The organism is Leptospira fletcheri (genome assembly GCF_004769195.1).
In the GTDB taxonomy this organism is placed as follows: Bacteria; Spirochaetota; Leptospiria; order Leptospirales; family Leptospiraceae; genus Leptospira_B; species Leptospira_B fletcheri.
Genome location: NZ_RQET01000001.1, coordinates 343,439 through 401,109 on the forward strand (window position 1 = coordinate 343,439; position 57,671 = coordinate 401,109).

The window sequence follows — 57,671 nt, forward strand, 5'->3', positions numbered from 1 at the left end:
GGCCCTTTCTTTCAACTCTTCCGGTACGACGATATTGGAATCGGAAGCATAAGCCTCGTTCAGAAAGAAGGACGGCTTGTCAGTCAGACTCACCTTCTCTTCCTTGCAGGAACTCTTTTCGGACAGAATCCGATTCGCCAATTCCCCCGTTTCTATCCCCAATTTGCTGTATTCGGGACTGATACCGAAAGTCGCACCGGCGCGAACCAAGGCCGGAAAAGGAGCCATCAAAATCATCCTGTTCTTCTTCGAGAATTCCGACAACTCTTCGAAAATTTCTCGATTGTAAAGGGAGTCTTTGACTATGATAAAAGCGTCATATTCCCCTTTTATTTTTTCCAAAGAGGACCGAAAATTTTCCTCGCTCACCTTTTTCTTCGTAAAGTTCAATTTGTATTTCAGATCGAAATAATCCCCCTCCGTCGCAAAAAACTCCCCTTCCGGCTGGGAATAAAACGTGAGGACACGATTGGCTTTCGGAGAAAGTTCTCTCAATACCTTGAAAAATTCCGATATGGAAACATCCATTCCGATTCCGCATACGTTGTCCGAATCGATTCCGATGGACTTCGGATGACTTACCATGGTAAATACGATAGGGGTCCGATTCAAGTTTTCCCTGGCCAATTTAAAGGCGGCGGAACCGATCGCAACGAACAGTTTCGTATCGGAAGATTCTATTTCTTTAAAGTAAGAAGGCACGTCCTTGTATTCCGACCTGAGAAGATCCACGTAGGAAACCCTGACGGGATAATCCAGACTGGACTGGAGACCGAACAGCGCCTGTTCCAAAATCGAATTGTCCGAGGAGAGAAGGATCTCGACGTTTCCGGAGATGGCCTTCGAGGAATTAGGAGAGGAATGTAGTTCTCCGAATTGCGACAACGCTCCTGTAGCGCAAATCGAGAATCCGGCAAAAAGGATATAGACGTTCCGACCCCATCCGGCCGAAATTCGATTCCACGGAATCATACGTCCGCCGTAATTCGGTTCGCTTCCCAAGATTCGAGTCTATCCAGGTTCAACGACGCGGTCCTAAAATCGGGTTTGATTTCCAGAGCTTTCTTCCATTCCTCTTTGGCCAAGGAGTAATTTCCTTTTCTGTAATATATGCTTCCTAAGTTATTGTAGGCATGGTGGTTTTTCGGCGCCACTTCGATGGACCGACGATAGAATTTCTCCGCCTCGTCCAATTGATCCAACAAAGAATGACAATTCGCGATCCGGAATAAGGTCCATGGATTCCTTCCTTCGCTCAAGCGATTCGCTTTTTCGTAGGATTCCAAGGCGGCCATAAAATCCTTCTTATGATACAGATAATCCGCCTTGGCGAGGACATCGTCCACGTTTACGAATTTATGACCCGAAATTTCCTCCACTTCCTCCTCTTCGGAAAATCCGCTTTCCACGATCGCTCGTCTGATCGCTTCTCGGATCTCGGAAACGCCCTCCATGTCGGCCCCAAGAGCCGCCGCTTCTTCCGACATTTTCCTGGCCCTTCCCAAAATGTTCATTTCCAGATAAATTCTAGCCAGATTTAAAACATTATAAAAATATAATTTATCTCTTAAATACAACCTTTCCCCGTAATCCGCGGCCTCCGAAAGCCTCCCCGAAGCGAAAAGACAGGAGGAAAGTTCCAGAACGCCTTCGTTATCGGATGGAACGATCTTCAGGTATTCCTGCAGACGATCTCTCCCGTTTTCGAAATCCCCGCTCCTAAAATACGCAATGCCGGCGATCTTCAACAGTTCCGGAACCGGTTTCTCCGAATTCGAAAGAAAGGAGTCGGCTAATGCGGCAGCCTCCGGATATTCCTTCAAATCCAATAATCTTTGCCCGTCCGAGATCGCCTCTCTGATTTCGAAAGGAATCCCGTCCGAGATCAGTTTCAGGTTCTCCTTTTCCAAAAAAGAAATACGTAATATGGAAAAATCGTCGATCAGAGTTCCGGAACTTTCCACGGCCTCTTTGATTCGATACAGTTCCCCTTTCGCGTCGGACACGTGTTTCAGGAACATGGTTTCGTCCTCGTTAATGGTTTCCACATCACCGTCCTGGGAAACCATTACGTCGTCCCTACCGTCGGATCCCATGATGATCACATCCATCGGCTTCATCTGGAACAGACGGACATAAAATTTGTCCTCCTGACCGGGCATCCCTAACTTTCTTAAGCTAAGATTCGTTTCCAGAAAGGAAGCCTCGGAATCCCGGTACAATACCGTCCATGGATGTTCCGCATTGATGTAATATAAAAGTCCGGATTGGGTGTCCACAAGTCCCATACAGACCGAAATGTACATACAACCGTCGAAGGATAAAAATACGTTCTGCAGGTCCAGGAACCTTTCCTTCAACCAAGTTTCCGGGAAAATCTTTTGGCTCCTGGACCTCTTGTACCGGGATATGGCCGAGTTGAATACCACTCCCAACACGAGCGCCCCGCCGGCCCCTTGCATGGACTTTCCCATCGCGTCGCCGTTTACGAATACGGTGTACTCTCTTCCGTCCAACCATATCGTATCCGTAATACAGATGTCTCCGCCTAATTGGGAATTCCATCTTCTGAAGGAGAATTTCTTCTTTTGTTCTATGAAGAACTCCGTCCGGACTCGTTTGGAAAGGTTGCTGTTCAATAAAAGCGGCTCCAAGAGAACGGAAGTCAGGTAGTAATCCGCATCCTGAGCGACCTTCAAGGATTGGACTTTTTCCAAAGTCCGATTCAGTTCTTCGGTTCTCTGAGTCACCATCGATTCCAGATTTTGCGTGAAATCTCGGATCTGAGAAGTCATGCGGTTGAATTGAAGCGCGAGCATTCCTATCTCGTCCTTTCCTCTAACCGCGATCTGAAAATTCAGATCCCCTTCCCCTATGATTTTAACACCCTCCGATAAAGTATCGATCGGTCGGGCAAAGTTTACCGCCACCAATATCGCGATGAAAATTCCGAGCACGAACAATACGCTCGCGACGCTGATGATACTTCTCCGAATCGCGAAAACCGGCTCGTAGACTTTTTCCTTATCGAATTCGAATATCGCCATCCCGACCCATAATTTCTGTCCCTGGTACTGGATGAAGATCGGATAGGAAAATCGGAGAAGAGTATTTCCCTCCTCCGTAATTTCGCTTAAAGTTAATTCTTTTAACGACGAAAATTTTTCGAAATCCGCTTCCGGTACGTCCGAACCTATCTTTTCTTCGTTCAGTTCCGCGACATATTTTCCATCCACGTTGATCACATAGGAATCGGTGAGTCCGGAAATGTTGCTTTCGTGTAGCCGAGCCAAGCTCGTCCTCGTGGCATCGAAAGTCTCGTTGATCAACAATTCCTCTGCGGCGATATTGGCGATATTGTTGGCCAAGTTTTGACACACTTCGAACGTCTTCTCCAGAACGATTGCCTGGTTCCTGTACAGAACAATGATGGAAAGAGGAAGAACACAGAGGAGAACGATGCCCGAAACGAAAATGATCATTTTCGTTCGAATCTTTAGATTGTTTAAAACGGAAAGAAGAAATTTCATCCAGGCAATCCTTCGAGTCGAGGCATGGACGATATCCAAGCCGGTACTATTGTCAAATAATTTTAAATCGCTCCCACGATTGTAAGCTTAAAATCGGAAAGAAGAAAAGGTTAGAATTACGTTACAAATGTTTGAACTAAAAAAGTACGACGACGGAAGAAGAAATGAAGGAGCGTATTCCGGGTTCCATCGATCGAATAACTAAAACATGGTCTAACGAAACCGTTTCTCAATTGTGACGCAGAAGTTCCTGTCCGAAATTTTGAAGATCCTGAAAGAAAAGATTCACGGTGACACCGGCCTGCTTGACCATCTGCTTTCTGGTTTCGAGCTGCTCGATCGTATGAACCCCTCCTCGACTAAAATAAAGTTGAATGAGACTTTCCCGCTCGGAGGTTCCTTCCGCGCCGAGATAACCGTTTTCCAACCATCTGCTGATCAGGATATCTAGAATCGTACTCATTTGCTTCAGAGGAACGCGACGTTTTCTTTCCGTCGGGTGATTCAGCAGATACCATACCGGAGAGGAAAAAATTTCCGTTTCGTGGGGACGATACCATATATCCTTCAGAACGTTCTTCGCATCCAAATAGTTTACATGGGTTTCTACTTGGTAGGCCTGATAGGAAATATAACCGACAGCCAAGCCGCCGATGATACTATCGGTCGCTTGGACCGTGGCCGAAGCCCATTGTAGAATTCCGGAGAGGATTCCGAAAATTCCCCCGACTACGATAGCCGCGATGTAAAATTGGGTTATTCTTTGATTTTCGCTGTATCTAAGATGCTTAATAATGTCGTCTATCCGATCCGAATAACAGTTTAGTTCGGAGACTGTTCCGGTCAGATCGGTGCTGACCAGAAAGATGATCTCGTGAATCTTATTCTTCGTGAATACGAACTCCAGATGAGTCGGACTGTTGATGTCTTTGTAATCCGTCTTTTTTTCCAACTCCTCCATTTTTTCGATCAAAGGAAGAATTCCGTACGCGTTCGCGATCATCAGGGACTTAAAGGAAAAATGGCCGTGAGAACGAAGAAGATGATCGACTCTCGCAAAAGGGAGAGGGCGGCTGAAAGGAATATTCTTTACGTCGGAACCTCCGGAACAGTATTGCCCTCCGAAGTATGTCTCCTTTACCTGAATCGTGGTGTTACAGCCGAATATTATAAAAAACAGTATCAGAATTTTCTTAGGCATACAGATTTCGGTCCGATTATTTCGCTTTTACGGATTTAATAAATGCACTCACGAATTCTCTATCCGTTTCGTCCAGGCTTGCCCGAACCACCATATCCCTTCTCTTTTCCTTCGGAATACCGTTCTTTTCCAGGAATCCGTCGTTTGAAAACGAATTGAAAGTTTCCTGGAATACGATCCTTCCCTGGGAATCTTCCACGATATATTCCACTGTCGCAAAGCATAAATATTCACGAAGCAAGGCAAGAGCGACGATCGGATACAGACTCTCTTCCACTATCTCGTATAGGAAAAATCCGGCTCCCAACTCGGAATGCCCCGTAACTACCGCCAAAAGTAATCCGGTGGCGATACCCGTGACGATACTCCAAACGACCACGGAATTTCGAATTTCCCCCAAATCCTTTATTTCGGCGTAGATATAGTAATCGGCGGGTCGACTCGGATCGACCGCGACGTTCCGATCCCTCAATAGATTACTTAAGTTCAATTTCATCCATTTTTCTATGGAACGCTTTTCCGTTTCGATATCCTCTCTCCGTTCCGCCTTGTCGGAGTTAGTTTCCGTAAGAGTGGATAGTTTCGAAATTCGGAGAGAAATGAACGGATCCCGGATCACCGCGTTAAAACGCTTATCCGAATTGGGTACTGTTCTAAATTCGGGAGAAGTACAGGTTACGGTCGGCCCGAAAACGATGGAAAGAATTACGAAAGCCCGAATGAAAAACCTTTTCTTCGTCGCGGAGACCTTATTCGAGATCATGAAAACCAAAATTCGAAATCGAGGATGCAGATGATAAGCGAACTTCCTCGAATCGGTAAAAATCGGAAAGGATTAAAATGACGGCAACTTTCCGAAAAGAAAGTAAAATTCCGCTTTACGAAAAGCCCGCTTTCCCAAAGCGACCCCTCTAACAAGTCGAACATGGAAGATTTTGTGACGAAGGAAAAAGCTCGTACCAATCTGCTATTTACGAATAAATATATTCATAATTTATTCTTTTTTTCACAAATACTGTAGACAAATACCGTAATTTTGATATTTTATTTATTATAATATTATTCAGAATGACAATTTTGCATGAACGAAACGGAGTCCAGCGCCGCAAAACCGATCCAACCGATCATTCCTAAAATCAACCTACCGTACCTCCAATTGAAGTCGAAGGATTCCTTCGAGAAAGGAGAGCGTCCTTACTACGATCCGGAAGCGGAAAGACTGCTGGTTTTAGCGACGGATCATTCCACCCTTGCGGGCTTGAAAAATTCCAAGATCCCCATCATTACGGACTCGGATGTTCTGGACCACAGGGTAAAAGAAAGTCTCCTAAAACTCGCCACGGATTCTCTGATCGTCTTTATTCCGCGAATTATGTTCAGTACGGATACGAAGGAGCTTTCTCAATTCTTTTATATTGTCGCTTTAAACAAAGCAAGCGCTCTGGATCCGACTCAGCTAAAAACCCTATATATGGAAATCATGCGCAGGTCCGCTTGGGCGATCCGCAACTATGAGATCGCTCATTGCCAGGACAAGGAGATCACCGTACCCGAACTCCTGGAACTTCTTGGCGAAAATACGTCTCCTTCCGACAATCCCAAAGGAAAAGACGAACTTACAAAATGTCTGAATTCTCTTGCAAGAACCGGCTTTTGCAATCCGCAAATCCTAAAGGATACAAAAAGCCTGATATTGCATTATATACAAGAGGATGGGTTCCTAATCGCTACGGACTACGCAGGATATATCTATGTTCCAGAACAATCGAACGACGAAACATTTACCTTAATAGAACGTCTTTTCTCCTCCAAAGCGATCCGATCCCTCGTCGAAATAAGCCCGAATTCTGCGATCGATCTCGTATCGGTGCGGGAAGCTCTTTTGGAAAACGAAGAGGAATTGATGAGCGGCGACCTCTCCCATATACGGAAGAAAATCTATCTGGAGGAATTCGCCAAACTTTCCCATACGTTAAAGCCGTCCCCACTGAGAGATTTCTTCATTATCGCCCAAAGAATCACGGCCAAAACCGTAGAAGCCGAAAATTTTCTGATAGAAACGAACGAGAAAGTAAATTCTAAAAAATTGAAATCGATCATTTCCAAAGGAAAGGATCCGCTTCAAAGATTTCTTACGTTCCGGATCGGCCAGGACATACCCAACGATTCTTCCATCATCAGAAACAGTGAGCAGGATTCCTCCCTTTTGAGCTACGTTCATTATGAGGAATCGTTTCCGGAATTGTTCGTATGCCCTGCGGATATAGCGACAGTTAGGGAAGTGGCGACCGCTTTATCACTGAGATATTCCTTCGAGAATCCGACCTGCCTAGGTTTTATTCTCATGCTGAACAAATACAAAAACAAGCTGCTATTCTATCTTTCGGATCCGAATTTCAAGAAGGCGTTCTGTAATGTGGCGCTTTCCTGCATCTCCAAAAAACTCCCGTGGTTCGTAAGATTCGCTTATGCGATCGGATTAAAGGAATCCATGATATCCAGCATTTTGAACGAATTGGGAGATATCCAGTACAAGCAACTCAACGAACGCCTGAAGTATAGACAAAAATTAAGCCAGATCCGGAACGATCTGAAGAGAGAGTTGGTGGAGGAAGTGAAGGCGATGATCTACCGTACCGGGCAATTTCCGGAAGGGATTTGAGGGAATTTTCTGCGGGATGAATGCTTCAAAACCGATCCGCGTTTTCTCTCTTCGGAAATTTCGGAAAGGATCAGACGCTTTCCTGCAAGTATCCTTTCAATAATTTCGAGATCTCCGGACGACAGCTTCCGCAACCGGTTCCTGCTCCGGTGGAAACTCCCACTGCTTCGAGAGTATTCGCGCCTTTTTTAATTTCTTCCTCTAGATTTCCGCTCCCTACCCCGTTACAGGAACAGACCAACTTACCTAGGACAGGGCGCGAAGGGCCTCCCCCGCTCAACAATCGATCCCGTTTTTCGCCCAGTTCCAATCCGGAAGAAATCAAGGTTTTGAATTCGGAGAATCTTTCCTTATCTCCGACCAGGATAGCGCCGACGAGGCGATCCCCTTTAATAATACATTTCTTATATTTCCTTTTTTTGCGATCTAAATATACGATTTCTTCATATTCGGATCCAGCAGCGTCCATCGGGGTTTCTGGTAATCTAAGGGAAACGAGATCCAAGCCGGGAATCTTCAAAAGATTCGAATGCAGAGAACCGGTATAACCGTTTAATCTATAACCGTAGATGTGATTGGCCGCGATCTTTGCCTGTTCTTCCGTTGCGGAAACCGTTCCATACATACCGGAAGGATGTTCCGCGACTTCTCCGATCGCGTAAATATCCGGATCGCTGGTCTGAAGATATTCGTTGACTTTAACTCCGGTCCCGCATTGCAATCCGGTTTGATTCGCGAGAGCTATATTCGGAGAAGTCCCTACAGCAAAAACGATTCCATCTACCTCCAGGACTTGACCGTTACTCAGCTTTACTTTTTCCGCTCTCGGAAAACCCACGATCTTGGAAAGTTCCGCTTCGAATACGATTCCGATTCCTCTTTCCTCTATCTCTTCCTTTAGGATTGCGGATGCGATCTCGTCCAACTGCTTGGACATCAATCGATCCGTTCGCACCAATACGGTTACATTTGCTCCGATCGTCCGTAGAGCTGCCGCAAGTTCCAACCCGAGTAGGCCTCCACCTACGATCAAGGCGTGGGAATCCCGAACGAAAAAACCTTTGATTCTTTCCGCGTCCTCTTTGGCTCTGAGACTAAAGACCCCCTCCATTCCTTCCTTGATCGATTTCGGAATCGAAGCCGAGCTTCCTGTGGCCATGATAAGTTTATGATACGAATGAACGACTCCACGGGAATCCTTAACCTTCTTTCCTTCCGGAAAGATCTCGGCAACCGTCCGCCCCGGGAACAATTGAATGCCCCAGGAATCGATTTCCTCGGGGTCCGCACCGCTCAACTGATGAAAATCTTTTTCCCCGCTGATCAGATCGGGTAAAAGGATACGATTGTAAAACGGATGTTCTTCCTTACAAATGACGGTAATCTCGTCGTTCGGAGCCACTGCGCGATAGTGTCTCAGAAAAGCGAGACTTCCCGCCCCTCCTCCGATGATGAGAATCTTTTCCTTTGCCTTGGAATAAATGCGGACTTCCACCGCCGAAATCTTAAATCCCGGTTGCTTGGAATTCGGATCGTAATCCGAGCTCGTCAGATTATTCGATCTGGATTCGTCGTTTCCGAACACTCTGCCCCAATGCATAGGTAAGAAAACCGTTCCAGGCTTGATCGTGTCCGTGATCGACGCTTTGACCCTGACTCTTCCGCGGGAATTTTCGATCTCCACGATCTGATCGTTCGAAATTCCTCTCGCTTCCGCATCCGAAGGATGGATCTCCAGGACCGGCTCCTTTCTATGCTCCCTTAATTTCCGCACCTTACCGGTTCTCGTCATGGTATGCCATTGGTCCCTGATCCGGCCGGTGGTCAGGATCAAAGGATGTTGCGGAGTAGGCTTTTCGGAGGGATCCTCTGCGGCTACATCGGATAGCTTGGCTCTACCTCCCGGACGATAAAAAATACGATCGGTAAAAAGACGCTCCGTACCTCCGTGATCCTTAAAAGGAAAAGGCCACTGGACCGAGCGTTTCTCCTTCAGTACGGAATAATCCAAACCGGAAATGTCGATCCTGGTCCCTTTCGTAAGCCTACAATGTTCTTCGAAAATCTGTTCTTCATTTTGATAAGCGAAGGAATTCGCATAACCCATCTTATGCGCGAAATCCCGAATGATCCAAGTATCCGCCATCGCCTCGCCTGGAGGCTCCAATATTTTGGGTAGATACGTGATTCTACGGTCGGAATTGGTCATCGTGCCTTGCTTCTCCGCCCATCCCGCTGCGGGTAGAACCACATCGGCAAAAGGAATCGCGCCGGCGCTCCTGGAAATATCCTGAACGACCACAAGGTCGGCGGAACGTAAGCCCGCTTCCACTGCTCTCGCGTCCGGCAGACTTACGGTTGGGTTTGTGCATACGATCCAAATCGCCTTCATTTTTCCTTGTCTAAGGTTCTCGAACATTTCGGTGGCGCTATATCCGGGCCGACTCTGGATTTCGGACACTCCCCAAAAATCGGCCACTTCCTTGCGATGTTCCGGGTCGTTCAAATTTCGATGAGCCGGTAATAAATTACAAAGTCCGCCGACTTCGCGTCCACCCATCGCGTTCGGTTGCCCCGTCAAAGAAAAAGGCCCTGAACCCGGCTTTCCGATCTTTCCCGTGATCAAGGATAGATTCAACAGGGCTAAATTCTTATTCACTCCGATCACGCTCTGGTTCAATCCCATCGCCCAAAGTGATAAAAAGCCGTTCGAAGAAGCGATCAACCGGGCCGCCTCTTCGATTTGTTCCCCAGGAACTCCGCATATTTCGGCGGAGGCTTCCACCGAAACCTGGAATACCCTCGATTTCAATTCTTCGAATCCCTCGGTATGATCCCGGATAAATTCTTCGTCAATCCATCCGTTTGTGATCAAAATCCTCGCGATCGCATGGAACAGATATATGTCCGTTCCAGGATGGATCTGCAAATGAATGTCTGCGTCCTCGCAGGTCTCGGTTCTTCTAGGATCCACCACGATCATCTTTACGTTCGGATCCTTCCGTCTCCTCTCCTCAATCCTTCTAAAAAGGATGGGGTGACACCAGGCAGGATTCGCTCCGGCGACCAAAAAACAGTCCGCTATCTCGATATCGTCGTAACTGATTGGAACGCTGTCTTCGCCTAATGCCATCTTATAACCGACTACCGCGGAACTCATACATAGGCGTGAATTCGTATCTATATTATTCGTTCCTAGAAAGCCTTTCGTTAACTTGTTTATGATATAATATTCTTCAGTAAGAAGCTGCCCGGATACGTAAAAACCTACCGCGTTCGATCCATGTTCCGAAATGATCCTCTTAAATTCGTTTGCGACTTCCGACAGGGCCGTTTGCCAGTCCACCCTCTGCAAATCCCCCCCTTTTCTTTTTCTCTGCATAGGATACAGAAGACGATCGGATTGATCCATGGTGGAATAATGAAGGTTTAGTCCCTTCGAGCAGAGCATTCCTCGATTCGCAGGGTGGTCGGGATCTCCTTTTACACTGATCCGATCCGTGCCGGATTTTTCGACGATCACGCCGCATCCGACGCCGCAGTAGGAACAGGTAGTCGATAGGGAGTTTGTACTGGTCACATAGGACTATTAGCAATTATCATGCCGTTTTTTAAAAAATAATCAACAAGAGTTCCCAAAAAGAATGATCCCCCTCAGCCGGTCAATAAAAGCCGCAAATTTACGAGCCTTTGCAGAAAATCCTAGCAGACCAAAAGATCCAAAACACACCCTTGTGATAATATTATAAGCAGATTTGTTCTTTAAAAAGCAAATGCTAGCTTGATTGATACAATTTTAGACTAAAAAAGCAGAAGGGTACCCAGTGCCGTTCTGGGGAACTTTCGAGGCTAAAGGGGAGTTTCTGGCAAATTTCATTTTTTAAAAAATAATCGGGGAGTTGGCACAACATTTGCTGTAAAACCTATAGACGCAAATTCACCACACCAAAGAGGCTTGAATCAAATGAAAAAAATGCAGGAATTTCTAAAAGCGGGACATTTCCCCACTCTCATCAGTTCGTTTTTATATTTCGACTGTAGCTTCATGATATGGATGCTGCTGGCGGCCTTAGGAGTCTTTCTTTCCGAGGAATTCTCTCTCGGCCCGGCTCAGAAAGGTTTTATCGTCTCCATTCCTCTTTTAGGGGGAACGCTGATGAGAATCCCGCTTGGAATCCTTTCGGATCGATTCGGCTCCAAAAAAGTCGCCCTTTGGGGAATGACGATCAGCATGATTCCCCTTTTCTGGGGTTGGCGTTTTGCAGGAACCCTTTCCGAAGTCGCCTGCATCGGTCTTTTATTAGGAATCGCAGGAGCAAGTTTTGCGGTCGCGCTGCCTCTAGCAAGCAGATGGTATCCTGCGAAATACCAAGGTTTGGTATTAGGTATCGCCGGAGCCGGAAATAGTGGATCCGTTTTAGCCACCCTGTTTGCCCCCGCCTTGGCGAAAAACTTCGGATGGCATGCGGTCTTCGGATTGGCGATGATTCCCATGGCCTGCGTCTTTCTCTTCTTCTTGCTCACCGCCAAGGATTGCCCCGGCTCCATTTCCAAAAAAAGTCTGAAGGAATATTTGGCTCCGATCAAATCCAGAGATGCACTTACGTTCTGCATCCTGTACAGTATCACGTTCGGAGGATTCGTCGGAATCGCCAGCTTCCTCCCTATATTCTTCTACGATCAGTACGGAATCGGAAAACTGACCACCGGTTTGTACACCTCTTATTGCATCCTCGGAGCAAGCCTATTACGCCCGTTAGGCGGCTATCTCTCCGACAAATTCGGCGGGGTACTCATGATAACGATCGTACTTCTGTTCCTTACAACCGTCCTCATCGGAATCTCCTTTCTACCTCCGGTCGCCCTAGTGCTTCCTCTCTTCATACTCCTGATGGCCAGTCTCGGAATCGGAAACGGCTCCGTATTTCAATTGGTCCCTCTTAGATTCAAAAAGGATATAGGAGTCGTCACGGGTTTTGTAGGAGCCTTCGGCGGCCTGGGAGGATTTTTAATCCCGAATCTTTTAGGTTCGTTGAAATCCTTAACCGGAAGTTTCTCCTTCGGATTCCTCGCAGTAGCGATCGCTTCCCTCTCCGCCTGCGCTTTGGTTTTCTTCATGAACGCTCTAGTCTGGAAAAATTCCGATTCTACGGAATCAGATTTGGAAATGGAAGCGACTTAAACTCGGCTTATAAACGGGAAATCTCGATAAAAGGATATAGAAATGAACAAAAGGAAGTTAGTCATCATAGGAAACGGGATGGTGGGTCACCGTTTCTCCGAAAAATTGGTGGAATTCGGAGGCGCGGATAAATTCGAAATCACAGTACTCGGAGAGGAACCCAGGAGGGCTTACGACAGGGTTCATCTTTCCGAATATTTTTCGAACAGATCCGCAGAGGATTTGTATCTCTGCCAACCGGATTGGTATCGGGCAAACGGGATTCGTCTTCTGCTCTCCGAGCCGGCCGTCTCTTTGGATTCTGTACGCAGGATCGTGACTACTTCCGCTGGAACGGAACTTCCTTTTGACGAACTGATTTTCGCGACGGGATCCGCTCCCTTTGTTCCGAATTTCGAAGGCATCGACAAGAAAGGTATCTTCGTTTATCGCACGATCGAAGATTTGGAAAATATCCTTACTTACGGAAAAGGAATCAGGAAAGCCGCAGTGATGGGCGGAGGCTTACTCGGACTCGAAGCCGCAAAAGCGCTATTGGATCTGGGCAAGGAAACCCACGTAGTGGAATTCGCCGAAAGGCTGATGCCTAGACAGTTGGACGATTCGGCATCTTCTATCCTGAGATCCCGCATAGAAGAACTCGGAGTCACGATCCATCTGGAAAAGCAGACGGAAAAAGCCCTGGGCGAATCCGAACTAGAAGGACTGCAATTCAAGGACGGAAGTTCCTTGGATGTAGAGATGCTCGTGGTTTCCGCCGGGATCCGTCCTAGGGACGAACTTGCGAAACGAAGCGGCATCCAAGTGGGGGAACGCGGGGGTATCCTGATCGACGATCATCTGAAAACGAACGTCTACGGAATCTATGCGATCGGAGAAGTAGCCTTACACAAGGGATTCGTATACGGACTGGTCGCTCCGGGATATGAAATGGCGGAAATCTTAGCCTACAATCTTTGTAGCCCGATCAACGCTCCGAAATCCTATACCGGATCCGATCTTTCCACGAAACTCAAACTGATCGGCGTGGACGTGGCCTCCTTCGGGGACGGCCTCGGACAGTCGGAACACATCCCTATCGTATTCAAAAACCCGAGAAGCGGAGTATATAAGAAACTCGTAATTTCTCCCGACGGCAAGACGCTTTTAGGAGGAATCCTAGTCGGCGACGTCAAGTCTTACGGAAACCTGTTGTCGTTGTATCTGAATAAGATAGAACTCCCTTCCGAGCCCGAAACTCTGATCGTAGGTTCTGTCTCTGCGGAAAACCTTTTCGGCGCGGATAGCCTACCCGACGACGCCAAGATCTGTTCCTGCAACAACGTCTCCAAGGGGGATATCCTGAAAGCGATTCGCGAGAAGAGCTGCACGGACGTACAATCCTTGAAGGAATGTTCCAAAGCAGGAACCGGATGCGGCGGTTGCCTCCCCCAAGTGAATTCCCTTCTCAAAACGGAATTAAAGGCGCAAGGAAAAGTGATCAGCGAGCATCTCTGCGAGCACTTCAAATTCTCCAGACAGGAATTATTCCAGGTCATCAAGGTCAAAGGGCTAAAATCCTATGCGGAAGTACTGCGTTCCGAAGGAAACGGAGACGGCTGCGAAATCTGTAAACCCGCCGTAGCTTCCATACTCGCGAGCACTTGGAACGAACCTATCTTAAAGCATAGAGAGATCCAGGACACCAACGATAAATTCCTCGCGAACATTCAGAAAGGAGGCACGTATTCCATCGTGCCAAGAATCCCCGGCGGAGAGATCACTCCTGAAAACCTGATTCGAATCGGGGAAGTCGCGAAGAAATACGATCTCTATTGCAAAATCACCGGAGGCCAAAGGATAGACCTTTTGGGAGCGAAGTTGGACGACCTACCTTCCATCTGGGAAGACCTCGTGAAATACGGATTCGAAAGCGGACACGCGTACGGAAAAGCGATGCGAACCGTAAAGAGTTGCGTAGGTTCCACCTGGTGCAGATACGGCGTCCAAGACAGTACCGCATTCGCAATCCGGATCGAGGAAAGGTATCGGGGGATCCGTGCTCCTCACAAAATGAAATCGGCGGTATCCGGTTGCATTCGGGAATGTGCGGAAGCCAGAGGAAAGGATTTCGGAATCATTGCCACCGAAAAAGGTTGGAATCTCTACGTAGGCGGAAACGGAGGGGTGAACCCGAAACACGCAATCCTATTGGCGGAGGACCTGGATGAGGATACCTGCATTCGATACATCGATCGTTTCATCATGTTCTACATACGCACCGCGGATAGACTGATGCGCACTTCTACCTGGCTGGAACAATTGGAAGGGGGGATCGAGTATCTAAAAGACGTGATCATCAACGATCGATTGGGAATCAACTCTCAACTCGAGGAGGAGATGGATCGCTTAGTAGACACTTACGTCTGCGAATGGAAAGACGTGGTGGAAAATCCTGAAAAAAGGGCTAAATTTAAGCATTTCATAAATAGCGAAAGTTCTGATCCGACCGTTCGCTTTCAGGAAGAAAGGGGACAAAAACGCCCGGCCGAACATAGAACGCACCGCGCGGAAGCGGTTCTGAAGTAGGAGTCCAGATGACGACCAAGACCACGGAAAAAAACAGATTTTTAGTCGCTCCGGTTTCCGAATTTCCGGAAGACGGAGGAGTTTGCGTAAAGATCGGAAGTTATCAGATCGCCGTCTTTCGTTCCACCGTCCGCGACAAATGGTATGCCTGTGATAACTTCTGCCCTCACTCCGGAGATCCAGTATTGTCCAGAGGAATCCTAGGAGATTCCAAGGGAGAACCTAAGGTAGCCTGTCCTCTTCATAAGCGGAATTTTTCCCTGAAAACGGGGGAATGCATTGGCGGCGAGGCCCACTATAAGGTCGAAATCTATCCTGTAGTGATAGAAAACGGAAACGTGTATTTGGAAGTGGATGCGGCTATGGTCCGCAACGGTAAGAATCCATGAACGAAGAAACCCCGCACCTCTACGGTAGCAAAATCTATTTGGTCGGCGCCGGTCCCGGAGATCCGGAACTACTGACCGTTAAAGCGGTCAAAACTCTGAGAAAGGCGCAAGTGGTTCTGTACGACGATCTGGTTTCTCCCAGGATCCTGAGAGTCTGCAAAAAATCCGCGGAGTTGATCTATGTGGGAAAAAGATCCGGGCAACATAGTTGCCTGCAGGATCAAATCAATTTTAAGATCGCGGAAGCCGCCATGAAATTTCGGATCGTAGTCAGATTGAAGGGAGGAGATCCTTCGGTTTTTGGCCGCGTCGGAGAGGAATACTCCTATCTTCTCTCCAGAGGCTTCGATTGCGAAATCATTGCCGGAGTCACCACGGGCTCCGCTGTAGCCGCTAGATTGGGAATTCCGTTGACCCATAGGGATTACTCGAGCGAAATCGTGCTACTCTCCGGTCACAAAAAGGACGGTAAAAATTCGGAGGGATTCCGGAATCTCATTTGTTCGGGTAAGACCATACTCGTATACATGGGGCTGAACTCCCTACACACCATCCGGGAAGAACTCCTGAACGGAGGAAATTCCGGAGACACCCCGGTGGCAATCATAGAGAACGCTACTCTCGAATCGGAGAGAATCGTTACGGGAAGCTTACGTTCCATTTTAGAAACTGCGGAAAACGCGGAAATCCGATCTCCGGCTCTCATTATCATCGGAGACATCGTCCGTTATTATACGGAAACGAAGGAATTAAAGGAAAGGATTCAAAAAACGTTAAGCGCCCCTTGAAGCTCGGACCCCCAGCTTCTCCCCGACCTCCGATCCGCCTTCAGCGTCCCGGGAAAGATAAAAATCGCATCATTTTTGTATAATATTCTTCAGAATGGTGGTGATTTCCATCCTACAGGTTCCGCAACCTGTTCCGGCCCCAGTTCTCTTTCCGATTCCCGCCAAGGTATGTTCCCCATCCAGAATCGCTTCCCGGATATTCCCTTCCCCGATTCCGTAACAGGAACATACGACTCGACCGGACAAAGGTTTTACGAATTCTCCGCCGGAAAGGAGCTTTTTCCTCCGGTCTCCTAATTCGATTCCGGAAAGGATCCATTCCTGGAATTTGCCGAATTCGGATCGATCTCCTACGAGAACCGCGCCGACCAGTCTATCGTTACGTATAATACATTTCTTATATATCCTGTTCTTACGATCCAAAAATAGGATTTCCTCGTATTCCTTCTTTAGATCTTCCGTGATCTCCAGAGGAGTATCGGGCAATCTCAAGGACGCCAATTCCAAATCGTTGATCCGGAGAATATGCGCGTGGATGGAACCGGGATATTCTTCGAAGGAATAACCGAATATATGCTGAGCCGCAATCTTAGCTTGTTCTTCTGCCGCGGTCACGGTTCCGTACGTTCCGGTTTCATGCTCCGCCGCCTCGCCGAACGAGTAGATATCGGGATCGCTGGATCTGAGAAACGAATCCACTTTGATACCGCTACCACAGCCCAAGCCGGCCTCCGAAGCGATTTGGGAATTGGGCTTCGTTCCGATCGCATAGATGATCCCGTCAAAATCGGCGGAGACTCCGTTGCTCAGTTTCACTTTGGAGATCCTTTCGGTACCTTCTATTTTGGAAATTTCCGTTTCGAATAGTAACTTGATCCCTCTCGCCTCGATTTCCTCCTTGAGAAGTTCGCTTCCCGTCGTATCTAATTTTCTGGACATGAGACGATTTGTCCGAGCGAGAACTGTGACTTCGACCTGAGCGGCGGACAATACTGCCGCGATCTCCAAACCCAAAAGTCCTCCCCCTACGATCAGCGCTTTCGTATTCGGAACGAAGAAGCCGCGGATCCGATCCGCGTCGGACTTACCTCTCAAACTGAAAATTCCCTGCATTTCTTTCGGAACCGTCACCGACGGAGGAACGGCCGAACTTCCCGTAGCCAAAATCAGTTTATTGTAAGAGTGCAGATTTCCTTTGGAGTCGCGTACCTTCTTCCCTTCCGGATAAACGTTGGTGACGGTCGTATCGGGAACCAATTCCAAATTCCAGGAGAGAATCTCCTCTGCGTCCGTCTGTAAAAGTTCGGAAAATTCCTTTTCTCCGCCTATGTAATCCGGAAGTAGAACCCTGGAATAAAACGGATTTTCCTCCTTGCAGATCACCGTGATCTCATCGTTCGGAGCCATCTCTCTGTATCGTTTCAAAAAAGCTAATGTGGAACTCCCTCCCCCCACGATCAGAATTTTTTCCTTCTTCTTTCTATAGGGAGCGACTCGGACTGCGGAGAACTTAAAACCGGGCTGTTTCGAAAAAGGGTCAAAAGCCGAACTAGTCAGGTTATTGGATCTTGCCTGATCGGAACCGTTCTTTCTCCCCCAGTGCATGGGCAAAAAAACGACTCCTTGCTTGATCGATCTAGTGACGGTCGCTTTCGCTCGGACGGACCCTCTCGGACTGGAAATGTCCACGATCGTCCCTTCCTTGATCCCGTATTTCAGCGCATCCTCCGGGTGAATTTCCAGATGCATCTCGGGCCTATGCTCCCGTAACTTTCTGACCTTTCCGGTACGGGTCATGGAGTGCCACTGGTCCCGGATCCTTCCCGTAGTTAATACCAGCGGAAAGTCCGGAGTCGTTTTTTCGGATTCATCCTCCGGATCTACCGCGTGAAGTTTGGCCTTTCCGTTCGGTCTATAAAAGACCCGATCCTCGAACGGACGAGAATCCGCCTGATCCCCGTTTTTGGGATACGGCCATCGAACCCCTTTTCTACTCCGGATCAGTTCGTAATCCAAACCGGAAATATCGATCTTCGTGCCTTCCGTTAATCCGCAGTGCTCTAAAAAGATTTCCTCCTCGGTTTCGTAATCGAAAGAGGCGTCGAATCCCATTTTATATGCAAAATCCTGAATAATCCAAACATCCGGTTTCGCCTCTCCGGGAGGTTCCAGAATCTTAGAAAGATGGGTGATTCTCCGATCGGAACTCGTCATCGTACCTTGTTTTTCCGCCCAACCAGCTGCAGGAAGCACTACGTCTGCATAAGCCAAAGCGGATGAATCCCAAGAGATATCCTGAACTACGACGAATTCGGCGCTCCTTAGTCCGGCCTCCACTACTCTAGCGTCCGGTAGGCTTACGGTGGGATTCGTGCATACGATCCAAACTGCTTTCAGTTTTCCGGATTTCAAACTCTCGAACATTTCCACTGCGCTGAGGCCCGGCTCCGAAGGGATGTCTTTTACTCCCCAAAAATCCGCCACCTGTCTTCTATGCTCCGGATTCTCCAAGTCGCGGTGAGCCGGTAGAAGATTACACAATCCCCCGACTTCCCTCCCTCCCATCGCATTGGATTGTCCGGTCAAGGAAAACGGACCGTTTCCGGGCTTCCCGATCCTTCCCGTCAAAAGAGAAAGATTGATCAGAGCAAGGTTTTTATTCACTCCCACCACGCTTTGATTCAAGCCCATCGCCCAGAGACTGATAAACCCTTTGGACTTGCCTATGATCTCCGCGACCTCGTAAATCAAGCCCGGAGAAATTCCGCAGATTTCCGCCGCGGTCTCAACTTCTATTTCGAAGGCTTTCCTTTTCAGATCCTCGAATCCTTCCGTATTATATATTATAAATTCCTTATCTATCCGACCGTTCTCGATGAGAATCCTTGCGATCGCGTGAAATAGGTAAACGTCCGTTCCGGGACGAATCTGAACGTGTAAGTCCGCATTTTCGCAGGTTTCCGTCTTACGCGGATCCACGACGATCACTTTTACGCCTGGATCGGATCTCTTTCTCTCCTCTATCCTTCTAAACACGATCGGATGACACCAAGCGGGGTTGGATCCGGCGATCAAAAAGCAATCCGCGATCTCGATGTCTTCGTATCCGACCGGGACGCAATCCTCGCCTAACGACATCTTGTATCCGGTGACCGCGGAACTCATACAGAGCCTGGAATTCGTATCGATATTATTCGTTCCCAGAAACCCCTTAGTTAATTTATTTATAATATAGTATTCTTCGGTCAGAAGCTGTCCGGAAACGTAAAAACCGACGGAATCCGGACCGTATTTCCGGATCAATCGTTTAAACTCTTTCGCAGTCCTGTCTAACGCGCTGTCCCAAGTGGTCCGAATCAAATCCTCGGATCGGTCCGAGCGCACCATCGGAACCAAAAGGCGATCTGATCGGTCCATCACGGAATAGTGCAGGTTCATCCCCTTGGAACAGAGATTGCCCCGATTCGTGGGGTGATCCGGATCCCCTTGAACGCTAAATTCCGTGGGACTGGACTTATGAACCAGAATACCGCAGCCTACCCCGCAGTAAGAACAGGTAGTATGAAAGGTTTCTACGGGTTGCATATCAAAGTTCTTGCAATTTTCACGCCAATCCTAACGTAATCTATACTTCCAAAGGAAGTAGGAACGGAAAAACGTCAACTCTTTGGCCGGAGAAAGGGATTTTCGGCCAAGGCAATCCCCTCCTCTCCTTTAGAATGGATCCAAACAAAAATGGTGCAGTTTCGCGGTAAATTCATTCCGAAGTTCCGGGAGAATCGATTCAGAACCGCGACATTTTGCACAAAATACGACCGCGAAATTCTCCCTTTTCTCCCAGGTTCCGCATGAAGGAGAAAAACAACCACGAAACCTTACTCTTTTTCTATCTGCACTCCGATCTTTTGGAGGAGATCTGGAACGATTATAAGCGGCAACCGAATCGAGTGCAAGCCATCCATCTCCTGGATTTTACCTTGGATTCCTTTCCCATCTACGAAGACGTTTCCAAAATGCTTCCGAATGTGATCGGTAAAATCAAGTCTCCGGAAAATCATTCCGAGAACGGAGGAGAATACGAACTGAAAAAATTGAAACTTTCGATCCGAATTTCCGCGGAACTCTCTGCCGCCAAAGAAAGAAAATCCCAGAGCAAGCTATTTTCCAAGAAACAATCCCATCTAAATACGAAGTACTTCTGGGAATTGCAAAAGGAGTTTCTTTCCGAGAAAAACGGAAAAATGAGGGATTTGTTGGAAGAAAATGCGCAAAACGTGATCCGCTTCAACAACGAGCTGGAGCTCCAACTCATCGAACATTACGGATTCAATTATAGAAAGAAGATCAGCATGGACATTCTATAAGCGAAGTCCGGAGAGTTTCGTCTTCCGGAGAACAAACCGACCCTTTTCTAATGTTTTGTATGCCAAAATTATAAACTGAAATCAAATCCCGTTCTAATCTTTAGAATTTTCTGTCGGAAACTCGACCTCGACCTGGCTGGTTTCTTTATAAAACTTGATAGCATCATTTGCAAGAGATAGGGAAGCCTTTGCCCTTCCCAATTCCCATTTCAATTCGCGAATTTCCTGTCTAAATACGACGAGCAGGGTTCGGTTGACTCTGTGCTTGCACAAAAGCCGTAAGATAAAGAGAAGGTTTTTTACGGAACGAGGAGTCTTTTCTGTGACGTACAATTTATCACGCAACATTGTAGCTTTTTTTAAAGCACGAACGCACGGGTTGGGATCACCGATTTCCCGTGCAAAATTTTCGATACTATACCATTTAAGAATTTCCATAAACCTTTTCTTTCAATCCAATGAGAATCTACTGCCTTAAAAGGAAGTTGTGGACAGAAAGACGATTCCATTTTATTAAATAATTTAATATTTTCAATCCAAAATCTAAAAATGAAACATAAAAAAATCGAAAGATCGGAAGCAATTACCCCGGGAGACCGAATGAATTACTCACTTCATACTCTCGGGATCAAATGGAAAGATGCGGCAGCGGCCATGGCAAATGTGACGATGACGATGCTTTCCTTATACCTTTCCAATAAAAAAGAGATTCCGGAATTCAGGTTGGATTTGCTCCTGCTAAACAAAGGCGTTTCCAAAAAATTCGTTCTCACCGGGGAAGGAGAACCGTTAGCCACGATTGAAGAGCAATTGGACCTAGTGCACCTAGAAATGGTGCTTTTGAATAAGGTGGTTCAAAACATAGAAATCAAAGATATCCTAACTAGACTCACGAGTTACAATCCGGAAGAATTGATTCGAGTAAAAAAGTATCTAGCTAAAATCGAAAAGGAGCGTCCCCAGCCTCCTGCGCGATCAAAAGCGAAGAAATAAATTCATGATTTTTTCCACTTGCGAATTCATCTTTAAGCGAAACCCGGAAGGATTCGCCAACTGATCGACGGAGAGTTTTGCGGTGATTTCCATCAGAATTTTTCTCTGCTCCGCTTCGTACTTATCGCAGACTTCCTTGAAGGATTTTTCATCCAGGTAATTTAGAAAACATCGATTGATGAATATGATTGCGTTGGAAAATTTAGGATTTCTTAAGTCCTGTTTAAAATCCAACAGTTCCGTATTGAACAGATGTTCTTTGGCAATGGGAACCCAGGAAAACCAGAGAAAAGGAAGAAGTCCCAGGACGCCCCAATGGCTAAGTTCATAAAGACCTGCCAAAGGAAGGACGACCACAAAAATCGCGGAAAAGAACCCTCCTAAGAAGATTCCTACGAACATATAAATGGAACGCAATCGAAGGAGATAATCTCCGCGGAAGATATTTCGGACAAGAACCCCCAAGCAAAACAGTACGGAAAAATAAATATAGAAACAGGCTACGAAATACGAAACCCCTCCTCGATAAATTAGTTCTCCGTTTTGCAAACGAAAAGGGGTCAAAACCCCCGTTAGCGCCAGATAGAGAAAGAAAAGAATCGCGACTCCATGCAATACCATTAGGAAAGTGAAAGGATAACTTGAATCTGTCGGACGGGTGTAATTCCAGGTTACGTACGTAAGCAAAATAGGAATAAACAAGGTCGGAATGGGGATCAAATTGACCCACACTGACTGAAGTCCATAAGGGAAATCAAATTGGGTTAGAAATTTTAACAGAGCCCATATAGAGGAAGACAAGGTCATCAGTGCATACGCTTTGCATATGGAATTCCCAGTCGAATTCTTGTAAAAAAAGAATCCCGAGAGAGAAAGAATCAAAAAAGTGACGAATGCCATTTTTCCTCCGATAGCCAAAGATATTTTTTTGGCACAATTGCGTTAAAATTATGTTTTTAAGTTGTCAAAGACACATGTACTATTAAATAGATGAATAAATTCGTTTTAAACGTACTAGCCAAAATACATTTTGAAAAAATGAGTAATTTTTGACAAGAAGTTTATATGACTTAGTAATATGACTCAAAATACCTCAGAAAGAGTAAAATATGTTCGAACTCAGGCCCAAGGATTCGAAATCAACCAGAATGACTTTGCGGAAAGTATCAAAATTTCGCAGAGTTTGCTGAGTTTGATCGAAATCGGAAAAAAGCCGCTCTCCGAGCAAAATGCCTGGGCCATTGAAAAAGTATACGGCTACCGCGCGGAATGGCTTCTACTCGGCCGGGGGCCCCAGAGAATTTCGTCGGATCCGGTCACGAAGGATTTAAAGGATAAGGAACAAATCTGGCACCTGATCAGCAAATGGAACCTCAAGGAGCCGGTCCGCCAGTTGCTTAACGATCTCTCCCCGGTGGAACGGGACACGGTCATCGCTTTGATCCAAGTTCTAGCAAAGAAAAAATAACGCCTTATTTCAAATACCTTTCGAATTTCTCGGCGATCAATCTCGCCTTTTCTTCCGGCTCTAGATTGGTTTTCAAAGTCAGTTCGTGGTTCCACAAAAGCATATAAAAAGTGACATCCGCACGATTGGACAATAGACGATCTTTGTATCCTGCCGGATCCATCACTCTATAAAGAGCCAATTGCAAGGGTAGAGCCGCCCGCAAAAGAAATGGGATCTCCTCGCCGGAAAGCAATTGCGATTTGATTTCAAACGCGTCGAAATTCAAAATACCGGCCCAAAAAGTGATCGTAAAGAGGACCCCGATCGAAGCCAAATACTGTGCAAATATTCCGAGGAGTGGAAGGATATAAATAAAGAATACTGCGATGGCCAATCCTCCGATCCCGCCTATTGCAAAAATCACCGAATTGACCCGAATCGTTCCATTATGAATATAGGCGTTTCTAGCGATCAAAAAGAAACCGAGTAGCATAATCAAGGAAATATATATTACAAATACATGATAGTAAGGTGTAAAGGAATAAACCACGCCTCCCGTAGGACTCAGGCCCAAGGAATCCACCAACTCGCAACGAAATGCCTTATATAGCAGAAAACCCGCCAATCCGGTATTAGGAATGATGACCCAACAGGACGGCTTGTAATCCGAATTTACATAGGCTTCTGCGCAAAAATAGAAACTGAATGGAATTACCATAGCCGGAATCGCCGTCCAATTGATCGCCTGCGCCCTCCAAGAATCGGGAAAATACAACCGGATCGCAAACCACATGACCCAGGCACAGGTGGACAAACAAAAAACCAGAAAATACTTTTGAACAGGTTTTGCCGGTTTAAAACTGTGGATATAAATTCCGAGAAAAGCAACGTACGAACCGATTGCTATACAAGTTACAAGAGGGAGATCCATAGTGAATTCGATTTCTTTCCTCTATCAAAGCCTCAGCATTACTGACTGTAAAGCCGTTTTATCCAGTTCTATGATCCTGGCCGAAACCGTATTCCCCTTGATATGATAATTCGGTAAATAAACATCTCCGGACAAAACGTGGGATTCTACCGCCTTGTTCGATTTATAAATCCTTTCTATGGAAAGAAACGCAATTCCAATCGGCGACTCCCTCTTCCAGTACGGCGTATCTTTTGGGCTGCCCCTCTTCTAAAATGACCGGCAAAAGATTCCACAACCCTTTGGAAAATCGTGGTCACACAAAGGGAGAAAAAATCAAGAAAGAGAAGTTTCATTCTTCGAGAAACGGATATTCGCCTCTTCGAACGTCTTCATCTCAGAGAACAGCCTGCAACCGGATTCCAGAACTCCCATAGCCAAAGCGGCCCCGGAACCTTCTCCTAATGCAAGACTCAAGTCCAGTACGGGCCTTAAGTCCAACTCCTCCAGAATCCACCTGTGAGCAGGCTCGGAAGAAATGTGTCCGGCAATGCAGCTGGAAACGACTCCGGGGTTTCTGCGGAACGCGACCAGTGCCGCAGCTCCGGTGATCATACCGTCTAGAATCACGGGAATCCCTCGGAGAACGGCCTCCTCTATTACCCCTACCATGGCGGCAATTTCATATCCGCCAAAACATACGAGAGAGTTCCATTCGTTCCGATCTGCTCTCTTGTGTTTTTCCAAGCCTTGAGCGATGACCCGGATTTTTTTCTCCAGCGTGGACCGTCCGACTCCCGTTCCGGCGCCTACGCATTCCTCCGGAGGTTTTCCGAGAATCGAACAAACGATTGCGGCTGCGGAAGTGGTATTGCCGATTCCCATTTCGCCGATTCCGAGGAAACCGTACCGATTTTCGAGTTTTCTCACGCTCTCCCTTCCGAACTCGATCGCCAGTTCCGTCTCTGCTTCCGTCATTGCCGGTTCTTTTAGAAAATTTCTGGAACCCCTGCGAACCTTCGCGTGATTCAAACCGACGGTATCTCCGAAATCGTGATCCACTCCCAGATCGTTCAAATAGAGATCTATACCGTTTCCACGACAAAGTGAATTGATCGCCGCGCCTCCCGACAAAAACATGTACGTCATTTGAGCCGTGACATGTCGGTTATAAGCGCTCACTCCTTCCTCAGCGATACCGTGATCCCCCGCAAAGAGGAGGATCGCTTTTGGGTTGAAAACGGGCCTTGAAGTTTTTTGAATATTACATATTTTAAATATATAATCCTCTAAAACGCCTAGAGATCCTACGGGCTTCGTAAGGGAATCCATTCTTTGCTGAAGCGTCTCGGAATTCGAAGAAATCCTGTCTTCCTCGGGTTCCGTACCGGAGGATAAGTGAGAAGGAACCCCCCATCGATTTTCATAAACAAGATCGGATAAATTCTGCCTCGCCTTCCACCCCACAGTCTCTAGGATCGGACTTCTCGGAACCCAAACTGGTTTGCCTAGAGTCATAAGAGCGATCGGCTCCACCGTTTCCGGTATTTCCAGCAATTTCTTTATGAATTCCGGTTCGAAGATGCTCATCCATCCTGCGCCCAATCCTTCGGCTTGCGCCGCGAGCCAGAAATTCTGTACCGCCAAACAGGCGCTATAAAGATCCGTATTTCGGTTCGTACTCCTACCGAGAAGGTTCCCTGGATCCCGGTTCCGATCGCAGGTGAACAATATGCTGACTGGAGCATCCAATATACCCTGCAATTTTAAGGAATTGTATTTTAGTTTCCGATCCCCTTCGTAACTTTTCGAAGCGGCTTCATTTACGGACACGAAATGATCGTAGACGGCTTTTTTTACGGAAATCTCTCGGATCAATAGGAAATTCCAAGGTTGGGTAAAGCCGACGGACGGCGCATGATGTGCTGCGTCCAGAAGCCGGAAAAGTACTTCGTCTTCGATCGGATCGCTCAAATAACTACGGATATCTCTCCGAGTGTAGATAGCCTTATACAGGCCCTCCTTTTCCTCCCGAGTGAATTTCGGTTCTTCGGAATTGTTCCCTTCCCGTTCTTCCGTCCGCATGCCGTCATCTTTTCCCCTTCCGATAAAAAGGATATCAAAAATGGGACCTCATTCTTAGCGCCCATCGGTGACTCCGAAAAGAGGGCGCTACTAGGATGTACCATTCCATTTGCCATCGAGATCATGTGAGAAATCTTTTATAAACTACTGAGAGGCGGATTCCTTTATAAAACCGTCCAATTTATATAAAGTGAAAGTCACAGAGGACGCGGACATCGTTTGGGATAAGAAACTCGTCCGTAAAAACCGGCACGGCCAGTTTATGAGGACTGATCCGTCGTTAGCACTTTTTGCCAGAGAAGAGCGGACGACAGGACCAAAAGAATCAGTGCCAGAAGATGAAATGGAGGTGCGGATATCCCCAAATTACCTAGCAAAAGCCGGTCCGTGATGGCGAGAGGGGTGGTCAGTGTGGTAAGAATTGCGAGAGGACGCCAATAACGAAGAGCAATAAACGTAAAGGCCGTTAGGATCAGTGTGGCATTTCGTGTCGCATACACGCGATAGTACAAAGCGCCGGGATCGTCCGCGATAGCCAGACCAAAGCCAACCGAGGCGCGCTGAGGATTTAAAAGTCCGATGATTGTGACAGAGGCGAGAATCAGCCAGAACAGGACTGAAACGGCTACGGCAGCGAGTGGCAGAATTTTTTTCATACGTTTCCCTTATAGATGACTTGAATAATTCAAGTTATTCGGCGCAGATAACTTGAAATTGTCAAGTCATAAAAAAAATTGGTCGAATGAAGAAATCAGGACGTTCCTCATGCCCGATCGGTCTTTCCCTAGATATCCTGGGTGACAGATGGACCTTACTCATATTGCGAGACATCCTCTTGCGCGGTATGACTCGATATAAGGACTTTCTGGAAGCAGGCGAAGGAATTGCCACGAATCTCCTTGCGCAACGGCTCTTATGGCTGGAAGAACAAGGGCTGATTACTAAGACTGACGATCCAGCCAACGGGAAACAATTTATTTACGCCCCGACACCCAAATCCTTGGATTTACTCCCAGTATTGTGGGACTTGAGTCGCTGGGGGTTGAAGCATCTACCGGACGCTAAGAGCAATCCGCTCGCAGATCGTATGCTGAAGAATGAGGCCAAATTCCAGGAAAAAATCAGAGCAAAGTTCACCCAACACAAAAAAGGAGGATAGCAAAAGAATCGATTTTGGCAAATCCGCTAAAAGAAAAGAAGGGTCTTCAACATTACTTCGGAGGAACCACGGTAATCCAATCTACGAACTTCGTTTTCAGAAATTCGTCTATCGGCGCCGAGAACTGGTGATAACCCAAGAACAGAATCCAATACGCAAGCGTAAAGCCCAACAAAACTTTGGCCGTGGAATTCGCCAAGAAAGGAGACGCGGAATAAAACATCCGGAACACCGCGATCGGCCAAAAGAAAAGTAGAAAGAAATAAAACGCCCGCGGCATTCCGGTAACCCAATTCAGGATTTCCGTAGGATAGGACCTGGTCAGTCTATCGTAGGATTCCTTGAGTTCCGGAAAGAATTGAAAGAAGTAAAAGACGAAAACGAAAAAGATCGCGACCTTCCAGATCACCTCTATATCGTTCCGCAATAGGACCAGAGTCAGACCCACGAACCAGAATAGGAAAAGAGGAAAGACGATCTGTTCCAGTAGGCCGGCGGAATTGGTTTGGGCAAAAAAAATCATTTGTGACTCCGACTTGATTTAGGCAACCTACCGGAGACCCAATCCAGACAACGGGCAAAACTTTCCGGGTCCGCCTTACCTTTTCCGGCGATATCGAAAGCGGTGCCGTGATCCGGCGAGACTCGTAAAAAATCCAACCCTAGAGTCAGATTCACTCCATGCTTCCCCTCCCACATTTTAAAGGGAATCAAACCTTGGTCGTGGTAGCATGCCAAAAAAAGGGAAAATCGACTCCGGGAAGGTTCGGCAAACGCGCCGTCTGCGGAAAGAGGGCCGATCACCTCTAGCCCCGCCTTTTGTAGAGAAGAAATCATAGGTTCCAGAATTTCCTTTTCTTCCTTTCCGATCTTACCGCCTTCTCCCGCGTGAGGATTCAAACCTAAAAACGCGATGGGCTTCCCTTTCGGAACGGCAGCCGCGCGGATGGCGGAGATCAAACTGGGAAGATGGATTTTTTTCAAGTAGAAAGGGACTTCCACAAGCGGAACGTGAGTCGTCAAAGGCAACACGCTCCATTCCCTTCCGGCCATCAACATGTATGTTCTGGTACCGTACTGATCCGCGAGGATTTCCGTATGACCTCGGAAACCCTTAACTCCGGCCTTAAGCACCCATTCCTTACTCAAAGGTAGAGTGACCAGATTTCCGCCCATAGCCTTCTGGATTCGGATCGCCTCCACCAAACTGGAATAGGCCGCCCTTCCCGACACCTCCGATGGAACACCCGGTTTCAGTCCGGCGCTTTGTTCGGGAGCTAAGGCGGCAGTCTTCCAGGAATACAATCCGGGAGCGCTGGTTTGGCCGAGATCGGAGACTTCCTTCCAGGACTTTCCGGGAGGAAAGACGCCGGAATGAACCAAGAGAACGGAAAATTTTTTAGAGAGGGACTTTAATTTGGCCAGAGAGGCCGTTAGAATTTCGGGCCCAACCCCGCAAGGATCTCCTTCTGTGATGAGAATGCGGTCCAAGGCCCTTCCTGTCCGGAAGATTAGGCTTCCTTGGCCCCGGCCCCTTGTTTGCCGAAGAGTTTTTCCAGGCTGAGAGAATCCTTGGAATATTCCAATTCGATCCTTTCCTTGTTGGAATGTTTCAGATCGCTGGAAATCATGCAACGACCTTCCAAAGTCACTCCGTTTTGGATGATCAATTCCGGAGTGCGGATGTCCCCCAAAATCAGGCTGGTGGGGAGAAGCATGACCCGGTTTCTTGCGGTGATGTTTCCGATTACGATACCTTCCACGATGACACTGGCCGCAGTGATATTCGTTTTGACTTTTCCGGAAATTCCGATGTACAGCTGCTCTGCTTGGAGGGATTTTCCTTCGAACTTCCCGTCGATCTTTAAAGATCCGTTGATAAAGAATTTCCCGCTGAAATAAGAGTTTTCGCCGATCGTGGAATTGGTTACTTCGGAAGAGTTCTTAACAAGTGCCATGAATATTGAAATCCTATAAGATTCCGAATCGCTAAGCGGATCGGATGTAAGCACAAAGTATAAGCCCTCTTTGTTCCGGAAAGGAATTTTTAAACGGACCTAGGGTTTTTTGGAAGAGCTTGCCGGGAGGAGAAGGAGGGGGAAAGCCTTCCCCCTCGGAAAAGCCCCGAGGTCTTTTCCGACCCCCTTCTGGCGGGCAACCTCCTCGTTTCCGCCATGCCCGAAACCCCGCTTTCCGAACTTAATGTTTGATATTCGGAACGTTGATACGGTCCAAGACTTCGGCCGTGAAATCCCGGAACTCCTGTAACGCTTTCGGGATCGCAAATCCTTCCAATTCCGTGGCCTTTTCGAACCGAGGGTTGAACAGGATCTTGTCCTCCACGTTCATGATGATTCCCCCGCCCGCCTTCAATCCGTCCAAAACCTTGTTCAGAAATTCGTTAAATTTTTGGAACATTTCAAACGCCTCGGCGATGAAAATCCGGGTCTGCTTGTTCTTCATCCGACTCAACTGTTCCCGGAATTCCTGCTTTTCCGCGGCCTGGTATTCCTCGATGGTTTCCGTGAGCACCTTGATGTTTCTACGGATATTTTCCATGTGTTTCACCACGCCGTCCTTTTCGTTTCCGTGGGAAAAATCGAATTTGATATGCATTTCGTTTAATATCGGAAGGTATTCCCGGTCCAGAACGTTGATCCAGGTTCCGATCTGATTGACTTCGGTATCGTTGGAATTCGGGGAAATCTTCATCACCGGATATTTCGCCAAGAGCCTTCCTGCAGCGTCCGGATTTTCTCGGTACAGGCGGATCTGTTCGGCGGCGGTTTCCAAGTTGTCCGGAATACCTTCCGGAGAGATTTCCCTCATCCGGTTCCGGTACTTGTCCAAATCCCGGCTGACCCTGTATTTCTGCTCGTCGTTTTTGGAGAGCCTCAGAATCTTTTCCAGTTGGTTGATCATCTTTTGATAACGCTGCAATTCCAGGATCTGTTCTTGAGTGATGACGGCCATAGATTTCCTTGGATTCTAACCGGATCGGATCCGATTGCAAGAAGATTACCCGGACTTCTTCCGGTATCTCTCCAACGCCAATCTCAGAAAGTCGGAGTCCGGAAACTTGTAGACTAACGACTCCAGCAGTTTCGTCCCTTCCTCTGCCATTCCCATCTCGAGTAAGGTCACAGCCTTGAGATACAACATCTCGGAAGAATATTGGAACCTACCGGTCCGAACGAGACGATCCAGAAAAGCCTCGAATTTTCTCTCCTTGAATTCCCGTACCGCGATCGCTCTATGAGTGAGATAGGAATCCGGATACAGTCTTTCCAGATCCACCAACCCGGCCTCCAGTTCCGAAGCCGCCGTCGAGTTCCAAAGAAGCAGGAGCTCGAAAGGACGCAAGGTATGAACGAGACCCTGCTCTTTCAGGATCTTGTATCTTTCAAAAAGAGGTTCATCTCCGGTTCCGGAAACCGTCTCTCTTAGGGATTCGGAGAGTTCCTCTCTACCGTTCCTTCTTTTCTCCTCCAGAATCCAATCCTTCAGAAGCTCCTTGGAGATGCTGCGCTTCAGCAGGAAAAATCTGTCTCGGATGGAATGCCTGGTTTCATAGTCCTTCAAAAAGGAATCCACTTCTCCCAATTCGAATTCCTGCAATCTCCGAGAAAGCATGGCGTCCAACACGGTCACGCTTCGGAGACCGCTCGGGTTCGATCTGAAATAATGGTAGGCCAGTCCCAGAAGAGTTGGTTCCTTCCCCGAAACGACCAGATCAAAAAGCCGGAATTTTTGCTCTTCCGAAAGACCGGAAGTCTTGTGCGCGGAAACGAGCCTGACCTTCTCCTCCGTACCCTCGGAAAGTTCCGCGTGGGTATCCCCGGACAATCCCAAAAAAAACAACAGGGTCCGACCGTCCTTAGCTTCGGGAAGACCTGTCGGAAAGGAATCCAACAGTTTTCCGTAATCTTGCAATCTTTCTTCGCATAATAAAAACGCCGAACAGAGGGAAAACAATTCCCCGTCCCAGATTTCGTGCCCTTCCAACTCCTCCAAGAGTTCCTCGAAAAAAAGGCGGAGAAGTTTCTCTTCTCGTTCCGTGATCCCTTCCTCTCGGATCCAATTCGTGCGAGGAGAAAGAAATCGGAAACCGCCGAACAAATCGGAACGAAGACAATCGGCGGGCTTCAGATGTGTGAGGATGCTTCCGCTATAATTCTCCAGAATCTTGGTCTTCAGCCTGAGTATTTCCGGCGAAGGTTTGGAAACGGCTTGGCTCTGGCGCTCCGGCGGCGGCGCAGGACGACCGAGAGTGATTTCTGGCCATTCCGTCTGTGAAATTGAAACCTGCATGTCCGTCCGATCCCCTTTTTGGAGTTGAAGCTACATTCACCTAGGAAAGACTGAAAGATAGCATGAAAAAGATCCTCTTTGCAGTTCCCCTGCTACTAGTTGTCGGCAGCCTTCTGGGGAACGACGACGTAAAATACCTGACCAAATCCTATAGTCTGGAAAAAATCAGGAGGATCTTCCGGGAAAGGCACCCCAGCACGGAGTCCGAAGTCTTCGCGATGGTCCGCTTTCACGAAAGCCACCCGGACGGCGAAGAACACGCCAGACTCCGGTACTTGGTATCCTTATTAAAAGGAAGAATGGTGGCGAGCGTAAGCAAGGATGATCTCTTGGAGCTCATCGCCAATCCCCTCCCCTCCACGAGTGCGATTACGAAAGTAACCTACTGGAAACTATACGAGGAAATGTTGAAGAGAAGAAGCCTTTCCCCCTCCGAATTCGTTTCCTATCTGAAAAAATTTCCCAAGAGCTACGATCCGATCTACCGAAACGTGATTTCCGAAATTCTCAGGATCCTGTACGAAGCGGGCCAATACAAAGAAGCCAAAGAGTATGCGGAATCCTTTTCCGAACAGGAGAAGGCGGAATATTTCGGCCCCATGGCGAAGTACCGTTACGGAAAAGCTCTCTATAAATCGGGAGACGTCCAAAAATCGGAGGCCTTGTTTTATACTTTGGCAGAGGACCCTTACGTTCCTTCCTACACCAAGAAGGACATCCTAACGGACCTCAAAACCTGGAAAGGAGAAGGATTTTATCGTTCCCTACCAGTGGAGACTGCAGTACATTTTCTTCCCTATCTATCTAGCGGAGACCGAAAATCCTTTTTGTCCTCTCACGGGGATTTCAATTCTAGTACTTTCCAAAAACTGGAAAGTTTTAAAACCGCTGCAAGAACGATGGCCCAGTTCCACCCGGAAAAGGCTGTGCCTTTCCTGGCAAGGCATAGGGCGTTTGCCCAATCCAATCCGGATTTTACCGCCTCGATTTCCAGGGAAGTTTCCAACCAAAGCTTAGGAGCCGCCGCTCTGAAAATCCTGGAGAACGCGGATCCGGCTTCTACGGACGAAGTGGAATACGCCTATGCCCGGGCCTACAAAAAACTCGGGAACCAGGACAAGTATTTTTACCGTCTTCTTTCCTCTTTGGAACGCAACCCGTACAATCTGACCAGACAGGACGAACTGATCGATCTCATCACTGGAGACCAAAAACACTTTTTGGGGGATTCATACTGGAAAGAAGCCTTGCGTAGGATTCCGAACCTGCCTGTCAAAGGGAGATTGGTCTATTGGCACCTACGTAACCTGAAACGATTAGGAAAAACTGAGGAACTCCGAGGCTGGCTGAAATCCTATTATCCTTCCATACCCGGCTCCTATTATACGAGAGTGATACGCGAAGAATTTTCCTCGGAGATAACCTCGATGGCCGCGCCGGAAAATCCTCTCCGAAACAAGGAGAGTCTTTTCGAGTATCTATCCTTGACGGCCGGAGATCCTGCCTACGCCGGAAAAATCCTAGGGCGAGATCTGGAATTCGCCTATTTTTCCGATGCCTTTCAATTGGACGTGCGAATCGATTCCGCGCTCAGTAGAGTCCGCGGGAACCAACTTTTACAGAGCGCGAAGGAATATTTGGAAATCGGAGAGATGGCATACGCGTACTCCCTCGTGGAAAAATACAAATCTCAAAACGGAACGGGAGAAGACGAAAAAGAAGAAATCCTCGCCGCGTTGGGAGAACTGACCGGAAACCAATACCTAACCGTGTACCATACCAGAAATCTGATGAAAAAACGTCGGATTCCGGACGACGTGATCTTACTCCCTTCAAAACTCTCCTCCCGCATTTATCCCAGGCCCCACAGGGATCTGGTGGCCAAGTATTCCCAATCCTTCGGAATCGAAGAGGACATCGTGTATGCGGTGATGAGACAGGAATCCTTTTTTAAGGAAAACGCGATCTCCGTTTCCAATGCGAGAGGACTCATGCAGATCATGGGTTCTACGGGAAAAGGACTTGCCCAAGGACTGGGCTTGGGGCCCTACTCCCTCTTCGATCCGGAAATTTCGATCCAGATGGGAGCACGGTTCCTAAAATATCTTTTATCCTCCAACCAAAACGATCTGAAATGGGCCTCCATCGCATATAACGGCGGCCCGGGAAACCTGAGAAAATGGAAACGCAATCATTACAGGGGAGATTTTAACCATTTTTTGGAGGAACTTCCGGTAAAGGAACCTCGCGACTATTGCAGAATCGTTACTTCGAACTATTACAATTACCAAAACTTGAGATTGTATAAAAACCGCTGAACTCCGGCTTTTCCCTCTCTTTTTGGATTGTCTAGAATTTCAGATCCATAGGATAGTACTTGCGGAAAGTTTCGAAGCGAGACAGGTCTTATATCTTGCCCACGGAAAATCGAATCCGAGCCCCTTTTTTTTCGCGAACTTCGACGGGAAATGTACTCGGAGATCGGTATTAGAGACAAATATCCCAGGAGAAAAAAATGGCAAACACCGCAATCCTCAAGATCGACGGAAAGGAATACGAACTTCCCATCATCGTCGGGACGGAAAACGAGAAGGCGATCGATATATCCAAACTCAGACAGCAGACCGGTTACATCACCCTGGATAACGGTTACTTGAATACGGGTGCCTGTACCAGTGCGGTAACCTTCCTGGACGGAGAGTTGGGAATTTTACGATATCGTGGGATTCCGATCGAACAACTCGCGGAAAAATCCACGTTTACGGAAGTGGCTTATCTTTTGATCTACGGCCACCTCCCCAACGAAGCGGAATTGCAGAAGTGGAACCAGGAACTGACCATGCACACTCTGATCCACGAGGATCTGAAACGACTGTACAACGGATTCCCGAAAGACGGTCACCCGATGGCCATCATGTCCTCTATGATCGGTTCTCTCTCCACATATTACCAGGATTCCTACGATCCGGAAAATCCGGAACACAGACATATTTCCATGATTCGCCTCTTAGCGAAGTTCCCGACCATCGCGGCCTTCGCTTATAAAAAATCCCTGGGACAACCGACCATCCATCCGTTGAATCATCTGGATTATTGCGGGAACTTCCTGAACATGATGTTCTCCGTTCCGAGCGAGGAATACTACATCGATCCGGAAATCGTAAAGGCCTTGAATCTACTTCTGATCCTACACGCGGACCACGAACAAAACTGTTCCACTTCCACGGTACGACTCGTGGGATCTTCCTTGGCGAATCTCTACGGAGCGATCTCCGCGGGGATCTGCGCTCTTTGGGGACCTCGTCACGGGGGAGCCAACCAGGAAGTCCTGGAAATGCTGTTGGAAATCCAAGCCTCCGGACTTCCTGTGAAAAAAATCGTGGAGAAGGCCAAGGACAAAAACGATGCCTTCCGCCTTTCCGGATTCGGGCACCGCGTTTATAAAAACTTCGATCCTAGAGCGAAAATCATTAAGAAGGCCTGCGACTCTGTGCTCTCCCGCCTAGGAGTCAAGGATGCACTCTTGGACATCGCAAAGGAATTGGAGGAAGCGGCGCTCAACGATCCGTACTTCGTGGAAAGAAAACTCTATCCGAACGTGGACTTTTACAGCGGGATCATCTACCGCGCCCTCGGAATCCCGGTGAATATGTTCACTGTGATGTTCGCGATGGGACGTCTTCCCGGATGGATCGCCCAGTGGAAGGAAATGATCGAGTCCCCCGATATGAAGATCGGTCGTCCGAGACAGATCTATACCGGAACGACGGATACTTCCTACGACGACGCAAAGAAGAAGTCCTAATTCGTTCTTTGCTTAGGAAACATTCTTCGCCCGATCCCCCGGTGAAAACTCGGGGATCGGCTTTCACAACTCCGCAAACGATTTGTCTCAAAAACTCCCGCAACACTTTCGCAAAGCGCGTCGCTACCAACTCAATAAAAGTTCCGAAGCGATCCTGAAATCCGGTCACCCCTGGATTCTAAGAGGAAATATATCCTCGGCAGCCTCCGTTTTTCGGGATGGAGACAGACTCAAGTTGGTCTCCGGAAAAAACGAAGTTGTCGGCTACGGAATCTACTCCTCCAAGGGACCGATCGCGATCCGAATCCTGCAACGCGGACCCGAATTTTCGCTCGAAATGCTCCGGAAGACGATTGCTAACGCCTTCGAAAAACGAAAAAGCCTCGAAACGACCACGGATGCTTACAGACTTTTGCATGGAGAGAACGATCGTGTCCCGGGAATCACCGTGGACAAGTATGCAAAGACTTGGGTCGTGCAAACGTATTCCAAGGGTCTGTACGGATTCGCGAGGTTGGTCGTTCGGATACTGTTTTCGATCGCTTCCGAAAACCCGTCCTCTCTTCCTCTCAGGATCTTAATGGTCTCTCCGCAAAGAATGGGAGAAGGAGAATCCGTAAAGACCAGATTCCTAAGAGGCAAAAGCCCTCTTCCGATCCGGGAAACCGTTCGCCTAAAAGATCTCCGATTCGACGCCAAGATCCCGGGCCAAAAAGGAAGTTTCTTCCTGGATGTTCGGAATCTCCGCACTTATCTATTGGAAAACGAGAGTCTCTCTCGAAACAAACATTGCCTTCACTTATTCTGCCATACCGGCCTCACGTCCCTCTGCATGGCACAGGCAGGAGCCTTATCCGTGACTTCGATAGACGGCTCGGAAGAGGTCTTGGAGGAGTTCGCCTCCCAATTGACGGAGAATACTTTGCAAGGCGAATTTCGGGAAAAAAGTAAACCTGTTTTCCTGCGAAATCATGAACTGATTCGCTCCGATCTGTTCCGGGATTGGAATTTTTTGGGGGACCGCAAATTCGGACTCCTGGTTCTGGATCCGCCCAATTTGGCCCCGAACCAAGCGGCCCTTCCTTCCGCAAAAAAGGCCTACAAAAACCTGATTTCCAAAAGCCTGGAGAAGTTGGAAGCGGGAGGGACCTTGGTTCTACTCTCCTGTTCGGGAAGGATCTCCGACCTAGAATTTGAAAAGATTGGCCGGGAAACGATCCGTTCCCGAGGATGGAAGTACGGATCTATGCTTCGTCTTCCTCCCGAGACGGACCATCCCGTCTTGCGGGAATTTCCCGAAGGCAAATACTTTAAGGTCCATCTGTATCTGGAAATGAATCCGATCGAAAAACTCGAGAAAGAAGAATGAAACGAAACGGTTTTAGCGGAACGTACGAACTTTTGGATTCCGGCCATTTCAAAAAATTGGAACGTATCGGCGCTTATACGATCGTCCGTCCCTCTCCCGTCAGCGCCTGGCCGCCCACGAAGCCCGCGCTCTGGAAGGACGCCGACGGAGAATACCATAGAAACGACAAGGGCGGAGGCAATTGGAAGTGGAACCTTCGCCCGGAAGAGGAATTCTTCATCGAGGTGGGTCCTCTTACGGTAAAGATCCGTTTTACCCCTTTCGGACACCTCGGACTCTTTCCTGAACAAATGGAGAACTGGAACCGAATCCGACTCCTCTCTTCCCAACTCTCCGGCCAAGGCGAGGTATTGAATTTGTTTGCCTACTCGGGTTTGTCCACCTTGTCCGCTCTCTCCGGTGGAATGAGCGCCTGCCATCTGGATGCGTCTAAAGGGATGGTGGATTGGGCGCGGGAAAACGCGGAAGCCTCCGGCCTAGCCGATAAGAAAGTCCGTTGGATGGTGGAAGATGTGATCAAATTTTTAGGAAGGGAAATCCGGAGAAAAAAAAGATACCTCGGATTCATTCTGGATCCTCCCACGTTCGGAAGAGGAGCCAGCGGAGAAGTTTTTAAAATCGAAAGGGACCTTCCCGAAATGATGGACCTATTGATGCAGCTTTGCGACGGAAAACCCGAATTCGTGGTACTTACCTGCCACTCTACGGGATTCAGTCCCCTCGCTTTACGAAGGATCCTGGAAGGTAGGATTCGAATCGAAGGTTCGTATTTGACGGAGGAATTATCCATCCGGGAAACAGCGGGAAGATCCTATCCCGCCGGATCCAATTGCATTTTCCATTCCAAGAGGCTGGAGCTTTGACGGGAAAAAGATATTACTTGGAAATCACGAGCTTTTCCAATGAGAAGCTAAAGTACATCTCCGGCCTAAAGGAGAAAAAGAATCGGGAAAAGGCGGATGCGTTCTTTCTGGAAGGATACCGGGAAATCTCCCGCGCAAAGGCTTCGGGAAAGTTGAAGTTCGAATACATCCTCACCTGCCCGGATTGTTATTTGGGAGAAAACGAAGACGAGTTAGTCGAATCCTTGCAGGCCAAAACGATCATCGTCCCGAAACAGATCTTCGAGAAAATTTCCTATCGGGATAGACCCGACGGGTTGATCGCCACCGCCTTTCTACCGGACTTTTCCCTTCCGGAAAATCTCGCTTTGACCGGCTCTCCCGTACTGGTGATCGAAGGAGTGGAAAAACCCGGAAATTTAGGCACGATTCTGAGAACCGCGGAAGGGGCCGGATTCAATACGATTTTGGTGGCGGATCCTAGGTTGGATCTTCTGAATCCGAACGTGATCCGTTCTTCCACCGGGACCCTATTTACCCTGGACGTATATCAGACGACCATAGAAAGATCCATCCCCTTCTTAAAGAACTCCGGATACAGGACGATATCTGTCACTCCCGAGGCGAAAACGATCTACTGGAATACGGATCTCAAAGGAAAAATAGCGTTGGTATTCGGAAGTGAACAATACGGGTTAAGCGAATTTGCCCGCTCGAACTGCGACCTGGCGGTGTCCCTCCCGATGAACGGTAAGGCCGATAGCCTGAACTTGGCAATGTCTGCAGGAATCTTAATGTACGAAACCTTAAGGCAGAATCCCTAAATGGCGAAAGTTCGTATTCTCGCCTACGTAGGCAGTCACGGATTCGGGCACATCAGCCGTAGCCTAGAAGCGATCACCTTCCTTCTCTCTGCCCGACCGGAATGGTCCGCGACGATCGTCTCGGAAAGAGCGGAGGAATTTTCCCGAACTCTCGTCAAGAATCCGAATTGGATCGCCTCTAGGGACAGGATCGGTTTCCGAAAGGCCAAAACGGACGTGGGCATAGTGCAGAAAGATTCCCTCGGGATGGATTTGGAAACCACAGAGGCGGAAGTCCGGAACTTTCGCGAAGCAAAATCCGAGTGGCTGGAAAAGGAAATCAAATCCATAAAAGCGGAAAAATTCGATCTGCTTTGGTCGGACGCTTCTTCCCTTCCCTTTGCGCTATCTTCCGAACTGGGGATTCGATCCGTCTTTCTCGGAAATTTTACCTGGGACTTTATCTATTCGCATTATAAAAAATCAACGTTAGACTCCTTTTCGGAAGAAATACGAAAAGAATACTCCCTTTGCGATTTAGGCCTGGTCCTCCCCTTTTCGTGCCCGATTTCCTGCCTACCCAAAACCCATGAAATCGGACTCTTGGGAAGAAAACCGGGGCTTTCCAAAGAGGCGGCACGATTGCAGTTCGGTTTCGAAAAAGACGTAACCTATTATCTTTTTTCCTTCGGGGCTTACGGGATAGAACCCGGACGTTTTCGATGGAAAGATTGGAATCCTGCGAAAGAAAGAATCGTTACCAGCGGAACGGAGTTAAAGGGTCCTGCTCCGAATTCCCTAGGGGTCGTTTCCGTTCCTCCCTGCCATTATCCGGACCTCATCGCTGCCTGTGATTTCGTGCTGACAAAACCGGGCTACGGAATCTTAAGCGAATCCTATTTGGCGGGAACTCCGGTGCTCTATACGGACCGAGGCGATTTTCCCGAATATCCTTATTTGGTGAAGGCGCTGGAAAACAATTTCAAATCCTCTTACATCGACCACGAACATTTGTATTCTTTTCGATGGAAAGAAGCTCGGGAAAAGGCGGAAGCCGCCGTTCCGGTGGAAGATCCGAGACTGCAAAGAAGCGGTGCGGAAGACATTCTCCAATCGATCGAAAAGCTGCTCTAGGAAAGCTGAACACGCGAGGAAAAATCGAACGCCTTTCTTGCAGGAGCTCCAACAAAAGAAAACCCCGATAAAAACGCTTGCCGAATCTAAGCCTTTGTAATACGGACTTCGAAGGGTACCACCACACCGGCCCCCGCCCAGGAAGGGCGGGGAGACCCAACTTACTTCGGAACCACTTTCACAAAATACTTCTTCGAAGCATCCCAGTTCTTTAGAATCTCGTCCGACAATTCCGAACCCGTCAATTTTGTGTGCTCCGTGATCAAGGATTTGATCGCATCAGTATCCTCGTGCTCCAGCCCCACAATTTTCACGTATTCCTTATTCAGCAAAGGCTCAAGTTCCCAACCTTTCTGAAAGAAATAGGCCTTACCGCCGGTCATCCCGGCGCCCATATTCTTCCCTACCGGCCCCAAACATACGACGGTTCCGCTGGTCATGTATTCCAAGAAGTGATCCCCGGCTCCACCGACGACCGCGTCCGCACCCGAGTTCCGAACCCCGAACCTTTCTCCTGCCCGTCCCGAGCAGAACAGTTTTCCGGAAGTCGCACCATACAGGCAGGTATTGCCGATGATCACGTTTTCGTACGCCTTCAATTTGGACCGACGGTGTTTCCGGACTACGATGGTTCCACCGCAGAGTCCCTTACCGACGTAATCGTTCGCGTCTCCGTGGAGAGTGAGTTGGACTCCTTTGGCTAACCATGCACCCAAAGATTGGCCGGCGGTTCCTTCCAAAATCACTTCCAGTTTTCCCGGCAATCCTTTGGATCCGTATTTCTTGGAAATCAAACCGGAGATTTTAGCTCCAACGGTCCGATTCGTATTTCGGACCGAATAGGAAAGCGACATGGAGGTCTTACCTTCCAGAGCGGGTTCCGCGTCTTTGATGATCCGATCGTCCAGCACCTCGCCCACCGGCTCTCTTCTTTCCAAACGATTCTTTTTCTTTACGGAATCGTAAAGAAGAGGAAGTCGAACGAGAATCGGATTCAGATCCAAAGAATCCAGTCGATCCTGCTCGTAACGAGTGATCTGTTTTAGAAGATCCGTACGACCGATGATCTCATCCATGGAACGGAATCCCAGTTTTGCGAGATATTCTCTCACTTCCATAGCAAGCAGAGTCATTAGGTTCGCGACCTGATCCGGAGATCCTTTGTACTTCGAGCGGAACTTCGGATCTTGCGTCGCGATCCCTGTCGGACAGTTGTTCAAATGGCATTTGCGAGCCATAATGCAACCCAAAGCGACTAGAGAAGCCGTGCCGATTCCGTATTCTTCCGCACCCAAACACGCGGCGATAATCACGTCACGTCCGGAAACGATACCTCCGTCGGTCCGCAGAACGATCCGATCCCTTAATCCGTTCATTACAAGAACTTGATGGGTTTCGGAAAGTCCGAGTTCCCACGGAGATCCGGCGTGCTTGATGGAAGTTAGGGAAGCGGCCCCGGTTCCTCCGGCATGACCGGAGATCAGAATGATATCCGCGTTCGCCTTCGCGACTCCCGCCGCGATGGTGCCCACGCCGGCCTCGGATACCAATTTTACGGAGACTTGTGCCTTATGATTCGCCTGTTTCAGGTCGTAGATCAGCTGAGACAAATCCTCGATGGAATAAATGTCGTGGTGAGGAGGCGGGGAAATCAGATCGATACCCATCGGAGTATGACGGTTCGTAGAGATTTCCTCGTTGTTCTTCTTGCCAGGTAACTGACCGCCTTCCCCCGGTTTAGCGCCCTGGGCGATCTTGATTTCCAGTTCTTGGGCGGAGTTCAGATATTCCGAAGTAACCCCGAAACGACCGGAAGCCACTTGTTTGATGGAAGAATTGGCCAGGTCCCCCTTGGAATCCACCACGAAGCGGGAAGGATTTTCTCCCCCCTCTCCGGAAGAAGACTTTGCTCCCAAGCGGTTCATCGCGACGGCAAGATCGGTATGCGCCTCGATAGACAAAGCCCCGTGACTCATACCGGGAGTCAAAAAGCGCTTTTGTATCTCGGAAACGGTTTCCACTTCCTCGATCGGAACCGCCTTTCTTTCCACGAAATCGAACAGATCCCGAATATTAATCGGATCGCTTTCTCGTAAAATTTTAGAGGCTTCCAAGAACGCCTCGTAATCGTTGTCCACCGCAGCTTTTCGAATGAACTTGACCACTTTCGGGGACCAGCGGTGAGGCTGATCGTCCTTCTCGGAAATGAAATCCTCAGGATTAATTTCCTTATTGAAGGCTTGGTCGTGATTCCTGAGGATATTCTGCTCTATCCCTCCGATTCCGATTCCTGAAATCCTGGAATAGGTACCGGGAAAATACTTGGAAATCAGTGTTCTGGAAAGACCGATCGCTTCGAATACCTGTCCTCCTATATAAGAGGACATGATGGAAATTCCCATTTTGGACATGACTTTCAAAAGTCCGTCGTCCACACCCGCGCGGTAATTCTTACAGAGTTCCGCAAGAGAAGGACGTTTTCCGTCCTCGGAATCGAAATCCCCTTTTGACCAGAGGTCGAACAGAGTATCCCATATCAGATAACTGTTCACGCCGGAAGCTCCGTATCCGAGCAGAACAGCAATATTATGAATTTCGAAAGCGGAACCCGTTTCCACGAGAATACTCATAGTGGAACGTTTTTTATTCCGGATCAAATGGTTATGGACGGCGGAAACGGCCAGTTCCATCGGGATCGGCGCCCTTTCCTTATTCAACCTCTTATCGGAAAGAATCAGGATGTTCACACCTTCGTTGGCCGCCTTGACCGCATTTGCAAGCAGCTCGTCCAAAGCCCTTTCCAGATATTTGTGATCCGTACCAGGTTCATGATGCGCTTCGAAAGTCGCATCCAAAGTCAGGATCTTGTACTGCTTGCCGTCCTTTTCCCGAATCCTCTGTAGGCCTAGATTCGTGAGATACGGATGGGACAGTACCAGACAGTTCTGGGGTTTTTCGTTTCCGAAAAGATTCATCTTTTTGATCAGACGGGTGTAAAGGGAAGTCACCCCTTTTTCCCGGAGATAATCGATCGGCGGATTGGTTACCTGAGCGAATCTCTGACGGAAATACGTGTACAAACCGATCCTGGAAAGCATCAGAATCGAAAGGGGTGTATCGTCTCCCATGGAGCCGATCGCTTCTTTTCCGGCAACGGCTTGAGGTTTGATCACCGCCTTTTGTTTATAGGGAGAATACGCGAATAGGATCTGTCTTCTTCTTAGATCGTCTCCTTTGTAGTTCACCGCATCGGCAATCGAATCGTCTATCGTCTGATCCAGGTATTCCACGTTTTCCTTGGACCATTCGCGGTAGTCGTATTTTTTCTCGAAGAGAGAATTGATATCTTCGTTGAAGTAAACCTTTCCTTCCTTCAGATTTACCGCGAGCATCTCTCCGGGACCGAGACGCCCTTTTTTCGTGATAATATCCTCGTCGATCTGGACGAGCCCGACTTCGGAGCCCATGACCACCAGACCGTCTTCCGTAGTGACGTACCGAGCGGGCCGGAGTCCGTTTCTATCCAGACCGCCCCCGACCCAGTCCCCTTCGGCGAATGCCAGGGCGGCCGGACCGTCCCAGGGTTCCGTTAGAGTATTATTATATTCGTAAAAAGATTTTAACGCCTCGGACATCTGGAAGTTCTTGCTCCAGGCGTTCGGGATCAGCATCGCTTTGGCGTGGAGCACGTCCTTGCCCGAGCGTACGATCGCCTCCATCGCATTGTCCAAGCTGGCGGAATCCGACAAATGGGGGCGAATGATCGGGTGGATCTCCTTTTGGGCTTCTCCCCATTTTTCGCATTCCAATTCCTCTTCCCTGGCAAGCATCCAGATTCGGTTTCCTACGATCGTATTGATCTCTCCGTTATGAGCCAAAATACGGAAAGGTTGAGCGAGAGCCCAGCTCGGAAACGTATTCGTGGAATAACGTTGGTGAAAGATACAATACGGAGATACCATCTCATCGCTCTTCAGATCTTCGTAAAATTGCGCCACCTGGTTTCCGTTAAAAAGACCCTTGAATACGATCCTTTCGGAGGAAAACGAACAAATATAGAAGTCTTCGCTCATGGAAAGTTTCAGAGCGTCACGCATTACTTTTTTCTGAATTAAAAATAGCTTGGTCTCGAAGTCCTCGTTGGACATCCCTTCCGGTTTTCCGATGAGCACCTGCTCGATCTGAGGGCGCGATGCGTTGGCTTTCGGGCCGAGCACTTCCGGATTCACGGGTACGTATCTCCACGCGTAAAGCTTGAAATTGAATTTCATCAGCGCGGATTCGATGAGACTGCGGCAGATATCCTGTTTGTCTATATCCTCGCGGGGAAGGAAAACCATTCCGACACCGATGGAATCCTCTTCGGGACGACGGTGGCCCATATCCTGGATATAATTCGCGAACAGTTTTTTGGGGATCCGGATCATGATTCCGGCTCCGTCGCCGGTCTGCATATCGGCGTCTACGGCTCCACGATGGGTCAGGCATCCGACTGCCTTCAGTCCCATGGAAACGATACGATGACTGGATTCGCCCGCATAAGAAGCGACGAAACCTACACCGCAGTTATCACGCTCGAAGGAACGCTCATAAAGACCGTTTTCCTCCAAGTATTTCTGGATCCGCAACTGTTCTTCAAGTTTTAACATTCGCGAGGTTTCCTTTCGGGTGGTATGAATTCGAGGGCGTTGCGCGGATTTCATTTCTCGGCGCTGGTACCGCCGCGGATTTGCGCTCGAAGGCTGAATTTTCCGGCAATTTCTCGATTCTAAGACCAGTAAATTGGCGGTTGCCTATATTGAAAACGATCTTTTTGGAGGAATTCCCGCCACCCTTACCGTCCGTTTTTCTTTGAAAGGTGCCTCAGTCCGAGACGCCCTCCGACTTGATCGAGATCAGGGAGACTGAGGCCTTCCGGATGTCGCTTATCAGAAGCGACCCCCCTTTCTGTTTAGATTTCCCGCGATAAAAGCGGCAATCGTATTTGAATTTTCTAATTCTTCCGGAGGGAGAATACGGGGGAAAAAAATAGGTCCGAAACGATCTTTCTCTGACTTATATCCGGGATTCTGGAAAGTAATTGGTCCATCTTGGATTTTAACTGGCCCATGTCCGGATATTCGTCCATGACCTTGAGAATATGCGGCCAGGCTCTCTTTACTAATTCCGAAACTACAGGGCTAGCCGTTCTGGCTCGATTCCAGGAAGATTCCAATTGGCTCCGAATCCGGAAAAAATCCCGGCCCAATTCCAAAACCTTTCTCAATCTAACATCGGAAAGGCCGATTCTTCCGCTCAGTTGGGAAAGAACTCCCGTCCAGTCCACTACTTCCCCTTTGGATTCCTTCGACAGGAAAGACTGCAATTGCACCAGAGCGTTTTCTTCTACGGGAAGAGTGCTGACCCATCGTTTGTATTCTTCCAGTTGGCCTGCTTTTTGGTAGGTCCGGACCTTGTTCACCTGTTCCATATAACGGGAAAATGCGATGATTACTGGCTCTTCCATAGGAGCGGGAGAATCCTCTTCGAACGCAAACCCACCTTCGAAATTTAGGTCGTCCACATCGGAGAGAATTTCGTTGGAATTGGCCGGCATCGGAATGTCCTCCTCTTCCAACTCTTCCTTCTTCAGCACGATGGGGGTTCCCACGAAAACGTCTCCGTATTTGGAAAGGATCTCCTTTAATATCGGAGTCTCAGGACCTCTTCTCACAGGCGCGGCTACCGGTTTGGCTTCCGCTACGGCTGCCTTTGCTCCTTCCCTCGCGACCTCCGCAATCCCTAACGCTTCGGTTTTCTTTCCTGTGGCAAGATCCACGAGATAGAGGAATCCTTCCTCTTGCTCGAACCGATGCCCTTTCGGGAGCATAAATCCGAGTCCTTCTATGATTTCGTCGGTGATTCGTCCGAACTTTTTCTTTTTCGGATTCTGCTCTGCGGAGGACTCCTGCTCGATCAACTTCGTTTTGACCTTATTCAGGGTCCCTAAAAAATTCCGATTCATGTACGCGGAGAGGTCCTGGGTACTCATCCCCAGGAATTGAGCGAACTGCGGAAGCTGATCGAAGAAATGATCCGTCTTTTGGATATTGCCTACGATATAGGATCTGATTTTGCCTTTTAAGGCTTCTTGTTCTTTGGGTGAAATTTTCTTCTGGGAAACGATGCCCCCGAACAATTGGATATGAGCGTGAAAGTAGCTGAGAAATTCCCCGTAAGCGGTCAGAACGACTTCGCCTTCCGCATTCCTCTCTATAACCTTTTTCGTTTCCATAAAACGGATTTGCGGTCAAGTTTTTCCCGTTCCGGGTCAGACTTCAAGACAATTAAGAAGAAGAGACTGTTCTAGGATTAGGCGGTTTTGGAAATTTCTTCCCCGCTGAAACTGGCACTTACGATCCTGTATCTGAGGAAAGTATTGCAACTTGCTTCTTCCGAATAACGGACCAAGTCGTAGTCCGGCCGGGGGGAACGGAAAAAAGAGGAGTGTGTCAGCCTGTCCGTGACTTCCTTTCGGATATGGGACCTAGCCTCATTCCTTCTGCGATAGATCGAAGGAACTACGATATCGTTTTTATAGGATAGGATATTATTCCGATAGATCGCGACTGTGAGTCGGATTCTATAGACCCTTTCTTCTTCGTTCCCTTTCTTATCTTGAAAAACCATGCTTCCAAAACCGGCCTCTTTCGCGAATAGCGGCTGCCGACAGATAAAATATCGGCCGCCCTCCCCCTCGATCTCAAATCCGTCGGGGGATTTTTTCTCTCAAAATCCTACATGACAGAAGTTCCGAGACATTCCAGGGTGTTATCTGAGACCCCTATCCAATGAATTTCCGATACAACCATTCTCCGTTTTCCTATAAACGCCGACGCACCAGGGAAGTGAAAGTGGGAGACATAGGCATAGGAGGAAACAATCCGATTCGGATACAGTCCATGATCACCGCCGATACCCGTGACACGGAAAACTCCGTTAGACAAATCCTGGAATTGGAAAGGATCGGTTGTGAAATCGTACGTTTGACGGTTCCTTCCCAACCGGACGCGGACAATCTTCCGAATATTAGAAAAGAATTAAAGCGACTCGGAAGTAAGGTTCCTTTGGTGGCGGATATTCATTTTACTCCCAGCGTCGCTCTGAAATCCGTGGAATGGGTCGAGAAAGTCCGCGTCAATCCCGGAAACTTCGCAGACAAAAAGAAATTCGCCGTCAGGGATTATTCCGATGCGGAATACAAAGAGGAACTCGAAAGGATCTCCGAAGTGTTTTTACCTTTGGTTTCCCGCTGCAAGGAATTAGGTGTGTCCATGAGGATAGGGACCAACCACGGATCCCTTTCCGATCGGATTATGAACAGGTACGGCGATACTCCGCTGGGTATGGTGGAATCCGCGCTGGAATTCATACGCATCGCGGAAAGCATAGGCTATAAGGACATCATAGTCAGCATGAAAGCGTCGAATCCTCAGGTGATGATCCAAGCCTACAGACTACTTTGCAGCAGATTTTTGGAACTCCAGATGGATTACCCTCTTCACCTAGGAGTTACCGAAGCGGGCGACGGTAAGGACGGAAGAATCAAATCCGCGATCGGGATCGGTTCCCTTTTGGAAGACGGACTCGGAGATACGATCCGAGTCTCTTTGACGGAGGACCCGATCCACGAAATTCCGGTAGCGAGATTATTGGCGGACAAATTCAACTCCAAGATCCCGCCGGAAGCGGACGGAATCTCCTATTCCGAATTCCGAAATCCTTATACGTACCAGAGATTTTACAGTCGCCCCGTAAACATTGCGAACGTTCTGATCGGGGAAACCCATCCCGTACGGGTGGAAACAGTTCTCCCGTTCTCTTCCTCTTCGGACTTCAACTCCTCTCTCGCAAACTTAAGAAATTTCGCAAAAGCCCTATCCTTGGATGTGGAACTCGTCTCCGTTCCTTTTCCGGACGATCCGGCTCTGAGAGAAGAATTGATAGAGAGCGCAGGGAGCTCTCCGATTCCCGTCGGAGTTTTGGTGGAACGAAACGAACTATTATACGCGGACGATACGGAAGATCTGAAACCGTTTGCGAAGGTGGTAGTCGATCCCTTCCACCATTTCCAAAACGGCGACTTGCTCATGGATTTCCTAAAAACCAGGGAAGGAAGGGGAATGACGGAGCTCCGAGTCCAGTCCTATCAGATCGAAAGCCTCAAAGGACTACCGGAAATGCTGCAATCGAACGGAATCGAATCCGTCGCCTTCTCCTTGCACTCTTCGCATATCCTCCATGATTACCGGAAACTTGCCAAAATACTGAGCGACTGGGACTATCCTATCGTTTTAAACGGGGAATTCCAGGACGAAGAAACTGCGCTTTACGAAGCTTCCATCGGCATCGGAGGACTCTTGACGGACGGGATCGGCGACATTCTTCGGATCCGAGTCCCCTCTGCGGAGCCGGAAACCGTCTTGCAACTCGGATTCGACCTTCTCCAGGCAACTCGATTAAGGTTAACGAAAACCGAATATATTTCCTGCCCTTCCTGCGGAAGAACTCTATTCGATCTGCAATCCACCACGGCCAGAATCAAGGAGAGGACGGGACACCTCAAAGGGGTCAAGATTGCCGTCATGGGCTGTATCGTGAACGGCCCCGGAGAAATGGCCGACGCCGATTTCGGTTATGTGGGAGCAGGTCCGGGAAAAGTGCATCTATATAGAGGTAAGGAGATCGTTCTTAAGAACGTGCCTTACGAGGAAGCGGATGAAAAATTGGTGGAATTGATCAAATCATCCGGAATGTGGGTGGAACGGGAATCCTTGGAGACCTTCTGATCGAATCTAAATTGTAACCGAATTGATTCGGTTCCCGAACGTCTCGAACGGAAAAAGTTCTTTTCCGGCAAGAAGTCCCGTTTAGTCTCTGAGCATGCGACGACTCAGATCGATCTTATTCTTTTTGGCGGCGATGATCGCCGTCGGTTCCGTATTTTCCGCACCCTCTTCCGGACGACCGAAATTGATTGTGGTCGTCTCTGTGGACCAACTTGCAGGAAATCTAATCGAATCCAAATCGATGAAAACCTGGGGAGGGGAATTTACCCGAGGTTTTAAGACACTCCAGGAAGAAGGCGTATATTTTACGAACGCGTACCACGCGCACGGATTTACGGAAACGGGTCCGGGGCATTCCGTCATCCTTTCGGGAAGGTTCCCGGCAAACACGAAGATTACCCAGAATAGCTGGTCCGATCCGGAAACGGGAGAGGAGATCTATTGCGTCACGGACAAGGAAACCGACCTTTTGGAATCCAAAAAAAAGGGGAACGGCGCGAGTCCGAAACATTTCGCCGGAACCGCTCTGGGAGACTGGCTCCAATCACAGGTACCGAATTCGAGAGCTTTCACTTTTTCGGGAAAAGACAGAGCGGCTGTGCTGATGGGCGGGGCCAAACCCGCAGGCGCCTATTGGTTCGACGAGGAGACCTTTACGTTTACGACCTCCACGTATTACGGAAAACAGTTACCGGATTGGCTGACGAACTATAACAAAAAAGTTTTAAGTAAATTCTCCGAGGACATCAATTGGAAACTTCCCGCCCAGCGGAATTTCAACGCGGGCAAATATCAGGTCGGCACCTATTCGTTGTACACCGGAAACAACAAAGCGATCCACAAAGCGGGGGCCGCTCTGGATAAGAGCCTGTATCTGAGATACAGAGCCACTCCGTTTTTCGACGATGCGATTCTGGAAGGCGCGACTCGGCTGATAGAAGAGGAAAAACTCGGAGAAGGAGAAACCACGGATCTCATCGCGATCGGTTTGTCCGCCACCGACTATATCGGCCACGGTTTCGGAAACCAAGGCCCCGAAATGCGGGACCAATTGCTTCATCTGGACGAAATCCTCGGAACTTTTATCGAAAAGATCCGAAACTCGCATCCGGGCGCTTGGATCGTACTCACTGCGGATCACGGAGCTCCCGACTTAGCGGAGCGCCTAATGGAATCCGGAAAGGACGCAAGCCGGATCGATCCGGATGTTTGGAGGAGAAAATTCGTTCGCGAAGTCTCCGCAAAATTGAAAACGGGACAGGCTGAGCTGTTCTGGAAGATACGGGATCCTTCCCAGATCTATATCCGTCCCGCGTACGATCTGAAAAAAGCCGGAGTTTCCAAGGAAAAGTTGCTCGAGGTTTCTCTCGAAACTCTGAAAACCATGCCGGGAGTCCTAGAGGCGTACTCGGGAGAAGAAATTCAAAAAACGAATCTCCCTACCCAAACCGATCCGGGACAATTTTCCATCAAAGAGAGATTGAAATTGAGTTATGTGCCGGGTCGATCCGGAGACATTCTTGTGGCATTCAAGCCGTTCACCGTCGTAGGCGATACGGATAAATTCGAATACCTGGTCCACCACGGAAGCCCTCACGATTACGATCGTAAAGTTCCGATTCTGTTCTTAGGTCCCTGGTCCGCCAAGAAAATCCTGAAGCCGGCCAGGGTTGCGGATATCGCCCCTACTCTGGCAAAATATCTGGGGATCCGGCCGAGCGAAAAGTTGGATGGAGAAATCCTACCACTGGATTGATATTGCTTGACTCTTTGTCCCTTCCTTTTTTACGAAAGGAAGGGACGGACACAGATTTCAATTTTTAGATTCCGGCCCGCCGTATTCCTTTAAGATCCGCTTCACTTCCAAAAATGTGGGGATATGACTTTGAACGGAATGTTCCGAAGGGACGAGCAATTCCGATTCTGCCCCGTCCAGATGAGAACTGTCATAAGAAACTACGGAGTCGTTGATCCAATCCAAATCCCGTAGCCTGGAATTTCCGATGATGGAATGGAATTTTACCGCAGGGATTTTCTCCGCAGTCACTTTCATAAAAACGCTCTGCGGAGAAAGACTGTCGACGCCGTATTTTTCGGAAACGAAATCATCCTGATTTTTGTCCATAGTCAGGAATCGAACCGCTTTCCCCAAATTGTCGGCGACCCCTTTCGGTAAAACGAATAGAAGCCGAGCGACCGTTCCCAAGAATCCTTCCGCCAAGGAGGAACCTCTGTGCGGGGTCGCGATAAAAATCACCCTTCTCACAAAATGCACCGGATCGTAGTCGAAAAGTCTTGCTACCTGTTTTTTCAAATCCGTCGGAGCGGCGGTCCAAACGGCAGGAACCACTTTCAGTTCCCGCAACCATTCCTCCTTCCTACTCCGAATTACCATCAGCTTCGCGAGGATTCCCCCCATGCTATGACCGACTAAGACCATCTTATCGAAGGCGGCATGTTCGGATTTCGGATCATAGACTTTTCGAAGATCGTATAACGTTTCCCTGAATTCCGCACCCGAAACCGGAATCGGATTACTCGTCGGATACCAGTAAACCCAAAATTGGTATTTACCGTTGATCTCCGGGTCCGCGAGCAGTTCGTTTATCATCGGAAACCAAACGAAGGGAGAAGAAGCCAATCCGTGCACGAAGACGACCGGAATCTTATCGTGACGGTACGGATAAACGAAATACAACCCGCGCTTTTCTCGGCCTGCTTCCCCGTCGAAGGCGGATAAAAAACCGTCCTTCTTTTGAGCGGCCGAAAGCATATACGCCAAAGGAGTCGTGGTATCGCTTTCCATTGGAAGATCCAAGCCGGAAAACTCGATGCGATTCCGATAGACCGGATCGTAAAGATGGATCGTCGCCTTCAACTCCAGGCTCCGATTTTCGAGATAGGATTCCTCCAGACTCAGGAACGCGGTACCGGGATAGGCTTGTCCAACTCCGCCCACGAATTCGTATTTTCTTCTTTCCGCCGGTTCCAATTCGGGATACTTCCGCACCAAAATCAGCGGAGCTCCGATCCCTTCCCTTCGGATATGGTTGGAAAAACCCGAGACCTTGTAGTCCCACGCCACTTCTACCTGCAAAAAACTCTTTGGGGTCCAGGCGGTCTCCACTTTGACATCCGTCATCGTCAATGTTCCGCGAACCAAATGGACGTTCAGATCGGTCACTCTTGCCAATTTCCGATTTCTCTTTGCAAAACGGACAAGCTGTGCGAGAGAACGATTGTAGGTGTCCAATGCGAATCTGAATTCCATGGCGAATGGGTCCGGCTCGGAAGGCTCCGCATTGGAATCGAACAGATACGTATACGAATACACCAATGCGGACGCGAACATTCGCGAAAACATCGGATCTTCCGGATCGAGGGAAGTTCCTGAATGGTAACAAAGTTCGGCCAGATAATAGGCAAGATTACGCGACTTAGTCGCGGTTAGGCGGTTGTCCAGATCGTAAATGACCAACCTGGGATATTCGGAATAACTTTCGTAAAGATCGTTACTTTTCAGAAATTGCTTCGTGAGTTCGCTCAAACCTTCGTGGTTTACCGCATTCAATCGAACCAAGTTTTCCTGTTCGTATTTGGAATAAGTCTTCTTGGAATAGGTGGCGCAATGGATCGCCACAAATAGAAGGAGTAGAAACAGCAGGAAGGAGGGGCGGAAACTCCGTTTTACCAAAACGGCGACTCCTAAAACCCGACCGCTTTTAATCCAAAGGAGCCAGATCGGACAGGCTCAGGTCGGAGATCGTATGCGGGTATCCTTCCCTATCGTTGTATAGAACTACAACCTTGTCTCCGTCGATCTCCTGGATTTCCACCTGAGCCCCGGTCAAGACGATAACGCCTTTCAGAAGAAAGCTCCTCTTGGTCAGCTTGACCTTATCTCCCGATTTCATCTTTCTCCATGTAAACGTCCTTTCCTTCTTTCTTCATTTTGGAAAAGATATGAATTTGGGTTTGGTCCACGCGGGTGCCGATGTCGTAGACCGCGTCGGTAAAGTCCGCCCCTTCGATTTTCGCGCCGGCGAGTTTGGCCCATCTCAAGTCGGCTCCCTTTAGGTTGGCTCCCTTCAGATTGGTGGAATTCAAAAAGGCGCCTCTCAAACGGGCGCCTTCGAAGTTCGCCCCTTCGAAATTGCAGTTGGTCAGGAATGCGTTATTCAGATTGGCTCCGGAAAAATCCACTCCGTGGAGGTCTTCTTTTTCCAGGATGATGGAGGAAAGGTCCTCTCCTTTCAGAGTTCCATTGGTTTGCAGGAGTTCCTTCGCTTTGGAAGCCGTGATTCTTCTTTCTTTCGGAATTCCCGAACCGGATTCGAAATCCCGGATCGCCTGCTGGAGCGCCGCCACCGCCGAGTCCGGATAATTCTTTCTTCTTTCCGGAAACTCGAACAATCTCTCCACATCCTCGGGAGTGATTTTCTTGAGTTCGTCTATGGATTTTCCCTTGGCGATCTCCGTGGCCATGGCCAGAGCCACGATTCCAAAACCGCAACCGGTCGTGGTGTAACTCGCGTCGGACACGATCCGATCGGAACCGATCTTGAGATAGATTCTGTAACCGTCGCCGCAACCTACGTTTCGGTAGTTGGAGACGACGGTGGCGTCCTCCATTTCACGGTAATTCAATCTCTGGTCGTTGATTTCCTTATATCTGTCGAAATCCATTACCTTCATGAATGCGCCTCCGGCAATAGCTTAGACTGGAAAAACACGGAACCGATCCGGGAAATCCGGACGTTTACTTCATTTTATATTTTTTCTTGAATTTGTCTACGCGGCCCGCGGTATCGAGAACCTTGGATTTACCGGTAAAGTATGGGTGACACGCGGAGCAAATCTCCACATGGATGTCACCGACTGTGGTACGGGTCTCGTACACCGTTCCACAGGCACAGCGGATCTTGGCGTCTGCGTATTTTGGATGAATGTCCGTTTTCATAATTTCCTCCAGTCCCCTGTAATTAGGTGTTCATGCTGGCCAAAAAGGCTTCGTTCGTCTTCGACTGCCTCATTTTTTCCAGCAATAATTCCATGCTTTCCGTGATGCTCATGGGAGAAAGCACTTTTCTAAGTACGAATACTTTCTGCAGGATCTCTTTAGGAAGCAAGAGTTCCTCTTTCCGAGTTCCGGATTTGTTGATGTCTATGGCGGGGAAAATCCGTTTGTCGGAAAGTTTTCTGTCCAGATGGATCTCCATATTACCGGTTCCCTTGAACTCTTCGAAAATCACTTCGTCCATTTTAGAACCGGTATCCACGAGCGCGGTGGCGATGATGGTTAAGGAACCGCCTTCCTCTATGTTTCTGGCAGCCCCGAAGAATCTCTTTGGTTTGTGAAGGGCATTGGAATCCACCCCACCGGAGAGAATCTTTCCGGACGTAGGAATCACCTGGTTGTAGGCTCGGGCCAAACGGGTAATGGAATCCAATAGGATCACAACATCCCGTCCATGTTCCACGAGGCGTTTTGCCTTTTCGATGACCATTTCCGCCACTTGGACGTGCCGAGTCGCAGGTTCGTCGAAAGTGGAACTAACCACTTCGCCCCTTACGTTTCTGGCCATGTCCGTCACCTCTTCCGGTCGCTCGTCGATCAATAGAACGATCAGAGTCACTTCCGGATGATTGCGGGTGATGGCATTCGCCACGTTTTGCATGAGAATGGTTTTCCCCGTACGAGGAGGAGCCACGATCAAGGCCCTCTGTCCTTTTCCGATCGGACACATCAGATCCACGATCCTGGTATCCAACTGGGAAGGATCGTGCTCCATACGCAGTCTTTCATTCGGATAGAGAGGAGTCAGGTTATCAAAGAGAGCCCGCTTGCTCGCCACGTCGGGAGTGTAGCCGTTGACAGTCTCCACTCTAAGCATAGCAAAGAACCGTTCGGATTCTTTCGGGGGACGGATCTGCCCTTCTACCGTATCTCCTGTCCGAAGACCGAAAAGTTTGATCTGAGAGGGAGAAACATAAATATCGTCCGGACCGGGAACATAATTATAATCGGGAGAGCGTAAAAACCCATAACCGTCTGGGAGTCGTTCCATGACCCCAGCAGCATGCACTTGTCCTTCCCGCTCGGCCTGGGCTTGGAGAATGGCGAAAATCAGGTTCTGCTTTTTCAAGCCTCCCGTGTTTTCCACGCCCAAATTCTTGGCCACTTCGATGAGTTCGTTGATGGAAGTCTTTTTTAAAGCGACCAAATCTATAGGCGCCGGACTCGGTCCGTCATAAGCCCCTCTACGACGTTTGCGGGCTCGGATCTCTGCGGTTTCCGGATCGTCTTCCGGAAAATTCGGTTCGTCTTCGTTGGATTCGTTTTGGTTGTCTAGATTGATTTTGGGCTTGGAATCTCGTCTTGGGTTAGCCATCAGGATACCGTTAGATTTTTTATTAAAGGTGTAAGGAGCTACGCCTTTCAGATTTATTTTTAAGGTTAAGAGCGGGTTATTTTAGAGGATCCGCAATGATCGGATTTAAATTCGCTCCGAAAACCCATCTACTTTCTATATGGGGATAGACTCTGAGAAAGGAACGAAGGTCAGCTCTCTTTCTGGAGAATTCCCTTTTGTCCCGCCGTGTCAATGAAATTATTTTCCCTTGGTCTTTTTTTTGGAAGCACTTTTCTTCTTAGGATTCGGGGCCCTTTTCTTGGAACCGGATTTGGACTTCGGTTCCTGTAAGACCGCTTTCGGGGCAGGCTGCGGTTTTTTCGGAGGAGCGGGTTTTCCCGCTTTCTTTCTAGGAATCGGTTGATCCTTACTCAACTTAAATCGACTGCCCAGATCCAAAAACTTGATTCGATTCTGCAATGTGGTTCGGGGGACGCCGAGGTCTAAGGCCGCGTGGGATACGTTTTCCTGGTTCCTTTTTAAGGTATGATAAATATAGCTTCCTTCCACTTCCTTTAACATCGTTTCCAAAGGAAGTTTTTGGCTGAAGGCCTCCGTCACCGAAGGAAATTCCGATCCTTCTCCGTCCGCCCCGCTGAGTTTCGTGCCTACCGGAGAAAAATGATACAGGTATCCGAGAGGTTTCCCCTTTTGTCTCAAAACGGAAACACGGACGAGACACTCCAGATCCGCTACGAAAGTTTGGACGGAAATTTTACCCTCGTCCAATCGGAGTTCGTGGGCCTTAAGATAATTTCCCAATAAATCCTTGGACATTTCCTTCAGAAGTTTTTCCGCCTGGAGAATACTGTCCCGGAACCATTTCCGGGGAAGCACTTCCGATTCGAACGTTTCGTTATAAAAAACGGTATGTCCGTCCAGGTCTGTGGCCAAAAGTCCGTCGGGAAAATTCTGAAGGATCACTTCTGTAAACCATTGGCTTTGCTTAGCACGATCCTCCGCGGAATTTTCAGGAGAAGAAGTCCGTTTTTCCTCCTGCTCTACCACCCAAGAAGAACGGCTTAACTCCGCCATCAAACGGGGTTTGTCCCACTCGTCCTTTTTTTCTCCGAAGGAATTCAGAATGGGAATGGTCCTTTGCTTTTGAAAATAACCGAGTAGGCTTTCCGGAATTTCCCGGACCAGATAGTCCTCGGGAATGCGAGTGAACTCCCGATCCGCAACGCTAAGATCCGCCAACTCCATAAGCACTCTTTCTTTGGGAAGAAGTCCGAGCAATCCGGAGCCTTCCTCCCAGACCGGAAGAAACCCGGTCGGAGTGTACAGAAAATGTTTGTAGAGACCTTCGATTTTCATCAGCGGATTTCGGGAAAAAGAGTTTCCCTGAAATGACTTCTATTCCCGATTTACCGGTAAAATTCTTCCCTTTTTTTTCTTCTTGAAAGGAGTTTTTTTCTTCGGAGAAAAATTTTCGCGCTGGAATCTATCGAGGAGAGTTTTGTCCCAAAAGACGATCGCCCGCTTTTTTGTATTCTTCCGGATAGGGAAGCTTGGAAGTCTTGAGACAGGAAAGGGAATATTTTAAGGAACGTTTATAAAGTACCAGAGAGTAGAGATGATTTCCGTCTCTGCGGAACTTGTTCCCGGCCAGCCATTCCTCTTTGGCCATCCGAAAATAATTCTGTGCAAATTCCTTCTCTTTCGCTTTTAACGGATGCCTTTCTTCCGAATCCATTTTAGAAAGCTGGCTTTCCCGAACCACGTACTGCAATAATTTGTCCGAGGAAACTTCCGTAAATTCGGACCAGCGCTTTAAAATTTCGGGTAGATTTCTTTCTAAGTTGACTAACGCTTCCGTTCGTTCCTGGGCGGAACCGACCTTGGAAGCTGCCTCCAGATCCGATACGAAATTTTCCAGTTTGTCCATGTCTTTGTCCAATTCGGAGGAAGCGAAGGAACGTCTCATTTCTCGGAGGACTCGGACCTTAGAATCTACGTTCTTTTTTCTCTCCCGAAACGTCAGGGATTGGTTGGATTCGATCCTACCCCAAACGAGGAATGCCATAGCGATCCCGACGGTCCACGCGGTCCATTTCAGGAATCTCCGCCCGCTCCTTAAGGAACGGATCTCCGCGGGAGTCGGCAGATCCATAACGAATCCTGTTACTTTCCGGAATTCGAAGCCGGGCCGGCATTCGAATCGGAGGATGGAATCGGAGGAAGAGCTTCCTTACGATTCATATCGTCCAGACGGATTTCCTCGTTGCTCTTTTCCAAAAAGGAAACCCGTCCATTGGTGATAAAACTGTAATTATCGTCGTGGGTCTCCAACAAGTCGATCGGATTGGTTTTGACTTCCCCCGGAGGAGCCACCTTTTGGCTGATCAGCTCGTTATCGATATAATCGATCAAAGTATTTCGGATCCGATCGTAATCGGAGATATTCTCTTTTTCCGCGGCGTTTCTCATCTCGTCCAAATTGACGAAACGATATTCGGATTTATCGTCGTTCGGAGTCTTAGCCGAGATCATTGCGAGGATGGCGAATCTCTTTGCCCTTCTCGCTACCTTGATTCCTTCTCCGTGGAGTACCAACTTGACCCTGTATTGGTACGGAGAGGAGTTATAAGCGGAAGTAAAACTATCCTCTGAGGATTTCAAATCCCGGAAGCCCAATTTTAAGAGGTGCTGCGCGATTTTATCGTTGGAACGGATGATCAATGGGGAAGCAGCTTCCAGCAGAATCCGCGCCGAACGTACATAATTCTCATGCACCACCTGGAAGAGATCTTTCATTTCCGCCTGAGCGGATTTCAAATTCCTGTAGGAAAGGCTATAATTCCCCTGGAAATACCACATATTTCCGTTAAAGTCCGCTTGGTTGGATTTTTTGAAAGAACGGTAATTGTCCAACATGTTCAGTT

Annotated in this window: 44 protein-coding genes (2 of these 44 running past the window's edge); 17 read left to right on the forward strand and 27 right to left on the reverse strand. The window is 48.4% G+C overall.

Features of this window, described 5'->3' with window-relative positions; translation table 11 throughout:
- The 4 genes from EHO60_RS01505 to EHO60_RS01520 all read right to left on the reverse strand — a co-directional run.
- Positions 1 to 972, reverse strand: the 5' portion of a protein-coding gene (locus EHO60_RS01505) for an ABC transporter substrate binding protein (RefSeq protein WP_135766387.1). Its footprint begins 639 nt before the window's first position; 972 of the gene's 1,611 nt are visible here — the first part of the coding sequence; the start codon lies at positions 970 to 972; the stop codon falls past the left edge of the window.
- Entirely contained in the window at positions 969 to 3,530 is a 2,562-nt protein-coding gene (locus tag EHO60_RS01510; RefSeq protein WP_135766388.1) for a SpoIIE family protein phosphatase, read from the reverse strand. Before EHO60_RS01510 ends, EHO60_RS01505 begins: the two co-directional genes overlap by 4 nt.
- Before the next feature lie 229 nt (positions 3,531 to 3,759).
- Positions 3,760 to 4,731: a hypothetical protein gene (locus EHO60_RS01515; RefSeq protein WP_135766389.1), complete on the reverse strand. Its 972-nt coding sequence runs from the start codon at positions 4,729 to 4,731 to the stop codon at positions 3,760 to 3,762.
- Between the two features lie 16 nt (positions 4,732 to 4,747).
- A complete protein-coding gene (locus EHO60_RS01520) occupies positions 4,748 to 5,494 on the reverse strand; it encodes a hypothetical protein (protein ID WP_135766390.1) in 747 nt (248 codons plus the stop codon).
- 318 nt (positions 5,495 to 5,812) lie between these two features.
- On the opposite strand from EHO60_RS01520, the gene EHO60_RS01525 reads away from it, so the two are divergent.
- Positions 5,813 to 7,393, forward strand: coding sequence for an exonuclease (locus EHO60_RS01525; protein WP_135766391.1), 1,581 nt, complete (start codon positions 5,813 to 5,815; stop codon positions 7,391 to 7,393).
- A gap of 70 nt (positions 7,394 to 7,463) precedes the next feature.
- Here the strand turns inward: EHO60_RS01525 and EHO60_RS01530 are convergent, their stop codons facing one another.
- A complete protein-coding gene (locus tag EHO60_RS01530; protein WP_135766392.1) occupies positions 7,464 to 10,973 on the reverse strand; it encodes a nitrate reductase in 3,510 nt (1,169 codons plus the stop codon).
- 384 nt (positions 10,974 to 11,357) lie between these two features.
- Here EHO60_RS01530 and EHO60_RS01535 point away from each other — a divergent pair, with 384 nt between their 5' ends.
- Genes EHO60_RS01535 through cobA form a run of 4 tightly spaced genes read left to right on the forward strand, consistent with a single transcriptional unit; the run spans position 11,358 to position 16,320 of the window.
- Positions 11,358 to 12,575 (forward strand): nitrate/nitrite transporter, encoded by a 1,218-nt coding sequence (locus EHO60_RS01535; RefSeq protein ID WP_135766393.1) that lies wholly within the window; start codon positions 11,358 to 11,360, stop codon positions 12,573 to 12,575.
- Positions 12,576 to 12,617: 42 nt separating this feature from the next.
- A complete protein-coding gene (nirB, locus tag EHO60_RS01540; RefSeq protein ID WP_135766394.1) occupies positions 12,618 to 15,143 on the forward strand; it encodes a nitrite reductase large subunit NirB in 2,526 nt (841 codons plus the stop codon).
- Between the two features lie 8 nt (positions 15,144 to 15,151).
- Entirely contained in the window at positions 15,152 to 15,532 is a 381-nt protein-coding gene (nirD, locus tag EHO60_RS01545) for a nitrite reductase small subunit NirD (RefSeq protein WP_135766395.1), read from the forward strand.
- Entirely contained in the window at positions 15,529 to 16,320 is a 792-nt protein-coding gene (cobA, locus tag EHO60_RS01550) for a uroporphyrinogen-III C-methyltransferase (protein ID WP_135766396.1), read from the forward strand. The genes nirD and cobA overlap by 4 nt, the downstream gene beginning before the upstream one ends.
- A 69-nt stretch (positions 16,321 to 16,389) precedes the next feature.
- Here cobA and EHO60_RS01555 read toward each other — a convergent pair whose 3' ends face one another.
- Positions 16,390 to 19,905 (reverse strand): nitrate reductase, encoded by a 3,516-nt coding sequence (locus EHO60_RS01555; RefSeq protein WP_135766397.1) that lies wholly within the window; start codon positions 19,903 to 19,905, stop codon positions 16,390 to 16,392.
- Between the two features lie 263 nt (positions 19,906 to 20,168).
- Here EHO60_RS01555 and EHO60_RS01560 point away from each other — a divergent pair, with 263 nt between their 5' ends.
- The gene (locus EHO60_RS01560) at positions 20,169 to 20,684 is read left to right on the forward strand and encodes a hypothetical protein (RefSeq protein WP_135766398.1); all 516 of its coding nucleotides are present in this window, start codon (positions 20,169 to 20,171) and stop codon (positions 20,682 to 20,684) included.
- 93 nt (positions 20,685 to 20,777) lie between these two features.
- Here the strand turns inward: EHO60_RS01560 and EHO60_RS01565 are convergent, their stop codons facing one another.
- Entirely contained in the window at positions 20,778 to 21,122 is a 345-nt protein-coding gene (locus tag EHO60_RS01565; protein WP_210409304.1) for a hypothetical protein, read from the reverse strand.
- A gap of 162 nt (positions 21,123 to 21,284) precedes the next feature.
- Here EHO60_RS01565 and EHO60_RS01570 point away from each other — a divergent pair, with 162 nt between their 5' ends.
- Positions 21,285 to 21,677 (forward strand): hypothetical protein, encoded by a 393-nt coding sequence (locus tag EHO60_RS01570; protein ID WP_135766400.1) that lies wholly within the window; start codon positions 21,285 to 21,287, stop codon positions 21,675 to 21,677.
- Here the strand turns inward: EHO60_RS01570 and EHO60_RS01575 are convergent.
- The gene (locus EHO60_RS01575) at positions 21,660 to 22,577 is read right to left on the reverse strand and encodes a histidine kinase N-terminal 7TM domain-containing protein (RefSeq protein WP_135766401.1); all 918 of its coding nucleotides are present in this window, start codon (positions 22,575 to 22,577) and stop codon (positions 21,660 to 21,662) included. The genes EHO60_RS01570 and EHO60_RS01575 overlap by 18 nt on opposite strands.
- Positions 22,578 to 22,755: 178 nt before the next feature.
- Here EHO60_RS01575 and EHO60_RS01580 point away from each other — a divergent pair, with 178 nt between their 5' ends.
- The gene (locus EHO60_RS01580; RefSeq protein ID WP_135766402.1) at positions 22,756 to 23,145 is read left to right on the forward strand and encodes a helix-turn-helix domain-containing protein; all 390 of its coding nucleotides are present in this window, start codon (positions 22,756 to 22,758) and stop codon (positions 23,143 to 23,145) included.
- A 4-nt stretch (positions 23,146 to 23,149) separates the two neighbouring features.
- On the opposite strand, the gene EHO60_RS01585 is transcribed toward EHO60_RS01580, so the two are convergent.
- The 3 genes from EHO60_RS01585 to EHO60_RS01595 form a co-directional block, all read right to left on the reverse strand.
- Positions 23,150 to 24,058 (reverse strand): LIC10906 family membrane protein, encoded by a 909-nt coding sequence (locus EHO60_RS01585; RefSeq protein ID WP_135766403.1) that lies wholly within the window; start codon positions 24,056 to 24,058, stop codon positions 23,150 to 23,152.
- A 315-nt stretch (positions 24,059 to 24,373) separates the two neighbouring features.
- The gene (cobT, locus tag EHO60_RS01590) at positions 24,374 to 26,122 is read right to left on the reverse strand and encodes a nicotinate-nucleotide--dimethylbenzimidazole phosphoribosyltransferase (RefSeq protein WP_135766404.1); all 1,749 of its coding nucleotides are present in this window, start codon (positions 26,120 to 26,122) and stop codon (positions 24,374 to 24,376) included.
- Between the two features lie 260 nt (positions 26,123 to 26,382).
- Positions 26,383 to 26,778 carry a hypothetical protein gene (locus EHO60_RS01595; RefSeq protein ID WP_135766405.1) on the reverse strand — a complete coding sequence of 132 codons (396 nt, stop codon included), beginning with the start codon at positions 26,776 to 26,778 and terminating at the stop codon, positions 26,383 to 26,385.
- An 86-nt stretch (positions 26,779 to 26,864) separates the two neighbouring features.
- Between EHO60_RS01595 and EHO60_RS01600 the strand changes: the two genes are divergently transcribed.
- A complete protein-coding gene (locus EHO60_RS01600; protein ID WP_135766406.1) occupies positions 26,865 to 27,281 on the forward strand; it encodes a winged helix-turn-helix transcriptional regulator in 417 nt (138 codons plus the stop codon).
- A gap of 52 nt (positions 27,282 to 27,333) precedes the next feature.
- On the opposite strand, the gene EHO60_RS01605 is transcribed toward EHO60_RS01600, so the two are convergent.
- The 5 genes from EHO60_RS01605 to EHO60_RS01625 all read right to left on the reverse strand — a co-directional run bounded on the left by EHO60_RS01605 (position 27,334) and on the right by EHO60_RS01625 (position 31,592).
- Positions 27,334 to 27,804 carry a hypothetical protein gene (locus EHO60_RS01605; protein ID WP_135766407.1) on the reverse strand — a complete coding sequence of 157 codons (471 nt, stop codon included), beginning with the start codon at positions 27,802 to 27,804 and terminating at the stop codon, positions 27,334 to 27,336.
- Complete coding sequence (locus EHO60_RS01610) at positions 27,801 to 28,772, reverse strand: PdxA family dehydrogenase (protein WP_135766408.1); 972 nt, start codon at positions 28,770 to 28,772, stop codon at positions 27,801 to 27,803. Before EHO60_RS01610 ends, EHO60_RS01605 begins: the two co-directional genes overlap by 4 nt.
- Positions 28,773 to 28,792: 20 nt before the next feature.
- A complete protein-coding gene (locus EHO60_RS01615) occupies positions 28,793 to 29,239 on the reverse strand; it encodes a bactofilin family protein (protein WP_135766409.1) in 447 nt (148 codons plus the stop codon).
- 241 nt (positions 29,240 to 29,480) lie between these two features.
- On the reverse strand, positions 29,481 to 30,254 hold the full coding sequence (locus EHO60_RS01620) for a hypothetical protein (RefSeq protein ID WP_135766410.1): 774 nt from the start codon (positions 30,252 to 30,254) through the stop codon (positions 29,481 to 29,483).
- A gap of 45 nt (positions 30,255 to 30,299) precedes the next feature.
- Positions 30,300 to 31,592 carry a tetratricopeptide repeat protein gene (locus tag EHO60_RS01625; RefSeq protein ID WP_135766411.1) on the reverse strand — a complete coding sequence of 431 codons (1,293 nt, stop codon included), beginning with the start codon at positions 31,590 to 31,592 and terminating at the stop codon, positions 30,300 to 30,302.
- 62 nt (positions 31,593 to 31,654) lie between these two features.
- On the opposite strand from EHO60_RS01625, the gene EHO60_RS01630 reads away from it, so the two are divergent.
- The 6 genes from EHO60_RS01630 (at position 31,655) to EHO60_RS01655 (ending at position 39,545) form a co-directional block, all read left to right on the forward strand.
- A complete protein-coding gene (locus tag EHO60_RS01630) occupies positions 31,655 to 33,910 on the forward strand; it encodes a lytic transglycosylase domain-containing protein (protein ID WP_135766412.1) in 2,256 nt (751 codons plus the stop codon).
- Between the two features lie 197 nt (positions 33,911 to 34,107).
- Positions 34,108 to 35,397: a citrate synthase gene (locus EHO60_RS01635; RefSeq protein WP_135766413.1), complete on the forward strand. Its 1,290-nt coding sequence runs from the start codon at positions 34,108 to 34,110 to the stop codon at positions 35,395 to 35,397.
- 82 nt (positions 35,398 to 35,479) lie between these two features.
- Positions 35,480 to 36,766: a class I SAM-dependent rRNA methyltransferase gene (locus EHO60_RS01640; RefSeq protein WP_135766414.1), complete on the forward strand. Its 1,287-nt coding sequence runs from the start codon at positions 35,480 to 35,482 to the stop codon at positions 36,764 to 36,766.
- Positions 36,763 to 37,629, forward strand: coding sequence for a class I SAM-dependent methyltransferase (locus EHO60_RS01645; protein ID WP_135766415.1), 867 nt, complete (start codon positions 36,763 to 36,765; stop codon positions 37,627 to 37,629). The genes EHO60_RS01640 and EHO60_RS01645 overlap by 4 nt, the downstream gene beginning before the upstream one ends.
- Positions 37,626 to 38,432: a TrmH family RNA methyltransferase gene (locus EHO60_RS01650; protein ID WP_135766416.1), complete on the forward strand. Its 807-nt coding sequence runs from the start codon at positions 37,626 to 37,628 to the stop codon at positions 38,430 to 38,432. The genes EHO60_RS01645 and EHO60_RS01650 overlap by 4 nt, the downstream gene beginning before the upstream one ends.
- On the forward strand, positions 38,433 to 39,545 hold the full coding sequence (locus tag EHO60_RS01655; RefSeq protein WP_135766417.1) for a glycosyl transferase: 1,113 nt from the start codon (positions 38,433 to 38,435) through the stop codon (positions 39,543 to 39,545). It abuts the gene before it with no gap.
- A gap of 161 nt (positions 39,546 to 39,706) precedes the next feature.
- Here the strand turns inward: EHO60_RS01655 and gltB are convergent, their stop codons facing one another.
- The 3 genes from gltB to EHO60_RS01670 all read right to left on the reverse strand — a co-directional run bounded on the left by gltB (position 39,707) and on the right by EHO60_RS01670 (position 46,214).
- A complete protein-coding gene (gene gltB / locus EHO60_RS01660) occupies positions 39,707 to 44,194 on the reverse strand; it encodes a glutamate synthase large subunit (RefSeq protein ID WP_135766418.1) in 4,488 nt (1,495 codons plus the stop codon).
- 344 nt (positions 44,195 to 44,538) lie between these two features.
- Positions 44,539 to 45,819, reverse strand: a complete 1,281-nt coding sequence (locus EHO60_RS01665; RefSeq protein WP_135766419.1) for a hypothetical protein — start codon at positions 45,817 to 45,819, stop codon at positions 44,539 to 44,541.
- Between the two features lie 77 nt (positions 45,820 to 45,896).
- Positions 45,897 to 46,214, reverse strand: a complete 318-nt coding sequence (locus EHO60_RS01670) for a hypothetical protein (RefSeq protein ID WP_135766420.1) — start codon at positions 46,212 to 46,214, stop codon at positions 45,897 to 45,899.
- A gap of 161 nt (positions 46,215 to 46,375) precedes the next feature.
- On the opposite strand from EHO60_RS01670, the gene ispG reads away from it, so the two are divergent.
- Together ispG and EHO60_RS01680 are read left to right on the forward strand one after the other, a co-directional pair.
- Entirely contained in the window at positions 46,376 to 48,373 is a 1,998-nt protein-coding gene (gene ispG, locus EHO60_RS01675; protein WP_135766421.1) for a (E)-4-hydroxy-3-methylbut-2-enyl-diphosphate synthase, read from the forward strand.
- Positions 48,374 to 48,467: 94 nt separating this feature from the next.
- Entirely contained in the window at positions 48,468 to 50,129 is a 1,662-nt protein-coding gene (locus EHO60_RS01680; protein ID WP_135766422.1) for an alkaline phosphatase family protein, read from the forward strand.
- Between the two features lie 57 nt (positions 50,130 to 50,186).
- On the opposite strand, the gene EHO60_RS01685 is transcribed toward EHO60_RS01680, so the two are convergent.
- The 8 genes from EHO60_RS01685 to EHO60_RS01720 all read right to left on the reverse strand — a co-directional run.
- A complete protein-coding gene (locus tag EHO60_RS01685; protein WP_425460258.1) occupies positions 50,187 to 52,067 on the reverse strand; it encodes an esterase/lipase family protein in 1,881 nt (626 codons plus the stop codon).
- Between the two features lie 28 nt (positions 52,068 to 52,095).
- On the reverse strand, positions 52,096 to 52,287 hold the full coding sequence (locus EHO60_RS01690) for a hypothetical protein (protein ID WP_135766423.1): 192 nt from the start codon (positions 52,285 to 52,287) through the stop codon (positions 52,096 to 52,098).
- Positions 52,271 to 53,068, reverse strand: coding sequence for a pentapeptide repeat-containing protein (locus EHO60_RS01695; RefSeq protein ID WP_135766424.1), 798 nt, complete (start codon positions 53,066 to 53,068; stop codon positions 52,271 to 52,273). The genes EHO60_RS01690 and EHO60_RS01695 overlap by 17 nt, the downstream gene beginning before the upstream one ends.
- Before the next feature lie 64 nt (positions 53,069 to 53,132).
- Positions 53,133 to 53,333: a 50S ribosomal protein L31 gene (rpmE, locus tag EHO60_RS01700; protein ID WP_135766425.1), complete on the reverse strand. Its 201-nt coding sequence runs from the start codon at positions 53,331 to 53,333 to the stop codon at positions 53,133 to 53,135.
- Between the two features lie 22 nt (positions 53,334 to 53,355).
- Complete coding sequence (rho, locus tag EHO60_RS01705; RefSeq protein WP_135766426.1) at positions 53,356 to 54,765, reverse strand: transcription termination factor Rho; 1,410 nt, start codon at positions 54,763 to 54,765, stop codon at positions 53,356 to 53,358.
- 219 nt (positions 54,766 to 54,984) lie between these two features.
- Positions 54,985 to 56,103, reverse strand: a complete 1,119-nt coding sequence (locus EHO60_RS01710) for a helix-turn-helix domain-containing protein (RefSeq protein ID WP_135766427.1) — start codon at positions 56,101 to 56,103, stop codon at positions 54,985 to 54,987.
- Between the two features lie 127 nt (positions 56,104 to 56,230).
- On the reverse strand, positions 56,231 to 56,899 hold the full coding sequence (locus EHO60_RS01715; protein WP_135766428.1) for a PROCN domain protein: 669 nt from the start codon (positions 56,897 to 56,899) through the stop codon (positions 56,231 to 56,233).
- An 11-nt stretch (positions 56,900 to 56,910) separates the two neighbouring features.
- A protein-coding gene (locus tag EHO60_RS01720) for an adhesin OmpL37 family surface protein (RefSeq protein WP_135766429.1) crosses the window boundary here: on the reverse strand, positions 56,911 to 57,671 show its 3' portion. Its footprint extends 295 nt past the window's final position; 761 of the gene's 1,056 nt are visible here — the last part of the coding sequence; its start codon lies beyond the right edge, outside the window — the gene reads right to left on this strand; its stop codon occupies positions 56,911 to 56,913.

Excerpts from the sequence above, each read along its gene's own strand:
- EHO60_RS01715 (WP_135766428.1), bottom strand. The coding sequence starts at position 56,899 with ATGGATCTGCCGACTCCCGCGGAGATCCGTTCCTTAAGGAGCGGGCGG.
- EHO60_RS01670 (WP_135766420.1), bottom strand. The coding sequence starts at position 46,214 with ATGGTTTTTCAAGATAAGAAAGGGAACGAAGAAGAAAGGGTCTATAGA.
- rpmE (WP_135766425.1), bottom strand. The coding sequence starts at position 53,333 with ATGAAAACGGACATTCATCCAAAATACGCAGACGCCAAGATCCGCTGT.
- EHO60_RS01570 (WP_135766400.1), top strand. The coding sequence starts at position 21,285 with ATGAATTACTCACTTCATACTCTCGGGATCAAATGGAAAGATGCGGCA.
- EHO60_RS01575 (WP_135766401.1), bottom strand. The coding sequence starts at position 22,577 with ATGGCATTCGTCACTTTTTTGATTCTTTCTCTCTCGGGATTCTTTTTT.
- nirB (WP_135766394.1), top strand. The coding sequence starts at position 12,618 with ATGAACAAAAGGAAGTTAGTCATCATAGGAAACGGGATGGTGGGTCAC.
- EHO60_RS01520 (WP_135766390.1), bottom strand. The coding sequence starts at position 5,494 with ATGATCTCGAATAAGGTCTCCGCGACGAAGAAAAGGTTTTTCATTCGG.
- EHO60_RS01515 (WP_135766389.1), bottom strand. The coding sequence starts at position 4,731 with ATGCCTAAGAAAATTCTGATACTGTTTTTTATAATATTCGGCTGTAAC.
- EHO60_RS01615 (WP_135766409.1), bottom strand. The coding sequence starts at position 29,239 with ATGGCACTTGTTAAGAACTCTTCCGAAGTAACCAATTCCACGATCGGC.
- EHO60_RS01580 (WP_135766402.1), top strand. The coding sequence starts at position 22,756 with ATGACTCAAAATACCTCAGAAAGAGTAAAATATGTTCGAACTCAGGCC.
- EHO60_RS01560 (WP_135766398.1), top strand. The coding sequence starts at position 20,169 with ATGAAGGAGAAAAACAACCACGAAACCTTACTCTTTTTCTATCTGCAC.
- EHO60_RS01535 (WP_135766393.1), top strand. The coding sequence starts at position 11,358 with ATGAAAAAAATGCAGGAATTTCTAAAAGCGGGACATTTCCCCACTCTC.
- cobT (WP_135766404.1), bottom strand. The coding sequence starts at position 26,122 with ATGCGGACGGAAGAACGGGAAGGGAACAATTCCGAAGAACCGAAATTC.
- EHO60_RS01635 (WP_135766413.1), top strand. The coding sequence starts at position 34,108 with ATGGCAAACACCGCAATCCTCAAGATCGACGGAAAGGAATACGAACTT.
- ispG (WP_135766421.1), top strand. The coding sequence starts at position 46,376 with ATGAATTTCCGATACAACCATTCTCCGTTTTCCTATAAACGCCGACGC.
- EHO60_RS01645 (WP_135766415.1), top strand. The coding sequence starts at position 36,763 with ATGAAACGAAACGGTTTTAGCGGAACGTACGAACTTTTGGATTCCGGC.
- EHO60_RS01600 (WP_135766406.1), top strand. The coding sequence starts at position 26,865 with ATGAAGAAATCAGGACGTTCCTCATGCCCGATCGGTCTTTCCCTAGAT.
- gltB (WP_135766418.1), bottom strand. The coding sequence starts at position 44,194 with ATGTTAAAACTTGAAGAACAGTTGCGGATCCAGAAATACTTGGAGGAA.
- EHO60_RS01525 (WP_135766391.1), top strand. The coding sequence starts at position 5,813 with ATGAACGAAACGGAGTCCAGCGCCGCAAAACCGATCCAACCGATCATT.
- EHO60_RS01595 (WP_135766405.1), bottom strand. The coding sequence starts at position 26,778 with ATGAAAAAAATTCTGCCACTCGCTGCCGTAGCCGTTTCAGTCCTGTTC.
- EHO60_RS01555 (WP_135766397.1), bottom strand. The coding sequence starts at position 19,905 with ATGCAACCCGTAGAAACCTTTCATACTACCTGTTCTTACTGCGGGGTA.
- EHO60_RS01695 (WP_135766424.1), bottom strand. The coding sequence starts at position 53,068 with ATGAAGGTAATGGATTTCGACAGATATAAGGAAATCAACGACCAGAGA.
- EHO60_RS01620 (WP_135766410.1), bottom strand. The coding sequence starts at position 30,254 with ATGGCCGTCATCACTCAAGAACAGATCCTGGAATTGCAGCGTTATCAA.
- EHO60_RS01565 (WP_210409304.1), bottom strand. The coding sequence starts at position 21,122 with ATGGAAATTCTTAAATGGTATAGTATCGAAAATTTTGCACGGGAAATC.
- rho (WP_135766426.1), bottom strand. The coding sequence starts at position 54,765 with ATGGCTAACCCAAGACGAGATTCCAAGCCCAAAATCAATCTAGACAAC.
- EHO60_RS01655 (WP_135766417.1), top strand. The coding sequence starts at position 38,433 with ATGGCGAAAGTTCGTATTCTCGCCTACGTAGGCAGTCACGGATTCGGG.
- EHO60_RS01625 (WP_135766411.1), bottom strand. The coding sequence starts at position 31,592 with ATGCAGGTTTCAATTTCACAGACGGAATGGCCAGAAATCACTCTCGGT.
- EHO60_RS01690 (WP_135766423.1), bottom strand. The coding sequence starts at position 52,287 with ATGAAATCGGGAGATAAGGTCAAGCTGACCAAGAGGAGCTTTCTTCTG.
- nirD (WP_135766395.1), top strand. The coding sequence starts at position 15,152 with ATGACGACCAAGACCACGGAAAAAAACAGATTTTTAGTCGCTCCGGTT.
- EHO60_RS01630 (WP_135766412.1), top strand. The coding sequence starts at position 31,655 with ATGAAAAAGATCCTCTTTGCAGTTCCCCTGCTACTAGTTGTCGGCAGC.
- EHO60_RS01680 (WP_135766422.1), top strand. The coding sequence starts at position 48,468 with ATGCGACGACTCAGATCGATCTTATTCTTTTTGGCGGCGATGATCGCC.
- cobA (WP_135766396.1), top strand. The coding sequence starts at position 15,529 with ATGAACGAAGAAACCCCGCACCTCTACGGTAGCAAAATCTATTTGGTC.
- EHO60_RS01585 (WP_135766403.1), bottom strand. The coding sequence starts at position 24,058 with ATGGATCTCCCTCTTGTAACTTGTATAGCAATCGGTTCGTACGTTGCT.
- EHO60_RS01605 (WP_135766407.1), bottom strand. The coding sequence starts at position 27,804 with ATGATTTTTTTTGCCCAAACCAATTCCGCCGGCCTACTGGAACAGATC.
- EHO60_RS01710 (WP_135766427.1), bottom strand. The coding sequence starts at position 56,103 with ATGAAAATCGAAGGTCTCTACAAACATTTTCTGTACACTCCGACCGGG.
- EHO60_RS01510 (WP_135766388.1), bottom strand. The coding sequence starts at position 3,530 with ATGAAATTTCTTCTTTCCGTTTTAAACAATCTAAAGATTCGAACGAAA.
- EHO60_RS01665 (WP_135766419.1), bottom strand. The coding sequence starts at position 45,819 with ATGGAAACGAAAAAGGTTATAGAGAGGAATGCGGAAGGCGAAGTCGTT.